Source organism: Peribacillus sp. NPDC056705, from assembly GCF_043656335.1.
The window spans coordinates 57,672-115,342 of the sequence record NZ_JBHTYI010000011.1 but is presented as its reverse complement, the minus strand read 5'-3'; the positions used below and the strand labels follow the sequence as shown (position 1 = coordinate 115,342).

At 44.0% G+C, this 57,671-nt stretch carries 49 protein-coding genes (1 of these 49 only partly in view); 16 read left to right on the top strand and 33 right to left on the bottom strand.

Features of this window, described 5'->3' with window-relative positions:
* Nucleotides 1–388: 388 nt before the first annotated feature.
* The 9 genes from ACFRAK_RS15710 to ACFRAK_RS15670 all read right to left on the bottom strand — a co-directional run bounded on the left by ACFRAK_RS15710 (nucleotide 389) and on the right by ACFRAK_RS15670 (nucleotide 10,234).
* Nucleotides 389–2,293: an endonuclease MutS2 gene (locus ACFRAK_RS15710; RefSeq protein WP_387705576.1), complete on the bottom strand. Its 1,905-nt coding sequence runs from the start codon at nucleotides 2,291–2,293 to the stop codon at nucleotides 389–391.
* Nucleotides 2,294–2,953: 660 nt separating this feature from the next.
* A complete protein-coding gene (locus ACFRAK_RS15705; protein ID WP_153246156.1) occupies nucleotides 2,954–3,106 on the bottom strand; it encodes a hypothetical protein in 153 nt (50 codons plus the stop codon).
* Between the two features lie 183 nt (nucleotides 3,107–3,289).
* Nucleotides 3,290–5,008 carry an adenine deaminase C-terminal domain-containing protein gene (locus ACFRAK_RS15700; protein WP_394572043.1) on the bottom strand — a complete coding sequence of 573 codons (1,719 nt, stop codon included), beginning with the start codon at nucleotides 5,006–5,008 and terminating at the stop codon, nucleotides 3,290–3,292.
* Between the two features lie 16 nt (nucleotides 5,009–5,024).
* Entirely contained in the window at nucleotides 5,025–6,089 is a 1,065-nt protein-coding gene (locus ACFRAK_RS15695) for an ABC transporter ATP-binding protein (protein ID WP_387705572.1), read from the bottom strand.
* Nucleotides 6,090–6,103: 14 nt separating this feature from the next.
* The gene (locus tag ACFRAK_RS15690) at nucleotides 6,104–6,892 is read right to left on the bottom strand and encodes an ABC transporter permease (protein WP_387603516.1); all 789 of its coding nucleotides are present in this window, start codon (nucleotides 6,890–6,892) and stop codon (nucleotides 6,104–6,106) included.
* A gap of 6 nt (nucleotides 6,893–6,898) precedes the next feature.
* Nucleotides 6,899–7,723 carry an ABC transporter permease gene (locus ACFRAK_RS15685; RefSeq protein WP_387603513.1) on the bottom strand — a complete coding sequence of 275 codons (825 nt, stop codon included), beginning with the start codon at nucleotides 7,721–7,723 and terminating at the stop codon, nucleotides 6,899–6,901.
* Between the two features lie 24 nt (nucleotides 7,724–7,747).
* Complete coding sequence (locus ACFRAK_RS15680; protein ID WP_387603510.1) at nucleotides 7,748–8,677, bottom strand: nucleoside hydrolase; 930 nt, start codon at nucleotides 8,675–8,677, stop codon at nucleotides 7,748–7,750.
* A 21-nt stretch (nucleotides 8,678–8,698) separates the two neighbouring features.
* Nucleotides 8,699–9,736, bottom strand: a complete 1,038-nt coding sequence (locus tag ACFRAK_RS15675; RefSeq protein WP_394572042.1) for an ABC transporter substrate-binding protein — start codon at nucleotides 9,734–9,736, stop codon at nucleotides 8,699–8,701.
* A 192-nt stretch (nucleotides 9,737–9,928) separates the two neighbouring features.
* A complete protein-coding gene (locus ACFRAK_RS15670; RefSeq protein ID WP_081113038.1) occupies nucleotides 9,929–10,234 on the bottom strand; it encodes a DUF2294 domain-containing protein in 306 nt (101 codons plus the stop codon).
* Between the two features lie 405 nt (nucleotides 10,235–10,639).
* On the opposite strand from ACFRAK_RS15670, the gene ACFRAK_RS15665 reads away from it, so the two are divergent.
* The 3 genes from ACFRAK_RS15665 (at nucleotide 10,640) to ACFRAK_RS15655 (ending at nucleotide 13,884) form a co-directional block, all read left to right on the top strand.
* On the top strand, nucleotides 10,640–12,175 hold the full coding sequence (locus ACFRAK_RS15665) for a maltose/glucose-specific PTS transporter subunit IIC (protein WP_387603504.1): 1,536 nt from the start codon (nucleotides 10,640–10,642) through the stop codon (nucleotides 12,173–12,175).
* Nucleotides 12,176–12,206: 31 nt separating this feature from the next.
* The gene (locus tag ACFRAK_RS15660; RefSeq protein WP_387603501.1) at nucleotides 12,207–12,899 is read left to right on the top strand and encodes an N-acetylmannosamine-6-phosphate 2-epimerase; all 693 of its coding nucleotides are present in this window, start codon (nucleotides 12,207–12,209) and stop codon (nucleotides 12,897–12,899) included.
* A gap of 106 nt (nucleotides 12,900–13,005) precedes the next feature.
* Nucleotides 13,006–13,884, top strand: a complete 879-nt coding sequence (locus ACFRAK_RS15655) for a MurR/RpiR family transcriptional regulator (protein ID WP_394572041.1) — start codon at nucleotides 13,006–13,008, stop codon at nucleotides 13,882–13,884.
* Nucleotides 13,885–13,974: 90 nt separating this feature from the next.
* On the opposite strand, the gene ACFRAK_RS15650 is transcribed toward ACFRAK_RS15655, so the two are convergent.
* The 16 genes from ACFRAK_RS15650 to ACFRAK_RS15575 form a co-directional block, all read right to left on the bottom strand.
* Nucleotides 13,975–14,424 (bottom strand): YfmQ family protein, encoded by a 450-nt coding sequence (locus ACFRAK_RS15650; protein ID WP_387705568.1) that lies wholly within the window; start codon nucleotides 14,422–14,424, stop codon nucleotides 13,975–13,977.
* A 517-nt stretch (nucleotides 14,425–14,941) separates the two neighbouring features.
* The gene (locus tag ACFRAK_RS15645) at nucleotides 14,942–15,136 is read right to left on the bottom strand and encodes a hypothetical protein (RefSeq protein WP_192206497.1); all 195 of its coding nucleotides are present in this window, start codon (nucleotides 15,134–15,136) and stop codon (nucleotides 14,942–14,944) included.
* 725 nt (nucleotides 15,137–15,861) lie between these two features.
* Nucleotides 15,862–17,292 (bottom strand): MocR-like pyridoxine biosynthesis transcription factor PdxR, encoded by a 1,431-nt coding sequence (pdxR, locus tag ACFRAK_RS15640; RefSeq protein WP_394572040.1) that lies wholly within the window; start codon nucleotides 17,290–17,292, stop codon nucleotides 15,862–15,864.
* Between the two features lie 74 nt (nucleotides 17,293–17,366).
* The gene (locus ACFRAK_RS15635; protein ID WP_387705148.1) at nucleotides 17,367–17,585 is read right to left on the bottom strand and encodes a hypothetical protein; all 219 of its coding nucleotides are present in this window, start codon (nucleotides 17,583–17,585) and stop codon (nucleotides 17,367–17,369) included.
* A 135-nt stretch (nucleotides 17,586–17,720) separates the two neighbouring features.
* Entirely contained in the window at nucleotides 17,721–19,292 is a 1,572-nt protein-coding gene (locus ACFRAK_RS15630; RefSeq protein ID WP_387705150.1) for a SagB family peptide dehydrogenase, read from the bottom strand.
* Between the two features lie 23 nt (nucleotides 19,293–19,315).
* Nucleotides 19,316–21,259, bottom strand: coding sequence for a TOMM precursor leader peptide-binding protein (locus ACFRAK_RS15625; RefSeq protein ID WP_387603483.1), 1,944 nt, complete (start codon nucleotides 21,257–21,259; stop codon nucleotides 19,316–19,318).
* Nucleotides 21,256–23,205 carry a putative thiazole-containing bacteriocin maturation protein gene (locus tag ACFRAK_RS15620; RefSeq protein ID WP_394572039.1) on the bottom strand — a complete coding sequence of 650 codons (1,950 nt, stop codon included), beginning with the start codon at nucleotides 23,203–23,205 and terminating at the stop codon, nucleotides 21,256–21,258. The genes ACFRAK_RS15625 and ACFRAK_RS15620 overlap by 4 nt, the downstream gene beginning before the upstream one ends.
* 149 nt (nucleotides 23,206–23,354) lie before the next feature.
* Nucleotides 23,355–23,630 (bottom strand): heterocycloanthracin/sonorensin family bacteriocin, encoded by a 276-nt coding sequence (locus tag ACFRAK_RS15615; protein WP_387603478.1) that lies wholly within the window; start codon nucleotides 23,628–23,630, stop codon nucleotides 23,355–23,357.
* A 291-nt stretch (nucleotides 23,631–23,921) separates the two neighbouring features.
* The gene (locus ACFRAK_RS15610) at nucleotides 23,922–25,217 is read right to left on the bottom strand and encodes a uracil/xanthine transporter (RefSeq protein ID WP_387705156.1); all 1,296 of its coding nucleotides are present in this window, start codon (nucleotides 25,215–25,217) and stop codon (nucleotides 23,922–23,924) included.
* 407 nt (nucleotides 25,218–25,624) lie between these two features.
* Complete coding sequence (locus tag ACFRAK_RS15605; protein WP_394572038.1) at nucleotides 25,625–26,872, bottom strand: amidohydrolase; 1,248 nt, start codon at nucleotides 26,870–26,872, stop codon at nucleotides 25,625–25,627.
* Nucleotides 26,873–26,900: 28 nt separating this feature from the next.
* On the bottom strand, nucleotides 26,901–28,151 hold the full coding sequence (locus ACFRAK_RS15600) for an amidohydrolase family protein (RefSeq protein ID WP_387705160.1): 1,251 nt from the start codon (nucleotides 28,149–28,151) through the stop codon (nucleotides 26,901–26,903).
* Between the two features lie 24 nt (nucleotides 28,152–28,175).
* Nucleotides 28,176–29,423 carry an amidohydrolase family protein gene (locus ACFRAK_RS15595; protein WP_394572037.1) on the bottom strand — a complete coding sequence of 416 codons (1,248 nt, stop codon included), beginning with the start codon at nucleotides 29,421–29,423 and terminating at the stop codon, nucleotides 28,176–28,178.
* A gap of 168 nt (nucleotides 29,424–29,591) precedes the next feature.
* Complete coding sequence (locus tag ACFRAK_RS15590) at nucleotides 29,592–31,157, bottom strand: glutathione ABC transporter substrate-binding protein (protein WP_387603463.1); 1,566 nt, start codon at nucleotides 31,155–31,157, stop codon at nucleotides 29,592–29,594.
* 99 nt (nucleotides 31,158–31,256) lie between these two features.
* The gene (locus ACFRAK_RS15585) at nucleotides 31,257–32,756 is read right to left on the bottom strand and encodes a chlorohydrolase family protein (RefSeq protein WP_394572036.1); all 1,500 of its coding nucleotides are present in this window, start codon (nucleotides 32,754–32,756) and stop codon (nucleotides 31,257–31,259) included.
* A gap of 1 nt (nucleotide 32,757) precedes the next feature.
* Entirely contained in the window at nucleotides 32,758–34,269 is a 1,512-nt protein-coding gene (locus tag ACFRAK_RS15580; RefSeq protein WP_394572035.1) for an amidohydrolase family protein, read from the bottom strand.
* A gap of 66 nt (nucleotides 34,270–34,335) precedes the next feature.
* Nucleotides 34,336–35,892 carry a glutathione ABC transporter substrate-binding protein gene (locus ACFRAK_RS15575; RefSeq protein WP_394572034.1) on the bottom strand — a complete coding sequence of 519 codons (1,557 nt, stop codon included), beginning with the start codon at nucleotides 35,890–35,892 and terminating at the stop codon, nucleotides 34,336–34,338.
* 209 nt (nucleotides 35,893–36,101) lie between these two features.
* On the opposite strand from ACFRAK_RS15575, the gene nikC reads away from it, so the two are divergent.
* From nikC to ACFRAK_RS15540, 7 genes are all read left to right on the top strand, one after another.
* A complete protein-coding gene (nikC, locus tag ACFRAK_RS15570) occupies nucleotides 36,102–37,004 on the top strand; it encodes a nickel transporter permease (protein ID WP_192206511.1) in 903 nt (300 codons plus the stop codon).
* A gap of 12 nt (nucleotides 37,005–37,016) precedes the next feature.
* A complete protein-coding gene (gene nikB, locus ACFRAK_RS15565; protein WP_387603448.1) occupies nucleotides 37,017–37,937 on the top strand; it encodes a nickel ABC transporter permease in 921 nt (306 codons plus the stop codon).
* Between the two features lie 12 nt (nucleotides 37,938–37,949).
* A complete protein-coding gene (locus tag ACFRAK_RS15560; RefSeq protein WP_394572033.1) occupies nucleotides 37,950–38,972 on the top strand; it encodes an ABC transporter ATP-binding protein in 1,023 nt (340 codons plus the stop codon).
* Nucleotides 38,972–39,961, top strand: a complete 990-nt coding sequence (locus ACFRAK_RS15555) for an ABC transporter ATP-binding protein (protein ID WP_394572032.1) — start codon at nucleotides 38,972–38,974, stop codon at nucleotides 39,959–39,961. Before ACFRAK_RS15560 ends, ACFRAK_RS15555 begins: the two co-directional genes overlap by 1 nt.
* 88 nt (nucleotides 39,962–40,049) lie before the next feature.
* Nucleotides 40,050–40,817, top strand: coding sequence for a sensor histidine kinase (locus tag ACFRAK_RS15550; RefSeq protein ID WP_192206514.1), 768 nt, complete (start codon nucleotides 40,050–40,052; stop codon nucleotides 40,815–40,817).
* On the top strand, nucleotides 40,814–41,512 hold the full coding sequence (locus tag ACFRAK_RS15545; protein WP_260286924.1) for a response regulator transcription factor: 699 nt from the start codon (nucleotides 40,814–40,816) through the stop codon (nucleotides 41,510–41,512). Before ACFRAK_RS15550 ends, ACFRAK_RS15545 begins: the two co-directional genes overlap by 4 nt.
* A 3-nt stretch (nucleotides 41,513–41,515) precedes the next feature.
* The gene (locus ACFRAK_RS15540; protein ID WP_394572031.1) at nucleotides 41,516–42,841 is read left to right on the top strand and encodes an SLC5/6 family protein; all 1,326 of its coding nucleotides are present in this window, start codon (nucleotides 41,516–41,518) and stop codon (nucleotides 42,839–42,841) included.
* A 69-nt stretch (nucleotides 42,842–42,910) separates the two neighbouring features.
* Here the strand turns inward: ACFRAK_RS15540 and ACFRAK_RS15535 are convergent, their stop codons facing one another.
* The gene (locus tag ACFRAK_RS15535) at nucleotides 42,911–43,498 is read right to left on the bottom strand and encodes an NAD(P)H-dependent oxidoreductase (protein WP_260286922.1); all 588 of its coding nucleotides are present in this window, start codon (nucleotides 43,496–43,498) and stop codon (nucleotides 42,911–42,913) included.
* Nucleotides 43,499–43,618: 120 nt separating this feature from the next.
* On the opposite strand from ACFRAK_RS15535, the gene ACFRAK_RS15530 reads away from it, so the two are divergent.
* Nucleotides 43,619–44,047: a MarR family winged helix-turn-helix transcriptional regulator gene (locus ACFRAK_RS15530; RefSeq protein WP_387705180.1), complete on the top strand. Its 429-nt coding sequence runs from the start codon at nucleotides 43,619–43,621 to the stop codon at nucleotides 44,045–44,047.
* A gap of 89 nt (nucleotides 44,048–44,136) precedes the next feature.
* Here the strand turns inward: ACFRAK_RS15530 and ACFRAK_RS15525 are convergent, their stop codons facing one another.
* Nucleotides 44,137–45,594: a protein adenylyltransferase SelO gene (locus ACFRAK_RS15525; protein ID WP_387603432.1), complete on the bottom strand. Its 1,458-nt coding sequence runs from the start codon at nucleotides 45,592–45,594 to the stop codon at nucleotides 44,137–44,139.
* Nucleotides 45,595–46,174: 580 nt separating this feature from the next.
* Between ACFRAK_RS15525 and ACFRAK_RS15520 the strand changes: the two genes are divergently transcribed.
* Both ACFRAK_RS15520 and ACFRAK_RS15515 read left to right on the top strand, forming a co-directional pair.
* Entirely contained in the window at nucleotides 46,175–46,615 is a 441-nt protein-coding gene (locus ACFRAK_RS15520) for an SRPBCC family protein (RefSeq protein WP_260286919.1), read from the top strand.
* Between the two features lie 998 nt (nucleotides 46,616–47,613).
* Nucleotides 47,614–48,306 (top strand): FHA domain-containing protein, encoded by a 693-nt coding sequence (locus tag ACFRAK_RS15515; protein ID WP_387603429.1) that lies wholly within the window; start codon nucleotides 47,614–47,616, stop codon nucleotides 48,304–48,306.
* Between the two features lie 75 nt (nucleotides 48,307–48,381).
* Here the strand turns inward: ACFRAK_RS15515 and ACFRAK_RS15510 are convergent, their stop codons facing one another.
* On the bottom strand, nucleotides 48,382–50,184 hold the full coding sequence (locus ACFRAK_RS15510) for a hypothetical protein (protein WP_387603426.1): 1,803 nt from the start codon (nucleotides 50,182–50,184) through the stop codon (nucleotides 48,382–48,384).
* Between the two features lie 201 nt (nucleotides 50,185–50,385).
* Here ACFRAK_RS15510 and ACFRAK_RS15505 point away from each other — a divergent pair, with 201 nt between their 5' ends.
* Nucleotides 50,386–51,777: a hypothetical protein gene (locus ACFRAK_RS15505; RefSeq protein ID WP_394572030.1), complete on the top strand. Its 1,392-nt coding sequence runs from the start codon at nucleotides 50,386–50,388 to the stop codon at nucleotides 51,775–51,777.
* A gap of 395 nt (nucleotides 51,778–52,172) precedes the next feature.
* Here the strand turns inward: ACFRAK_RS15505 and ACFRAK_RS15500 are convergent, their stop codons facing one another.
* Nucleotides 52,173–53,138, bottom strand: a complete 966-nt coding sequence (locus ACFRAK_RS15500; RefSeq protein ID WP_387603420.1) for a quinone oxidoreductase family protein — start codon at nucleotides 53,136–53,138, stop codon at nucleotides 52,173–52,175.
* Nucleotides 53,139–53,253: 115 nt separating this feature from the next.
* On the bottom strand, nucleotides 53,254–53,400 hold the full coding sequence (locus ACFRAK_RS15495) for a hypothetical protein (protein WP_141994063.1): 147 nt from the start codon (nucleotides 53,398–53,400) through the stop codon (nucleotides 53,254–53,256).
* Nucleotides 53,401–53,557: 157 nt separating this feature from the next.
* Here ACFRAK_RS15495 and ACFRAK_RS15490 point away from each other — a divergent pair, with 157 nt between their 5' ends.
* Nucleotides 53,558–54,082: a GNAT family N-acetyltransferase gene (locus tag ACFRAK_RS15490; RefSeq protein ID WP_387603417.1), complete on the top strand. Its 525-nt coding sequence runs from the start codon at nucleotides 53,558–53,560 to the stop codon at nucleotides 54,080–54,082.
* A gap of 245 nt (nucleotides 54,083–54,327) precedes the next feature.
* Here ACFRAK_RS15490 and ACFRAK_RS15485 read toward each other — a convergent pair whose 3' ends face one another.
* Both ACFRAK_RS15485 and ACFRAK_RS15480 read right to left on the bottom strand, forming a co-directional pair.
* Nucleotides 54,328–55,155 carry an STAS domain-containing protein gene (locus tag ACFRAK_RS15485; RefSeq protein WP_387603414.1) on the bottom strand — a complete coding sequence of 276 codons (828 nt, stop codon included), beginning with the start codon at nucleotides 55,153–55,155 and terminating at the stop codon, nucleotides 54,328–54,330.
* A gap of 129 nt (nucleotides 55,156–55,284) precedes the next feature.
* Entirely contained in the window at nucleotides 55,285–55,716 is a 432-nt protein-coding gene (locus tag ACFRAK_RS15480) for an Lrp/AsnC family transcriptional regulator (RefSeq protein ID WP_387603411.1), read from the bottom strand.
* A 149-nt stretch (nucleotides 55,717–55,865) separates the two neighbouring features.
* Here ACFRAK_RS15480 and ACFRAK_RS15475 point away from each other — a divergent pair, with 149 nt between their 5' ends.
* On the top strand, nucleotides 55,866–56,450 hold the full coding sequence (locus ACFRAK_RS15475; RefSeq protein ID WP_387603408.1) for a DJ-1/PfpI family protein: 585 nt from the start codon (nucleotides 55,866–55,868) through the stop codon (nucleotides 56,448–56,450).
* 110 nt (nucleotides 56,451–56,560) lie between these two features.
* Here ACFRAK_RS15475 and ACFRAK_RS15470 read toward each other — a convergent pair whose 3' ends face one another.
* Nucleotides 56,561–57,671, bottom strand: partial view of a hydantoinase B/oxoprolinase family protein gene (locus tag ACFRAK_RS15470; protein ID WP_387603735.1) — the 3' portion only. It continues 878 nt past the right edge of the window; only the last 1,111 of its 1,989 coding nucleotides appear in the window; its start codon lies off the right edge, out of view; the stop codon is at nucleotides 56,561–56,563.

The window sequence follows — 57,671 nt, the reverse complement described above, 5'->3', positions numbered from 1 at the left end:
TCTAATAATAAATACAGAAAAATAGGTAAATATGCTATGAAAATGGTACCCCTTAACGTTGTATATCCGCATTCTCCTGACGCCACCCCTATAGGAAGTTCGTTTAGGACGTTCGTAAAAGTCCACTGAAGTTCGGGGACTCTTTAACGAACATAACTGCCGGCTGTTTTGAGAAGAAACTCAACCGTTCGTACTTTTACGAACGTCTTCTTTTTTGTACACACTTTTACGAACGTTATTGATTGAAAAAGTGCAAAATAACGCTTAAAACAGGTGCAAAATAAATCCTAAAATTACAGGTAATTAAGGTGTTTTTTCAAGTCTTTCATTCATTTGGCTTTCCCTTAAAATCCATTCATACCCTGCCGATGTTGATTTTTACATCAGGTTATTCACCAAGCTTCTTCCGGATATCCGCTGCTACGTTCTTTAGCGCTTTCTTTGACCCCCGTTCAAGGTCGTGATTCAATTTCCTTTCTTTGTAGCTGACAAATAAAGTATTGAGATCATAGCCTTCAGGATATAAATCGGCGGCCTTTATTTCCAGCTCGAGCCTACTGGCATGAACTTCCTTGAAGATATCTTCGAAAAGAACGGTGACATTATTGTATGCATCCTTTTTCTTATAAACGATTGCATAGCCATTCAGTTCGCTTACCTTCACTTTGTCACCGACTTCATATTCATAAGTTGCTTCCTTATGAACGGCTGCTGGCTTCGCTTTTTTGATTTTCCCTTCCTGGACACGCTCCAAGTCGTAGTCTTTATTATCGATATAGAGCTTTGCCTTTTGCAGGACCTGTTCACGAACATTCATTTTTTTGGCTATCCAGAGGGCATTGCTTTCCCCGGATTGACCGATCAGCAGCTTGTATTTTGGTTCAAGTGTTTCACTGTTGAATTGCATGGCCGCATTCATGAAATCACTGTGTATTTCCGAATAGCGCTTGATTTCACCATAATGGGTGGTCGCAACGGTTATGCAGCCCCTCTGATAAAATTCCTCAAGGATGGCAATCGCCAATGCGGCTCCTTCATTCGGTTCCGTTCCGCTCCCGATTTCATCGAACAGCAGCAAGGAGTTATTGGTTAACGCCCCCATGATTTCCGAGATGTTTTTCATATGCGATGAAAACGTGCTCAGTGCATTTTCAATGCTTTGATTGTCACCGATATCGACGAATACCTGATCGAAGACGGCAAGTTCCGTCCCTTCTTTCCCTGCAACATGCAGCCCTGACATGACGGCCAATGTAAGGATGCCGATCGTTTTCAGGACGACTGTTTTACCCCCGGCATTAGGGCCTGTAATAATCAAGCTGCGATAGTCCTTCCCGATTTCAAAATCCAAAGGTACGCTGTCCTGCGGCAAAAGGGGATGTTTACAGCCCTTTAATTTAATATGACCATGATCATTGATTTTCGGTTCGATGGCATCCATGCTTTTACTGAACTTGGCTTTTGCGAAGATCATGTCATATTGACTGATTAACTCGATGTTTATCTTGATCGGTTTCAGCTGTTCGAAAACCGTTCCCGATAATGTGGCCAAAAGTTGATACTCTTCCATCGATTCCTCCGCTTTTAAACTGGCCAATTCAACATTCAATTTCGTCACCGAGGCAGGTTCGATGAACACGGTAGCCCCTTTTGCCGATACTTCCACGATCGTTCCGGCCACTTGATTTTTATAGGAGGCTTTGATCGGGATGGTGTAGCGATCATCCTTTTTACTGATGAAAAATTCCTGAATGAACTCTTTATTGGCTCCGCTCTTCAGGAACTTATTCAGCCGTTCCTCTATTTTGCTTTCTGTCTTGATGATTTGGTTCCTGATCCGTTTCAGGTCCTTGCTTGCTTCGGAAACAACAGCATTTCCTTTTATGGTGAATTGGATTTCTTCTTCAATGCTCCTGAATTCAGTCATGGAGCGGGCATAGGCATGCAGTGTTGGTGCAAAGAATTCTTTATCGGTCATGAATTTCTTGATATTCCTGCAGCCTCTTAAAAAGTCTGCTATCGCCACTAACTCTGACGGCTCCAAAATCATGCCTTTTTCCAGTTTGTCGATATGGAGTCCAATATGTGAAATGCCTTTCAAGGGAATATGGCTTTCCGCATTTAGTAAGTTCCTTGCCTCCGTTGTCTCGTTCAAACGATTTTTAACGACTTTCAAAATGCTGCTCGGCTTAAGCTGATCCAATAACGCTTTTCCTAAACCGCTTACGCAATGGTTTTTCACCATTTCCTTGAGTTGGATATATTGTAATTTTTCATAAGTCATTGTATTCATTTAATGATCCTCCTTGAATGAGTGAGTGATTAATTCCCGAATCCAAAAAATGCCCGCAATGGTCCCCCTACCTTTACAAATGAACAAGCCATTTGAGTAGAAAGCTCCTGCGGGCACGGCCTTATAAGGACCTAAAATCGATAACAAATTGGGCAGCTCGAATAGACCTGCGTACACAAAAAAGCATGATAGGACAAATCCCACCATGCTTTTCGCCGTAACACCTGCATGTTACACGATTTATGGAAAAGGAAGCAGTCTTAAGGTAGGTATTCACAATGCAGAATTGCACTGTGAAAAAAGGCATACTTAATCCACTGGCATATCAGTGATTAAATACCTTATTCAACTAAATTAGTTGATACCTACTCCCGACATAAAACACCACACCTTTTCTTAGATTGGAATTAACATACCATATCAGTAAGAAAGAGTCAATTCATTTTTTCATTTTTGGGCCATCCTCCGAATCTATTCATGTAAAACAAAGGGCCATTGGCTTTAACAGCCATGATGCTTCAGTAGCTCCCCTTTTCATTGTCTGAATATTTACTTTAAAATTGGGGTATGTTATCCTTATATTAACATAAACTGAAAACAGCCCCATGCGCTAACATGAGGCTGACAACTAGCAAGAGTGGTTGGTCACAACTAACTTAATTAATCGTCAGAAGAAGAACCATTGCCATCTTGGGAGGATGAGTGGTTCTTTTTCCGTTTCTTGGCGAACATAGACAGGATAAGACTGGTTGCTACAGCAACAAATATCTCTTTACCCATATCTGTAATTAAGTTCAATAAGAAATGAATCAAGCGGTCACCTCCTTTCCCATCTATCATTAGGTGGAAAAGAAAAACTGTGACCTACCACTCTATCCTCAGTTGCCCTTCTATTTTATCACATCTTTCCTCTAGTGGTAATTATATACAAATAAAAAAAGAAGACTTTTAGCCATAAAAAATAGGGATTATCCAGTGGATAATCCCCTTTGCGGTTTAAGCTTCATCACTCATTATGAGAGGGACTGTTTTCCCTTCATTCACGTTAATCAACCCATGGTCGGTTATTTTCAGGGCCGGGCTGACAGGAAGCGATAAGGTGCTTAATGACATGATGACATTATAGTGTTCGTAGCCTAACGATTTCAGTCCATCTGTCAGGTGCTGAACCTGCCTTGATACGATATCCATTGGCTCTTCGGAAAGGATCCCCCCTACCGGAAGAGGGATCATGGATAGGACCTTGCCGTCTTCAACGCAGCAGACTCCGCCTTGCTTCCTTATGACTTCGTTAGCGGCCATCATCATATCCTGCTTATTATGGCCAATCACCAAAAGATTATGGTTATCATGTGAATAGGTCGTGGCGACCGCTCCGCGCTTCAATACATCGCCGGTGATCAATCCGTGCGCCCGATTACCGTTTTTCCCATATCTTTCGAATGTGGCGATTAAACCATAAGGGCTTTCTTCCCAGCATAATTGACCATTCTTCCCATCTAAATGATCATGGGTTTCAGATGTGAAAGTAGAACCATTCTGCACGTTTATGATCCTGCACTTGCTGCGTTCAAGCTTATCCGGGATTGTGATGGTAAAATCGTTTTCCGTAAGTTCCGCAAGCTTCACACTTTGATAGAAATGCTCAGGAAATTGTCTTTCCTTCACTTCTTGTACATATGGCCGTGAAGATTCATAAACGAGCTCACCTGTTTTGTATACTTGTTCAATTTCAAATGTTTCCAAGTCCGATAGCAGCAGGAAGTCTGCCGTTTTTCCAGGTGCAATGGCACCCCGGTCATACATCCTCATCCGCTGTGCAGGTGTATAGGTGCATGCATATATCGCTTTTTCCGGTGCCATTCCCATTTGAATGGCTTTCTTTAAAAGGACATTCAGATGTCCCCTGTTTTGGAAAGAGTCGGTCATGACATCATCAGTGACAAAGCAAAAATGTTCATCCACTTGATTTTCCTTCAAGTAATCTATCACTTCTTCAGTCATTGATTTTTCTTGGATCTCAATGAACATCCCGGCAGCGATCCTCGCATCCATCCCTTCCACGGTCTGGTGCGTATGATCTGAATTCACTCCGGCATAAACAATCTTCTGCAAGTCCAGGTCGAGCAGCTTAGGAACGTGCCCTTCTATGATCAGATCTGGATAACGGGAACGGATATGGGACAAAATCTGATTCGTTTTGCAATCCGGATCGGTTATGACCTCATAGTAATTCATGATCTCGCCAAGACATTTAATGTTCTCGGTTTGCATCAATTCATCTATATCATCTATTTCGATAGAACCGCCTGTTGTTTCCATCGACGTGGCAGGAACGGAACTCGGGATGGCATAAAACATATCCGCTACGCAATCTTTACTTGCTTTGATCATTTCCTTCACACCGGAAATCCCGAAAACATTGGCCATTTCATGCGGTTCCGGCACGATCGTCGTCACGCCATTCTTGATTAGCCCGTAGGAAAAAGTCGCAGGCGTCACCATCGTACTTTCAATGTGGAGATGGATATCGATCAGGCCTGGAATCATATACTTCCCCTGCCCATCGACGATTCGATCCGACTCGAAGGCATCCAATTCCCGGTCTCCGATATAATAGAACTTTCCATCCTTGATGGCAGCATTCCCTTTAATAAATCTTTTAAAATAGCTGTTAAACACGTTGATATCTCTTACAAGCATATCCATTCGCATAACTTACCCTCCTAAGCTAGTCAACAAGCACCATCTGGTTTTTCGGAATTTCAAGGATGATTTCCTGACCCGTCCGATAGGAATCCGCCATTTCCTTGTTCACGGTGAAATCCCCTAATGGAGTTTCAACGACATATTGATAGCTTCTTCCCAGATAGGTACTTACCTTAACCCGGCCAGATAAACCATTTTCCTGAACAGCTCCCGTGTTATCTTTTTCCCTGATCAACAGATCGTCCGGCCTGATGGCGCCTGTTTTTCCCGTTGCATTGGTCATCTGGGCATCCTTGTTCAGCACAAATGAGTATCCGGATTTGTTCAGTTCAATTTTACCGTCATGATCTGTCCGCTTATCGAAGTCAATGAAGTTCTTGAAGCCGATGAAGTCTGCGACAAATCTAGTTTCAGGATATTTGTAAATGGTCGCAGGATCACTAAGCTGCTCGATGATCCCTTTATTCATGATCGCCACCTGGTCGGATATCGAGAAGCATTCTTCCTGGTCATGGGAGACATATACCGTTGTAATCCCCAGCTCTTGTTGGATACGGCGGATTTCGACCCTCATATTCACCCTTAAGTTGGCATCAAGATTACTCAATGGCTCGTCAAATAATAGGATGTCCGGTTCAATCACCAGCGCCCTGGCAATCGCAACCCGCTGCTTTTGGCCTCCGGAAAGCTCTTGGGGATATCTCTTTTCAAACCCTTTTAAATTAACGATCTCAAGCACATTCATTACCTTTTTTTCGATTTCACTTTTAGAAATCTTTCTGAGACGGAGACCGAATGCAATGTTATCGAATATCGACAAATGCGGAAATAATGCATAGTTTTGGAACACAAAGCCAAAATTCCGCTTGTTGACGGGCACTTTCGTATAGTCCTTTTCCTTGAATAAAAACTTCCCTTCGTTCGCCTGTAAAAACCCGGCAATTAACCTTAGAGTCGTCGTTTTCCCACAGCCGCTCGGGCCAAGAAGGGATACCAGTTTCCCTTTTTCAATCTCAAGATTGAAATCTTTTAATATATTCTGTTTGTTATATGCTACAGATATATCTTGTAAAGTGAATAAAGCCATCCATCATTACCTCCTTATCGTTTTGTGAAATAAGACAATCCCATGAGCCGTTCTACTATAAACATGAAGAAAGCCGTTATGAACATGAGTAATACGGAAATGGCCGAAATGGTAGGATCGAAGTAGTTCTCTACATACGTCAGCATTTGAATCGGAAACGTACTTACTCCAGGGCCTGTCATATAAACTGAAATGTCCACATTATTGAAGGATTCCAAGAAGGCGATCATGACTGCCGCAAGAATTCCTGATTTTATATTCGGAAGGACGACTGTAAAGAATGTGCCCAGTTTACTGGCGCCGAGACTCTCCGCCGCTTCTTCAATGGAAAAGTCAAAGTTTGATAAGCTTGAAGAAATCACGCGGATGATGAACGGCAGCATGATAACAGTATGTCCCACAAACAGTGCCGCATAAATCGGAAGCTGATAAGCCCCCACAATATAACGTAAAAACGCAAAGCCGAGCACAATTCCCGGTATTAATATGGGAGAAACGAAAAATGCATTAATCAAGCTTTTCCCTTTGAAATCAAACCGGCTTAATGCATAGGCAGCCGGCACTCCCAGTAACAGTGCCAGAAGATTGCCTGCCAGTGAAACAAGGATGGACGTTTTAAAAGCGACCAAAAACATTTCCACATTAAAAATATTTTCATACCACCTTAAAGAAAACTCTTCTGGCGGGAACTTCAAAATATTTCCGCCTTCGAATGACGTAACGGATATGATAAGCAAAGGCCCTAGTAAAAAAAGGAACACCAGGAGAGTAAACAGGGCCAATCCTCGATTTTTTTCCTGCATACACCTCTACCCCTTTGGATTTAATTTTTTTGCCAAACCATTCATGATCGATATGATAAGGACTGTCACCGCAATCATGATGGTAGCGACAATCGATGCCACTTGCCATTCGTTCAATGTAATCGCGTTTTGATAAAGAAATGTTGAAATGACCCGTTGTTTCCCGCCTAATAAAGCAGGCGTTGTATAGGCCGTGAAGCTCCCTACAAAAACAAGGATGCTGCCAATGACCAATCCTGGGACCGAAAGCGGGATGACCACTTTTGAGAATACGGCCAACCTTGATGCTCCAAGGCTCTCCGCCGCTTTTAATAAGTCCGTTTCGATGTTCTCCATCACACCCACCAGCGTCACGATGATCAATGGCAGGAATAAATGGACCAATCCGATGATGATGGCCGTAGGCGTGTACAATATATCAAGCGGCTTTTCAATCAAGCCCATGCCCATGAGCAATTTATTCACCACACCATTTTTACCGATGATCACCATCCAGCTGAATGAGCGGACCACAGGGCTTGTCAATAGCGGGAAGATCGTCAGCAAAAGCATGATGGCTTTTTTTCGTTGTTTCAGTTTTGAAATATAATAAGCTGCTGGAAATCCTAATAGAATGCAAATGATTGTCGTGAACAGACTCACCCTAAGTGTCGTCAGCAGAATTTCAATAAAGTATCGATCTTGGAAAAAATCGAGATACCCTTGTACGGAAAAGCCGCCGCTTTCATTAAAAAATGTCGTGCCAATCGTCATTAGGATCGGAATGATCATGAAAATCGTTAAAAATAGAACGCCTGGAAACAGCAACAGGTATAGATAGCGTTTTTTCACCTCGGAACCCCCTGTTCGTATGATTTATGAATTGATTATGCGAATGAACAGGTCGAAAAACGCTTCCGCATCGACATCCAGACAAACATGCGCATTTGGCGGCTTCATCAGCCTATTTTGAAAGTCGCAAACCATCTGTCCGTCACAAAGCTCACTCTTTGTTTCAACATCCACATAATATTCTTCTCTTTTGACAAGATCTTCTTGCAAAGCAATGGCAACAGCCAATGGATCATGCATCGCACATGCCCATATACCGTTACGTTCAAAATACCTTTTCCGATAATCTGATGTACTTTCCCTTATATAGTCGGCAAGTTCAAGGTTTTGAATCAATTGGATATGCTCTTCACCCAATAGAACCTTTCTCGTGACATCAAGACCAACTTGCGTGATGGATGTGAATCCCGCCTGTAAAACGATTTTGGCAGCTTCAGGATCGACATACGTGTTATATTCGGAGGTTGGCGTGACATTGCCAACCCCTTGAACGACTCCGCCCATGAAAATGACTTCTTTAACGAGCTTGGTGATTTGCGGACATTTTTTCACCGCTAATGCCAAATTCGTAAGAGGTCCCGTCATGACAAGCGTCACTTCACCTGGAAAATTCAAAATGGAATTGATGATGAAATCAGAAGCAAATCCATCATCCGGCCGCTTTTTGACTGGCACATCCTTCAAGGCTCCGCCAATCCCGTCTTCGCCATGGACCCGGTGTTCAAAAAACGGGCTCCTGATAATTGGGCTATCTGCCCCCTTTATGACTGAAATGTCCTGTTCACTCAATAAATCCAATATTTTGCATGTATTCAATGTAGCCGTATCAAGTGATACATTCCCGTTCACTGTCGTTACCGCCAATATGTCGAATTGACGGCTTTTCACAGCAAGGATGATTCCGATCGCATCATCTATTCCAGTATCCACATCAAGAATCATTTTTTTCTTCATCAAGCACACCTCGTTTCTTTCTTAGTGTGTAAGCTCACGATTCCAACGATCGATCCATTGTTTAGAGTCTTCATTTACAAACTTCATGTCCAATACATGCAGGCTGTTAATGACGTCATCTCCATAGGTTAAGCCTTTCGCTTCGGTTTCAGAGAGCTTGACTTCCGTATTGACGGGAGAATCCACTTTCGCTTTCGCTGATTTTTCCTGAACTTCCTTGCTTAAGATGTAATTCATGAATTCGCCGGCCAATTCTTTTTGATCGCTGGCTTTAACAATATTCACCGTATTCATCACTGCGTAGCCGCCTTCTTCAGGGGAAATGAACTTGGCATTGGGAACGGCTTCCTGTAAATCGCCAAAATACATTTCCATGATCGGGCCTGCAGCGATTTCCCCTTGTGAGAACATGTTGACGAACTCTGATGTTTGCCCATATTCCTTAACCGCATTCGGCATGATCTTTTTCATTTGATTGAAGGCTTTATCTTCATTGAACTTTTCACTTCCGCTAACTTTTGAAGCGGCATCCAAAAACATCGGTCCAGTTGTTGAAGTGATGGATGGGATCGTGATCTTCCCTGCCAAATCCTTGCTCCAAAGATCTTTCCAAGAGGCGATCGGTTTACTCACTTCATCGGGATTATAGGCAATGCCAAATTGTGCAATCGTATAGGCTGGTCCAAAGTCATCGCCATTCGGCGCTTTTGCTTTGTCGTATATCTTATCAATATTCGGAATTTTGCTATGGTCCACTTTCTCAAATAATCCTTCATCGATGCCCTGCTGTGCATAGTAGTCGGATAAATAGATAACATCCACATCGCTATTCGCTTGGCGTACTTTGTTCAATCGATCTGCGTTATTTCCTGAATCAACAACAATCTTTACATTATGCTTCTTTTCAAATGGCTCATAAACTTCCGGACGGAAGAAATCATCGGCGAATCCCCAAGTGGAAACGACTAATTTGGCTGGTTTTTCCTTACCATCCTCTTTTGAAGAGCATGCAGCTAAAACTAATGTGAAAAGCGATAACATCATAAATATTTTTTTCATCATTCAAACCTCCAAAATTATATTGTTTAAATTTTCCTTTTTACTGATATAAATGTAAAAAAAGACAATCTTAAATAGAATTGAAATTCTACCCAAGATTGTCTTTTCTTTGTAAACAAAGATAAAACTTATCCTTTGGTTCTCCAGTGGCGTTCCCTCCAGATAAATCCGAAGTGAAATCCATTTATATGATTAGATGATTTTTTCCTTCAATACAATATTGGTGAATGCCAGCTGCGTCGCTGAGTCATAATCCCTCAGGACAGCTTCAATATCCCAATTCGTTTGCGTTTCCAGCTTTTGTTTCAGTTTCTTCTTATAAAGCAGGGACATATGGAAGTCAACCTCCTGCTTCAGGCTGGGAACTTCCCCTTCCAAAGCTTCAGAGCGCGGGGCACGTCGATGTTTGGCCTGGAATGTAATCACATTCTGCTCAACAGTGACCTTCAGCAGCGTCGTACCAAAGCCGAACAATTCCTTCGATACCTCATTATACATATGAGAAAGCACTTTCTTCGTTTCGTTAGAGTTTATCGGTAAGATGACTATCACCTGCCAAACTATCGTTTGAAGTAATTATATATACTTTTTCTTTATTGCACAAGATAATATTCGGATTTCACACAAAAAAATGTTTTTTTTTAATTAAATAGCACATTTACTCACCAATACACGAATTATAAAAATAAGTATATGGGAATTTCAATATATTTATATAACTTAATATCCAATCCAGCACTTCTATTAATGAAAACTTTTTCAGAGAAATAAGCGCAAGATTGAAAACAATTGATATAACCTTGAACCGCATTGAAAACGCTATCATATGGATTTAATATAGCTAGTATAGAGCGATCAAAAATAGAGAGTATCAAAGGCTCGTTAAATAAGGGAGGAATTATTATGAAGAAAGCTTTTGAGAAAGCGCAGCAATTCGGGAAATCTTTTATGCTCCCGATTGCCGTTTTGCCAGCGGCCGGTTTATTGCTGGGAATTGGCGGCGCTCTTTCCAATCCAAATACAGTTGAGGCTTATCCGTTTTTAGACTTTGCTTGGCTGCAGGCCATTTTCACGATCATGAGTTCTGCAGGAAGCATCGTATTCGGCAACTTGCCGGTCATTTTTGCTGTAGGTGTTGCAGTAGGATTGGCACGTTCGGATAAAGGGACCGCAGCACTGGCAGCCATGATCGGCTACTTCGTCATGAACAGTTCAATAAATGCACTGCTTCAAATAAACGGGGAACTTGCCAAAGAGAATTTGGCAGGTGCCGGGCAGGGAATGGCGGTCGGGATCCAAACACTGGAGACCGGTGTGTTTGGCGGTATCATAGTAGGTATCGTTGCCGCACTTTTACACAATAAATATAATAAAATTCAGCTTCCGCAAGTTTTAGGGTTTTTCGGTGGTTCCCGTTTCATTCCGATCATCGTTTCCTTCGCGTCCATCTTGGTTGGAGCCGTGCTTTTTATCGTGTGGCCTTATTTCCAGCTTTTCATAAACCAATTAGGTGCGCTGGTAACGAGCACAGGTACGATCGGGACTTTCTTTTACGGATTCATATTAAGGATGCTTGGGCCTTTAGGGTTGCACCATATTTTCTACCTTCCCTTCTGGCAAACAGCTTTAGGCGGAACGATGGAGATAAAAGGGCAGATTGTAAGCGGGACCCAGAATATCTTCTTTGCGCAATTGGCCGATCCGACTACCGTCAAGTACTATGAGGGTGTTTCCCGGTTCATGTCCGGACGGTTCATCACGATGATGTTTGGTTTACCCGGCGCTGCACTTGCCATTTATCACTGCGCTAAACCTAAAAATAAGAAAGTCGTGGCCGGCCTGCTTCTTTCTGCTGCCTTGACCTCTTTCTTAACAGGCATCACCGAACCGCTTGAATTCAGTTTCTTGTTTGTCGCCCCGATCCTTTATGTTATTCATGCCTTGTTTGACGGACTTGCCTTCATGATGGCAGATATATTCAATATAACGATCGGTCAAACCTTTTCTGGAGGATTTATTGATTTTACTTTATTCGGGATACTCCAGGGTATCAGTAAAACAAACTGGATTTATGTACTGCTCGTCGGCATTCCATGGTTTTTCCTATACTACTTCACTTTTAAATTCTTGATCAGGAAGAAGAATTTGAAAGTGGTCGGCCGTGAAGATGATGAACAGGCCGCCGTTACACAAGTAACCGCATCAGAGAGAACCCAAACCATCGTCAATGGTTTAGGCGGACAGGAAAATATCGATATAGTCGATTGCTGTGCAACCCGTCTGCGTGTCACGGTAAAGGATGAATCGTTGGTGAAAGAAGACGTCATTAAACAAACCGGTTCAAAAGGCGTCGTAAAAAAAGGAAATGGCATTCAAATAGTATACGGTCCCCAAGTGACGATCATCAAAAATGAAGTGGAAGAATACTTGGGTCATTAAGAACATAGATAACGATAAGGACGTGTTAAACATGCAACAGGTGCTGGATAAAATTCACAAAAGCTTAATTGTATCATGTCAAGCATTGGAGAATGAGCCGCTGCACAGCTCGTTTATTATGGGGCGCATGGCCATTGCTGCCAAGGAAGGCGGTGCGAAGTGCATTCGCGCAAACTCTGTAGCTGACATAATGGAAATCAAGAAAAATGTGGACCTTCCAGTCATAGGGATCATTAAACAGGTGTATGGACAAAACGATGTCTACATCACTCCCACCATGGCCGAAATTGATGCATTGATGGAATCCAAAGCGGAAATCATTGCGACGGATGCTACATCCCGGGTAAGACCGGACGGTAAAACGTTAAAGCAGTTTTATGGTGAAATAAGAGCAAAATATCCAGATGTTTTACTAATGGCCGATGTATCCACCATTGAGGAAGCCATATTCGCTGACGATTTAGGATTCGATATCGTAGCGCCCACTTTATACGGCTATACGGACGAAACGTTCGGCCAGAAAATATATCAGGATGACTATGCTGTGCTTAAAGAGATCGTAAAAGCAGTGAAAAAAGCGAAAGTGATCGCGGAAGGAAATGTCATAACACCGGAAATCGCCCGCTCTGTATTGGATATGAATGTCCATGCAGTAGTAGTGGGCGGTGCCATTACCAGACCGCAGCAAATCACTAAAAGATTCGTGGATGCCATCCAAGAATAGAACGCTGCACATAGTAATGAAAAGACCCAGACTGGAAACAGTTTGGGTCTTTTTTACGATTCATGGATCATTCGGTTATTGACGTCCCTAATGGATACATTAAACTATGAATACATATAAGAAATTTGAAATGGGTGGTCAAATGGAATATCTCGCAGAAAACCTCATATATGGCATTGAGTGCAGCATGGACAAATTCACCAAAACAGAAGAAGAATTGGCCAATTACATTCTGCAGCGCCCTGAAGAAGTAAGTCAGTTAACCATTAGTCAAATAGCTAAAAAGCTTCATATTTCACCTGCAACCATTACACGTTTTTGCCAGAAATTAGCCTTTTCCGGGTTCAATGAGTTCAAGCATGAGTTAAAAAGGTTCGTGGATCTCCGCAATACACCGAAAAATATGAAGAACATCAAGCAGGTGGATTATTTCGCTAAACTGTATCAAGACCACTTAGGTATCATTGATAATACCTTTCATATAACCACATATGACGATATCCAAAAAGCTGTATCTTACCTTACACAGGCAAATAAGATTCATGTTTATGGAATTGGGAGTTCAGGTATAGCGGCCCAGGAGTTCAAGTCCAAGTTTTTCCGTATCGGCTTAGCTGTTGAAGCCATTACAGATCCCCATCAGTCAATGATGGATGCAGCTTTAAGTAACGAGAATAGCGTTGTCATCGGCATTTCCATTTCCGGAACAACGAAAGAAGTGATTTCTTCAGTTAAAATTGCAAAGAAGCAAGGCTCACGCATCTTGATCTTCACAGGAGATAAAAAGTCCGAGCTTTCACAGCTTGGCGATATATCGCTATCGGTCACGAGCAAGAACAGCATGCATATGGGGCAAAACATTTCACCATTGCTTCCGCTGCTATTACTTTTTGATTTAATATATACAGAGTTGGTCGCTAAAGATTATAAAAAAAGGATCAGCATCAGGGAAAAGACTTTAAAGGTATTGACCGAGAACGACTGACTTTTGGCCGATCCGTTAATATAAAAAACTGCATCGCCAATGCTTGGATGTTACTAACAATTGGGATGCAGTCCACTTTATATATTCCTTTTAAACTAAATTCCTTATGACTGGCATGGAACGTTCTTGGAGGCTCTCGGAAAGAAGACTATACGCAACTACTTTATTCTTGTACTGTTTGACTACATCCACATGGTCATTGTAAATGTACACAAATAATCGAACATCGCTTTTTCCTCTTTTAGTATCAATCATTATTGGAATCCCACTGTTCTCTGGATGTAAAAACAATTCCTCGTTCCCTGGGAATATATGATTCTTTTTCAAAAACTTAGCTTCGTTAAAATAATTAATGACTTGAACTTTGTCTTCACCTTCCAAACGATTTCCATCATAGGTTACGATTGCATCCTCGCCACTAATTTCCGAATGTATTTTAAATTTACCCAGAATCCAATTCACTGCATCGGTTGGTAGGCAGGTAACTAATAATTTAAGCAAACCTAAGATAATAGTCAAAATCAATACAGGCACTGTCATATTTCATCATCTCCGCAACGTTATAATTTAAGGCTGTTTTCGCATACTTTGTTGCTATTTACCAAGTAATGTGGTGTGGTTGATCTCCCCTCCAGATGCTCGCTTTCCGCGGGGCGGGCGGTGAGCCTCCTCGGTGTAAACGCCTGTGGGGTCTCACCTGTCCTGCTGCTCCCGCAGGAGTCTCGCACTTCCACTCCAATCAACCTTAAATAGTCTCGTTTTAAAAACAACAATCTTAACGAGAAAAGCCTAATTTAAAGTTTAATTGAAAGAGGCGGTCAGGTTTTCTTTGAAGTGACCGTTCTATTACCGTGTTTCTTGTTCACCCAGCTTGCAATGGTGATTTTTTCACGTATCAATCAGATTATTTCGTTCACATTTTCGCCACATATGTGAACAAATTCACAATTCCCTGCAAATAGAGTATGTCTTGTATATCACTTACAAAACATGAGCTTTATAAATTAAGCCTATATACATTTTGATATGCTATTATAGCAATCATTCACGTGATATCTTAGGCTAATTTTATTACGAAGTAGACGATGCCCACAGTTAATATTAGGGCAAGACCTATATAAATATAACTAAGGTTCAACAAATTCCCTCTCGTTGCCGCGGAATAATCACTATCACTCTTCCCCGCTAGCGAAAGGGTCCCAACCAAGGCAACTAAACTAATGGCAACTACTAATATTATACTTATCGTCATGATCAAATGCCTCCCCATATTATTATCCATTTCCTTGAGCCATTTCAAATTATTCTGATTCTCATCGAATATCGTAGTGAAACTACACAAAAAATCGTTCCTGATTGGCAGGTCGATCGCTCATCGTAAATATATTAGAAAACCCTACTTCTCTATAATAAAAGAACAACCAATTTTAGGACCATCCAATTAAGTGAAATTTCCACCATCCACTTGCTGAATTTCCGCTAATATACACAGAAAAATGCAAAGACTATTGTTTTAGAGATGAGAATGCTTTCTAAACATGATTCTATTCAAAGACTCTAGGCAAATGGGTTCGATCTAAAAGGTAAAACAAAGTGGATTGGAGAGAAAGGCGCGAGACTCCTGGGGGAAAAGCGCGTCTAAGGAAGACCCCGCAGGCATAAGCCGAGGAGGCTCCCGGACCGTCCGCGAAAAGCGGGTGCCTGGAGCGGAAATCAAATTGCACAAACCCCTACAAAATGTAGACAAAAGAAGCTCTTTCTTACTGATAAAACAAAGTGGATTGGAACGGAAGGCACGAGACTCCTGCGGGAAAGCGTGGCCACGGGAGACCCCGCAGGCGTTAACCGAGGAGGCTCCCGGACCGCCCGCGGAAAGCGGGTGCCTGGAGCGGAAATCAACATCTAAGTTGTACAAGCCATAAAAAGACTGCAGACAACTCAATGAAAATCGAGTTTGTCTACAGTCTGAGAATATCCTTATAAACTTTTTACAGCCTCTGCAAACCTTTTGATGCCTTCGTGAATTGAAGCCTCATTTTCCCTTGCAAAAGTAAAGCGTACATATTCCTTATTTGTACCTAATGTTGAACCAGGAACGTATATAACTCCTCTTTTGATAGATTCCTCCAGTAACTTTATTTCGTTCAAAGGCACCTTCAGCTTACACCACAAATGAATTCCACCATTTGGCGAAAAATACTCAACTTCTTTATGCAGGAATTCGTTAAGACTTGAAACTATTGCATTCCTTCTTTTTTCTAGCTGCTCTCTTAAATAAGTAATATGGGCAGGAAAATACTCTGACTCCAAAAAATCATTTGCTATCCATTGAGTGAAGGAGCCATGGCCGAAGTCAACCTGCTGCTTAGCATCAGACAGTCTCTCTATAACTGGTTTCGGTCCTATTATCCAGCCAATTCTTAAGCCAGAAGCAACAATTTTTGACAAAGAGCTTATATATAAAACATTTCCGTTGTTGTCCATCGATTTAAGAGTAGAGATTTTTTCCCCAGAAAAGGAAGTTAAACTATAAGGATCGTCTTCTACAACCGGTATTCCATATTCGGATGAAATCTCTAGAATCCTTTTACGTCGGTTGATATGAAGTACAGTTCCTGTTGGGTTTTGAAAAACAGGGTTCATAAATATCATCCTGATTCGATGTTTTTTATGTAGTGCTAGTAAATCTTCTGGGTTGATGCCATCCTTATCAACTGGTAAAAGAAAAGTTCTTAGTCCTGCGGATTGAAAAATGGGAAGGTTGTAGCCGTATGATGGATCTTCCAATGCAACGGCATCGCCTGGCTTTAGCAAGCATTGGACAACGAGATGTATGGCTTGCTGTGCACCAGAGGTAATGAGTATGGAAGATGGATGAGTATCAATTTTTCTATACTGTTTTACATGATTAGTAATTGTGCCCCTTAAAACTGCATTGCCCTGGGGGTGATCATAACCTAAACTTCCAATAAAGGACCTACTCGAAATGATTTCACGTAAGGATTGGACCGGAAATAAGTCTTCTGATACCTCCCCACTAGCTAAGTTTATTAGATTATTTCCTTCCGTTTCTTTACGTATTCTTTGGGTTACCGGCAAATTGGGTAAAAATGAACCAGCTTCGATATATCTATTCCAACTAGGCATACGTTTTCTGTTGATTCCCCATATATCCTTGCTGATCATCGTTCCGCTTCCTTTTTTTCGTTCAACTAACCCATTTGCTTCCAATTCATCATAAGCTGCTACAACTGTACTTCTGTTAACCCCCAGTTCATGTGCCAAGTAGCGCTCAGAAGGTAACGGCTTATCTAGTAAAAATGTTCCATCAGCAATACCACTCTCAATATAACCAGCTATTTGTTTATATAAAGGCTCCTTGGATTTTCTATCCGTTCTCCATTCCATAAGCTACATCCTTTAAATTGGTTTTGTTAAAAGCGTTCCAAATTATTGGCTTTTTTATCTACTTATTCATTCCCTTAAATGATAAAACCTTTTATATCAGTATAATCCTCGGCCGGGATTATTGCACTCTTAGGTTGGAAGCTATACCGTTTTTCAAGTTCCAGTTTTTTATTAAGGCTGTTTTCGCATACTTTGTTGCCATTTGCCAAGTAATGTGGTGTGGTTGATTTCCCTTCCAGATGCTCGCTTTCCGCGGGGCGGGCGGTGCTCCCGCAGGAGTCTTGCACTTCCAATCCAATCAACCTTAAATCGTTTCGTTTTAAAAACAACAATCTTAACGAAAAGTGCCTTTATTAATAATCGGATTTTCCTCATTGAATAGAAACGGCCTTCATTCTTTAAAAGGAATGAAGGCTATCGTTACATTTTTAACTATGCAAACTTCCCTTCAGCCAGGGACGATTCCGATGATGGCCGATCGGGATTTGGATCAGGCTCGTTTTTCCTTGAGGACCACCACCGATCTTGTAAAGTTCATCACACATTTCCACATCAAAGCCGAGCAGCGGGTGCCCGTTCATTCCGAGCGCTGACGAAGCTAGCAGTAATTTCTGAACGAGCATCCCCGCCTCCATTTGCTGGATGCGGTATCCTCTATATCCAAGTTGCGTTTTGGAATGGTCCCGATCGCCAACTACATGTATGCAGATTGGCACTTGCTGAAAATTCATGATATCGAGGGACATTCCGTATTGCAATCGGACCCGCTGATCTCCCGATTGTATCTGTTGCAATGTATGTGTCGTGCTGTCGTATTGGTATGCACCATCTTGTATGTCTTCCACATTATACAAACAAGCATATAATGAAACGCGATGTTCATCGTTCACGTTTTTTCCATCCAAGTCATTTCGATAGGAGAACGAAGCGGTTGCCTCCTGCAGTAGAGAAGCCAGCTGCCATTGACTGACTTTCCCGAGTGCGAAGTCCATTTCAGGTGAAAACCGCTTCCGGCAAACTGATGCCAAGTCATAGGACAGCCGCTTCACGATAGGAAGGGCTACAATATGTCCTTCGGATTTCGTCCCATTCTTCGGACTGATCCGCCGGAATGATTGGGTGGTTTCGATCATGGATGCTGCATTCAGTTTAGTCAGCATCGGAAATTCCCTGATTCTTTGCGACCGAACATAGTGTTCAGGCTGAATGCCCGGCAATTCCGGCAATAATTCTGTCGAAGTGACAGGTCCGTTACTATTACTTTCAACAGTACACCAAAATGCGGGGTCTGCCGATAAGGGGACCACCGCATATGTGCTCTCTTCCTCATCGGAAAGCCCGAGAAGGTGATTGATGGCCCGATCAAGGAACTGAAAGCACACCCCAGCGGCGATTCCAAACCGTTTCGCCACTTCGAGCAACTGTCCAAGAAGCACGCCTGCATCCAGGCCTTGCAGACGATATGAAAAGTTATTATATTTGTAGAAGTTTTTCCAAAACATCGTCGATACAAAAACCGTGCCAAAGCATGCGGACATATCAAAGTTTTCTCCAAGAGCTTTTGTTATATATGAATCAAAATTCCCTTCCCGCAGCAATACCAGCCGGTGGTGTGCCGCATCATAATGGTATACACCAGCAGGTAATCCCTCCATCTTCAAGTACACGTACAATTCGCTTGGATACAAAGCTCCCCCTGATGGCGGAAAACGCCGGAATGACTGCATGAGGTCCTCAGATTCCGAGGAGCTCGATACCTGACTGACTTGGGTCAGGCCATATGCATACCAGAGGAAATGACCGATTCCTTTAAGGTCCTGTTTTGAAGGCCCGCTGCAGCCCTCCAGCGTCAGCGGCACCTCCAGTGATAGCGGAAAAACAGGCAAGTCACGGTAAAGCTTATACGTCAGCGGTGCATCATCCCAATCCACTTCCCAATCCGGCGGACTTGCCTTTTCGATATCAAAATGCAAATTGTGCAAAAATGCTTCTAGACTCATCCTCCAACCTCCTAAATCACCGCTTATGGAAAAGGATGCGGATGCGGATTGAGCTGTTCGAATTCAAGCCGCCGTTCAGCATATCCAAGTTCCATCGGAACCCTCAGTATTCTCTCAAGCCCCGTTATGCGGGTAAGATGATGGCCGAATGTCATCGGCAGCATCCCCGGTATCAGCACTTTCACGCAATGTAATCCATTTCGTGCAATTTCCGGTGTCGTCTGATCCACCACAATCACCTCGAGTTGCAATCGGCGAAACTCCTGAAGGATTTCCTGCAAGTCTTCCGTCAAGTCCGAATGGTTCACCTTTTCCCCGAATTCTTCAGCGAATGTTCGCATTGGGCGGTCATCATCCAGCAGAAACTGCAGTCGCTCTTCGGCTTGCGGTAAACCGTACAGCATGCCATGATCATCCATTTTCCGTACCAGTGAAGAATCATGCAGCATTTTCTCAACCTCATCCAGATTCTCTTCCAAATTATCGTCAAGTGTCAGCATCATGCCAGCCAACTCGAAGACCGCGCTTTTCACGGCCCGGATCGGGTCCAGATGGGCCCCTGCCGCACATATGATATTCAATCCTTTTTGTTTCCTGTTTTTAGCCAACGCCCATACGCTCGGGATACCATGTTCCATGGTCGAATTAAACAGATGGATATCATACCCAGCTGCCGCCCTCGCCCTGTCAATCATCAGCTCAAGTTCTTTATCATTTGCAGAATAAGGGTCAAGACGTGTGAGCGGCAGCTGCGCATACCAGGTCAGAAGAAACGAATCACGTTCGACCACTTCCATGATGCCGTAGAAAATGGACTCCTCCAAGCTTCCCCCTAAAGCACAGCCATTGGAAGTTTCATAGACAAACCCATGACCGCAGCCCAAGCTGTAATAGGAAAGCAATTCCGGGACCAAGATCGGCCGCTCTTGCAAAAATGAGTGGCCCCATACCCAATCTATCGAGCGGTCAGGATTAAACGGTTGAAACGGGAAATCCCGCTGTGCGTAATTTTCCTTCGAGTGTACCCCTATCCTGATCGGATCGAGCGCAAAATCCTTAAGGTTGTTGTAACTGTCATGTATGACTGTCCGTTTACCGCGGGGCTCCATACCGCAATATCTTTCCAATCCCTCCAATATGGCCGTCATCTCACTGGCCGCATATGAGAGAGTACGGCCTGCCGCCCCCTCATCTCCTATGAATAAAGGCAAATTAACACTTACATCGGCAAATGGCGGCACAAGGTCAATCATTTTATTATTCAAGAAACCTGTGCGATGGTCCAAGTAATCCTTGGCCAGAACTTCATTCAGGTCTTCCATTGAACGGGTACGGTAACTGTCGGGACTGATTTTCGGGCTTGGCTGTAACGTAATTCTGGCCCGTTCCTTCGAGTCATCAGGTAATGTTGAGCAAACCAGACACAATGGATCTGGTAAAAATGAGTGCCACGAGCCATTCAGCGTTTTCAAGTTGATGATTGATACTCGCCCTTCCGAACAGGCGCGTTCTCCTTTCATCGCCTTCCTTACCTCTGCACAAATCAAGTGGGCCATCTGTAAAAGGCCTGTGCGTGATGCAGCCGCATCACGATCCATCCCCCCATTTTCCTCCAGCTGTTTGCGGATTTCCCACATTTCTTTTCGATCACGCCCGGCCATGAGATGCCTTTGGTCCGCACATTGTGAGCAGCCAGGAACATCCGGGCGCACCAACGGACCTATCACTCCCTCTCCAAATGAAACGAACCCCCGCAGCCATGGAATGCCCGCTTGCCTTATCACCTCTTCCGCCTTTAAATGGACAGCTGGATTCCAGGCATCTTGCAGCAGAAGGACCATAGCCGTCGTTTGCGGTATTCCTGCCTCGAAATCGGTTTGGCGATTCACCTGATATTGGCCGGACAGGTCCCCATGAACATGGTCGGCCAGCACTCCTTCCCCGACAACCAATACGTCAGTTTTCACCCTGATTCCTCCTCTCGCAAAAGCACCCCAAACACTCCTGCCATTTCTTCCTTCAAGAAAGTTTCCAGTTCTAATTCGAAAACGAAGATTCGCTTCTTATTCTTCTTCAAGACTTGAATGGCGGACTTTAATATCTCGGAATCCCCCGTCACCCCGCATGAAGGAATCACAAGATTCAAGGGCTTTTCTTCCTTAAGCACAGGCGATGCCACTAAATCTGGAGCTGTGAGGCAAACGGTCTGGTTTTGGACTTTCATGACGGCCTTTTGCAACGCGTTCCGTAATGCGACCGTTACATTCAAACCGACAGCTCCGGACCAGCCGTCGCTCGTTCCTGCCCAAACTACCGGGAAACCGGACACTTCCTCACCCAATGCGATGATCGGTTCTCCTTGCAGACGGGTCAGCGCTTGGAGATAATACCTGCAGCGTTCATCCTCCACTTGAGCCAACTGCACCGACATGAGTTTCTCCTGGTTGAACCGCTTATTGTCAAGCTCTTTATCCAAATAGCTTTGCAGTCCACGGCAGACACATTCAGCAAATGTTTCCCCTGCTCCGATACCGACGGCCGACTCCTTTATATCTTCTGCCCCCTGAAGCGGTGTAAGAGTCGGAATGAGCTGGCTGAGTGTTCGGGATACATATGCTTCAACTCCTGAAAGACCGGATTCCCTTCTCGCTTCCTCATGCGTCAGATCTGAACGGATGATTTCGGGCAGCAGTTCGGCCGGACCGGACGACAGCGGATCAACAACCTGAACTCGGCATTGGGCCAACGGCAGCTGTTTTAAATCTCCCTCATCCCAACGATGGAAGATCCCGGCTTCCGAGGATGTCAATCGGCTGAAATACATAAACACCTTACCCGGCTTACTCGGTTCCGATTTCTGTTCGAGCCGCTGATCAAAATCTTCAATCCATGCAGCAGTCCCCTTTCCCGTCACTCCCGGGTGGGGAATGAATGGATGCCATTTTCCCTCCATTGTATCCATATCCAACAGATAAAATTGATTGGCTTGTTCTGCTGCCGTAACGCCTGTAGCCTCTTTAAACCATTCGAATACCATTATATTGGCCAACATCGCTCCGGCTGTCGCGGAAAAGGAAGATGGTGCCTGAATCTTTTCCAGCTCAGCTTGATGTAAGCGACGCCAAGCAGACTCCCAACACCCCTTGGAATCCGGATGGACAAGCGGACCAGCCATGCCTACTTGATTGATGATCAATGCAGGAAACAGGATCTTTTTCCCTTGCCTGCAAACCGAATGAAGTTCTCTTAACTCCTCTATATCACCCTCTTGTGACACATATAAAATCGTGTCAAAAGGCTGCACGATTTCCTGCCATTCAATCTCTTCTCCCTTTTCAAGCACGACCTCCCCTATGGAAACCTCGTCGTCCGTCTTACGCGCATGCGCCACGATTTCATTCAATCTTTTTCTATTGGTCGGTACCGTGTCCGTAATGAAGATTTGGAATGCGGGCAATCCGGATTCCAACAGCGAGGACACCAATGAAAGGAACAATGGGCCAGAGCCTATGGCCAACGCCTTCTTCTTTCGATAAGTTTCAAAACGGTAAGCCCCGGAATCGCCGCAGCTTTCCAGGAACTCGATTTGTGAAGCATACCTTTCAAGTACTTGATTCCTCAATTGATGGGGACTTTCCTGACTTACATCCCGTACAAACCCATTGCCGTACAAAACCTCGGCAATTTCCATCACCCTGTTCCGGTATGGGCCCGGCAATCCATCCGTCAACTCTCCCAATGTATGGTTTCCGTTGAACATCGGTAATAGCTTTTCAATCCACTGGACGATCGAGCCGCCCTCCATACGGAACGAACTTATGTTATTCCTGAAATACACACCTCTATTCGGTTCCGGAAGAAAAAACGTATCTCTCTTCACCTTCAAACGCATAGAAGGGGTCAAATTCACCATTCCGCTCCTCCTAACCCGATGCATTTTAAGTACTGCTATTAGCACAGCACTTCACTTTAATCCTATGTACAACAATTTGTCCCTTATGTCTAATGCAATAAAGAAAAGTCCCTGTACATGCAGGGACTTCCTTTAGTAAATCTGGATACTTAACCGCCGCAACGTCCGCAACGACCGCCGCAACCTCCGCAGCGTCCGCAACCCCCGCAACGGAACCCACAACCTCCGCAACCTCCGCAACGACCGAACCCACAGCCCCCAATAAAGCAACCAACGCAACCAAAACAACCAAAACCGAAACCAATGAGTCGGGAATCGTCAGCAGCATATCCTGGCTGGAACTGGCTTTGATCCCAAGGAACTGGCTGAGTCACCTGGAAATCATCGACATACAGGTTTTGCAATTGATTTTGAAATTCATACATATTATATAACCTCCGTTTATTATTTATAAGGTAGTGCTTAGAACAGGAAATCTGAACGAAATGGTCAGGGAATTGATACCACGTCAAATACTTCCTTCAACAAAATATGTCAGGGGAGTGGGTATTGCCACTGATTATAGCGCCTAATTTCTGCAAAAGCCGTTTACGATGAATACCTGGACGATCATTGAAAAAAAAGAAAACCAGAAGGTTAACACCCTTCCGGTTTTCTTTTTTTCCTTATTTCAATAGGACGATCCTTTATGTATAGCCATTACTTTCGAAGTCGTCTTAGTTCTGCAGCTGTTCATAACGATTCCAGTTCACCGATTTTTCCAGCACGATTGATATCAATACGCCCATTATGAGCCCATTCGTCAAAAATGGCTGTAAAAGCGTGGGAACGTTCGAAAATGCATTAGGCAGGATGTTCATCAAGCTCACTCCAATCAATACTGGTACGGCAAGCCTGAATATCGTGTCTGAAGTGAAATGCTGGCCCTTGACGCTATTGAAAGCCGTACCGAACAGCTGAAGGTAAGCAACGAACAATACTGCATTCCCGACTGTTATCGGCATGGTGGCCAGGAAAGCGATGAAAGGAGGAATGAGCCCAATTATGGTCAATAGCATGCCTCCAAGCAAGAAGGGCCTCCGCTCATAGATTTGAGTGCTCTGCAAAAATCCGATGGACGAAGTAAAAGGTGTATACGGAACAAGTCCAAGCAACGGAGCGAAAATGGTAAAACCGCCAGTCATGAATAAAGAATTCCGATACTGCTTGTGTTCAGCTTCATCACCGATTAATTCCGATGCGGCTTGAATGGAAGCGAACGTGTTACACAAATTCAGTAATCCTGCAAAAAAGGAAATCGCTATGATCCCGAATTCCAGATTTGGAGCACCTAATGGGAAAAGTGAAAAAGCGGCACCCGTCGATCCCATTTCTCCCCCGGCCTCCGGAAATAGCAGCTCGTAAAAAATCCATCCCACCATAATCCCGATCAATATAGAGAAATTGCTTAAGGTCCTTGGTCCTTTTATCTTTAATATACTTACTAGAAGTACAATCCCCACTGATAGGAAACTGACCGGGATGTTAATTTCCCCATTCTCCGTAATCCCAAGCATCCCCTTGAAAAAGACAAAGATGAGCTGGAACGTCAGAAGGAATAAATAAACCGTCATGACCATGGGGGTGAAAATCTTCTGGACAAAAGAAATCAGGTTGAAGGCAGCAATAATGAGGGTCACGACACCAGCTGCAATGAGGCCAGTAGCAATTCCCCCTCCTATTTCGGCATAACCGAGCCCTAAGGATGGTGCTGATAACCCTAGATTCAGCATCACTCCCCACAATAGACCGGAGTGACCTTCCATGAGTGGATACTTATGCCCCTTCCACCCCTGAAACACGCAAGCGATCCCGGTGAAAATGAGCGAGCTTCTCATGGTCATTTCCGTAACATCGGGAGGCAGATCAAAAGCTGCGCCAATCGATATGGGCACTACTACCGTATTTGCAAAAATAAAAAACAACCATTGAAAAGAAGAAAATAGAGTCACAGAAGAACTCCAACTTTTCATAGATTCCATCTCCTTTGAACATGATACTTTTCAAGCTCATGGTGAATTTCAATTGCCCTTCCATTGAAAAAGGCGATAAGACAGCACCATGCTAATAAACGCGGTCCCCGGATGGGGCATGCGATATGATAACGTTACCATTAATAGTAACAAAGACTGCGGCTCCCTGCTAATTTGTTGGCTTGACTAAGGCTGCAAGGCAAATGGACAGGGATAAGCGAGACTGTTTAAAATATATTTGTGTAATAACGACAATGACACGGAAGGGATTCCTTAACCAATATAGAAAAAATCACTTCCACAGCATATAACATAAGTAAGTAAAAGTACATGGAAGCGGAAGCCGTTCCATAACCAAAACGAAAAAGGAAATCCGGAAGTATCCGGAAATCCTTTTTCGATTAGTCTTACCTTTCAATTGACTGCTTTTGTTTATACAGTGAACCGGAAACTACGTTTCCTTTATAAATGACTGCTTTACGTTCAGAACGCCTGGCAATTGCCTCTGCAGAACAGCTTGCGTCAATTAACACCAGACTTGCGGCATCTCCCGCTTTCGGCCATACCTGGTTACCCTTTTCGTCCAACGGGGTTTTTCCGCCGGTTATATACCCGAGTGTCCGGGAAAGTGAAACTTCATCGATCCATTTGAAACGTTCTGCGAGCCTTCCTGCTCTCTCCAAGATGTCACCATTCCCAAGAGGGGACCATACATCAAAGATATTATCATTTCCTACTGATACTTCAACCCCTCTTTCATGTAATAAATCAACAGGGGGCATCTGCCTGTTAATAGGGACACTAGTGACGATGGAAATCCCCGCATCCCTAAGAATGTCAGCCAAATCATAGGCTTCTTCCTTGGATACGTCCCCGATACCGAAAGCATGGCTTAATGCTACCCTGCCTTCCCAGCCGGCCTGCTTGGTAAGAGCTGCCAAGCGTTTCATGGTGAACGTGCCCAGATGGCCTGGATCATGCAAATGCAAGTCCACATCAGCGTTCGCTTCCACTGCCAAATCCATCAATTGAACCAGCGATGCTTCAATATTGTTATCGACTGTTGCTGGATCGACCGCCCCGACGATTCCTGCCCCGTTTCGCAATGCCTCCCTGACAAGTTTGACTGAACCGGACCGCAACAATCCGTGCTGCGCAAATGCGACTATTTCTGAACTGAGTCTATGAGAATAGCCAGCAAGCGCCTGCTGCACTTGCTCTAAGTTTTGCAATCCCACTTCAGGATAAATATCAACATGGGTCCGTATATGTGCAGAGCCGGAAGCTAAAAGGATTTCCAGTAAAGATTCTGCACGTTTACATGTGCTTGTTGCTATGGAAGGCAGAACCCGCTTCTCATTTTCAAAGCGTTCAATGACACTTGAAGAAGGAGTGCACGCTCTCCAAACATCCCCCATCAGTGTCTTATCAAGATGAACATGCTTTTCGATGAAGGATGGTAACGCCAGCAACCCTTTTGCATCCTCCACCGGTAAATCATCATGTATGGCTTCCCCATCTTTGACAACCTTCGCAATCCTTCCATCCTCCATCAACAGATGAAATAGCCCGGTCATCGTTCCTGTAACTCTTTCATTCTCTATCTTGTAACCACATTCCAAACGAACATTCTTTAACCAATAGATTGTATTCATGATCTTCATCCCTTCTTGAAATAGACCTTCAATTCGACTTCAAGGCAGATTCGCGATCGAGTCCGCCGTAAACCAGATTTCCATTGACCATAACCGCAGCACGCTTCGATCTCCTGGCAACTGCCTCGGCAGCACAAGATGCTTCGACAAAAACCATACTAGCGTCATTTCCCACATTCGGCCATAAACGATTTCCTTCAGGGTCCAGTGTCTTGATCCCTCCCGTAATGAATTGGAGCGATTGGGACAATGCATACTCGTCCTTCCAGTTGTACCTCTCGGCCAATCGGCCTGCCTTTTCCAGCATATCCCCTGTACCAAACGGAGACCAGGAGTCATAAAAGCCATCGCATCCAAGGGCAACATGGACACCTTTTTCATGCAGTGAATCAATCGGGGGAATGACCCTGTTGATCGGAACTGTAGACATGATGGCTACCCCCAGTTTTGATAGTTCACTGGCCAGTTCATTTGATTCTCCTATTGAAACATCACCAAGTGCAAAAGCATGACTGATGGCCGCTCTGTTTTTCCACCCTGCTTCATCGATCAAAGAAGCGAGTTTCTTGATCGTATATAAACCTAGATGACCGGGATCATGTATATGAATATCAATATCCGCATCAAATTCAACTGCCAAATCGACCATTTCATATAGGGAAGCTTCTATATTATTATCCACGCCGCCAGGATCCAGGCCGCCCACCAAAGACGCCCCTTCTTTCATCGCTTGTCTCATCAACCCTTTTGAATTCGTTCTTAGCAGTCCATGCTGAGGGAAAGCCACGATCTCGTATGACATTTTCCCTTTGAAACGATATAATGCACTTTGAATCTCTTCCAAGTTCTTCATACCGATGTATGGATCGATGTTAACATGCGTCCTTACATGCGTCGCCCCGCCGCTTAACAATAGTTGAAGCATCCGTTCAGCCCGGAGCCGACCGGTTTCAGCCAGTTCAGCAAGCTCTTTTGCTTCTAACTTTAAGCGTTCGATTAAATTCGGAACCGGAATGCATGATTTCCATGGCAGTCCTAAATAAGTCTTGTCAAGATGATTATGCATCTCCTTGAAAGGAGGAAGTGCAAGCAGCTTTCCCGCGTCGTGAACAGGATCAGCCGTTTTCAAAGGCATACTTGAAGCTAATTGCAATTCCTTTATGACCCCATTTTTTATATACATGTTGTATGAAGCTGTCTTCGTCCGGTCAATCCGTCCATTCTCAAAAACAAATCCACTATCAAGTGTAACGTTTGTAAGCCAGTATGCTTCATTCATCAAATCACTCTCTTTAATAGAAGATTAAACACCTGTCGTTTCAAAAGATGAAATAGATCCGCTAACAACCTTGCCTCTGAAGATGACAGCGGCACGCTTTGCCCTTCTAGCCACCGCTTCCGCAGAACAGCTGGCTTCAAGCAACACGATATTCGCCTCATCCCCGACATTAGGCCACGCCTTGATCCCGTCCTTGTTTAATGGGGTCTTCCCTCCTGTTATGAATTGCAGGCTTTGCGCTAAGGAACGTTCTTCAATCATGCGAAATCTCTCGGCAAGGCGACCGGCCTTTTCCAGATTGTCCCCGATGCCAAAGGGTGTCCAGTGATCAGTGAGGCTGTCATTACCCAATTCCACCTTCACCCCTTTTTCATGAAGAAGGGGAATCGGGATCGTTCTGAAGATCGGCACTGTGGATGTAATCGATATTCCTGTTTCCGAAAACCTTTCGGCTATGCCCGCTGCCTCCGGGACTGAAAGATCTGCCAAACCGCTTGCGTGGCTGACCGTGACCCTTCCTTGCCAGCCTGCGTCTTCCGTCAGTGAAGCGAGGCGCTGCATGGTGAAGAGTCCAAGGTGATCCGGATCATGTAAATGGACATCGATATCGGAATTGTGTTCGACCGCGATATCCATGATCGTTTCAAGTGATCGCTCTATGTTTTCATCAATGGTGGCGGGATCGACGCCGCCTACCAGATTCGCGCCATTCTTCATGGCCTCCCTTATCAAACCGACGGAATTGCTGCGTAATAGTCCATGCTGTGGGAATGCGACGATTTCATACGTCAATTTATCCTTATATCCTTCCAGTGCCTGAATGGTGGCCTCCAAGTTTTTCAGACCGATGACGGGGTCAATGTTGCAATGTGTGCGTATATGGGTAGAGCCGAAGTCCAATAATAAATCCAGCATTTTTTCCGCTCTTACTTTAGCGGTAGGCAATAATTCCGGCAGTAGGACCTGCTCTTCTTCTATCCGGGTTTTCACGCCATTAATGGCAGGCATGCAAGCCTTCCACGGACCGCCATAGTAGGTTTTATCAATGTGGATATGCATTTCCTTAAACGAGGGGACCATCAGGAGACCGTGAACATCATGCTGTGGGTCCTGATCCGTTATCGATTCCTTTGCCAATATAATCGAGGATATTTTTCCATTTTCAATCTTGATGTGGTAATTTCCGGTTTCAGTGCCGGTGATCGTTTCGTTTTCATTATAAGTAAACCCATTTTCCAAGCATACATTCGTCAGCCAATACGATTGAGACATTAAACTCACCCTTCCACTCCAGATTGAATATGCATCACTTTCATTATAGTTCTAAAAATCAACAAATCATTTCAGAATTTTTACTCGTTTTTATGTTATTTTTACTTATTGCGCCAAAGAAAGAGATTCACCCTAAAATGGATGAACCCCTTTCATCTTATCTTCCCATCACTTTATCGTTACGTCATTTATCTCCAGATAGCCTGAAGGACTGATTGAAAATCCTTTTACTTCTTTAGCGACTGCAGCAACATTTTCTATGACCCTTACAGGAATATACGGGGTGTCACCCATCTCGATTTCCTGTGCCTCTGCGTATAGTTCTTTGCGTTTCCCCTCTTCTTTTTCCTTCCTGGCGGCATCTATTAAACGATCAACCTTTTGATTGCTGTAAAAGAATGTATTTCCTGCCGCTCCCTGTGATTCCGTATGAAATAGGTTATATTGATTATAATCGGCATCCCCGGTCGCGTTTCTCCAACTGATGATGAACATTTCCGATTGCCCTTTATTCACTTGCTCCACGAACGAACCGTACTCCATCACCTGTACCTTCAAATTAATCCCTATACCTTTTAGTTGGGATTGCAGGACCTCGGCCAAGTTAACTCTTTCTTTGCTGTCCATTGTCAGGATGGCTGCATCCAGGCCGTCTGAATATCCGGCTTCGGCCATCAGTTTCTTCGCTTCCTTCAGGTTGTAATCATAGGCTTCGAGGTCTTCGTTGTAACCGAAAACTTTAGATCCCATCAAGGAGTTCGCCTTCACCCCCACATTATTAAAGACGCCCTTGATGATCGAGTCCATTTCAATGGCATGGGCGATGGCTTTACGGACCCTTACATCATTGAACGGTTCTTTATTGACATTGAACCCTAAATATTCGGTACCATACCCTTCACTGCGGTAAACATCCATTGCCGGGGAAGATTCAACCTGGTCCATGACGGCTACAGGAAGAGGCTCTGCGATTTGCGCTTCACCGGTTTCAATCATCGATATCCTCGTGGAGTCTTCAGGGACGACCTTGAAGATGACCTTGTCCACTTTTGGCTCGTCTCCCCAATAGCTGTCGTTTTTCGTCAATGTGATTTCCTGTCCTGGGGACCATGAATCAAAAACGAAAGGACCGGTTCCATTCGGTTCCTGGATGATCTTTTTGCCATACTTTTCAATCGTTTTCGGACTGATGATTCCGCCTTCGTGATTCGCCAATATGGAAAGGAGAGGGGAAAATGGTTCCTTTAAAATGAATTGCACGGTAAATTCATCAACCGGTTTCACCTCTTTTACCATTTCGAACACGACTGCCCTCGGAGATGCAACCAACGGATCTAATAGTCGATCAAACGTCTTTTTTACTGCGTCTGCATTAAATGGCGTGCCATCATGAAACTTTACATCTTCCCTAAGCTTGAATTCCCAGGTCGTGTCATCAATTTGCTTCCATTTTTCTGCTAGCATTGGCTGTATCTCACTATTCTCATCCCGTTGTACAAGACCTTCATAGACTTTATGGTGAGTGACGCTAGCGGCGTTAATCGTGGACATGAACTGCTGATCCAAATTCTCAGCGTCGGATAAGCGGGCAATGACCAATGTACCCCCTTCTTTTGATGCCCGGTTCGGATCACTTGCCGTTGTGTTTACGTCATTGTTAGAAGAACAGCCCGTAATGATGATAGCCATGATCATGACTAGAAAAAGCTTACCTGTCCCACGTTTTAACCCCATGGTCTCTGCCTCCCAATTTCATTTTTTGAATATTTATCTAATTATAGGAAATATTCTGACTATTTTTTTCGAATATCTTTACTATGTTTTTCATTTTCTTTACTTGTTATCAAGAATTGCTTCCGTCTCGCTTATCGATTCCACGACCTTGAATGATGGCTTAAACATTTCTTTCTCCGCAAGCTCCTGATAATCCCTTTCCATATATCCTCTTCTCATCTTCTTAAAATATTGTTGTCCCTTATATCTGATTTCCGTTAAATCCAGATTGGGGATCATTTGATCCTTCATGACTACTTTTCCATTTATGATCGATAATTTAACGTCCCTCCCAGACCCGCTTACGAACATGGTTCGAATGGGATCATCGATCACACCCATATGAAAACCGCCCAAGTCAATCGCGATGATATCCGCCTTGGCCCCCGCAGCGATGCGTCCTAAATCGTTCCTGCCAAGAAAAGCGGCCGCATCAAGTGTGGCTGACCGAAAGAAATCGGCATAGACAGAGCCTTCCGTTTCTCCTTCCACCATCCGTGAGAGCATGCTGCCTGTCCTGACGTTCTGGAACATATCAGGAGGGAATGTGTCCGTTCCAAGGGCGATATTGATCCCAGCACGTTTATATTCAGCGAAAGATTCCAGTGCCTCCCCATGCCTCCCGATGATCAGGGGGCAATGAATCACCGTTGTATTCGTTTCAGCAAGCAAAGCCAAGTCATCACCCTGTCCATATTTCGCTTTACTATATCCTGAAACAAAGTGGGCATGCGGGATCCCTGTTCTTGGACCGAGAAAGCCAAGATCGTACAAATATCTGATCGGTGTAACTTGATGGGCATTCCAGATGGTGTTGAATTCAAAACTTCCTTGTGCAGCATGCAGCTTTATGGGTATGTCCAATTTTTCGCTGTAATATTTAATCTGTTTTAATTGATCTGCCGTTTGGGACTCTATACGTTCTGGGGCAAGCATCCCTCTGACCATGCCTTCATACGCTCCATCGAATTTTTCCACAAACTCGACCGCTTTCCGTAATCCCGCTTCCCCGGCTTTTTCATCCCAATGCAGTTTAATATTCCCGTCAGGCTGGACGACCCTCATTCCTGATTGGAAACTCGGACCAAGGTAAATCCTTAACCCCAATCCAGCTGCATGTTCTGCCGCAGCTGCCAATTCATCATAGGTTTCAGCCCAGTTTTTATAAAAAACGGAAGTAATGGGCATCGCTGTCGTCACGCCATGAAGGATGAGTTGTGAATAAGCATAGAGTGATTTAAAAGCTTCTTCTTCCCCGGTCATTAATTCAGGATGTCCTCTTTTTATATGATTCTCTGACCATAGAAGGTTTTTCTGTCTGTCGGCATCAGCTTCAAAATGTAAAATATCATGGTCAATGTCCCCTAATGCATTTAAATCTATGAACCCGGGACTGATAATGGCGTTTCCGGCATCCATTACTTCGTCCACTTCTCCTGGATAATTTTTTCCGACATACAGAATCGTGTCTTTTTCATAAACGATTTCGGCGTTTTCCAAAATGACATGATCGCGTCCATCATACCCAATTACATATCTTCCTTTAAGCTTGGTTTTCATCTTATTCCCCTTTCACCATCGCGGCAGTGTCTTCTTCTCGTTCGTCATATCGCTTTTCATCTACATATGCCCTGGCATGGCCCCAGAAATATTTCGTCGGTTGCATATACTTTTCGAGCCCCGCACGCTTTATCGTTGAATATGCCTCCTCATTCGCTTCATCAAGCACTGTACTTTCATGGACCGTCCGTACATTCCTCCCTTCCATGATCAATTTCCCATCCACGATGACATGCTCCACATCATTCGCCACTGCTTGAAATACAAGCCGGTGAACATGCATGAATTCAGGGGTCAGGTGAGGCTGATGCAGATTGACCGTAATGACATCCGCTTTTTTCCCGATCTCAAGGGAGCCTATTTCATCATCCCAGCCAATGCATTTCGCAGCATCTATCGTGATCATTTCCAACAGCTTGCCTGGCGGTAAATAATAGTAGTCCCTAAGTGCTGCCTGGTGAACGAACTGTGTTTTCCTCATTGCCTGAAACATATCGAAACTTGTGGAAGGGGAAGTCCCATCCGTGGAGATTGCCACAGTTGCACCCATCTCCAATAATTCAGTTATCGGGGTACGGGCATGAACCTGGCCAAATCCAGGTGATGCACTGACGTTGGTACCTGTTTCTGCCAGTATTCTTGCCTCATCGAAGGAAATGCCCCGACAGTGCTGCAAATGGACATCCGGACCCAATAGGGCATTTTCCTTATCCTGTATCGCTAAATGAATCATCCCGCCAAAGGCATCAGAGTGAATGCGTGTATTATATTTCCTGGCAATCTCCCTAATTTTCTTCGCTTGATAAAGGTCATGATCATTCAGCCCATAAAGTCTGTCAGGAGATGTGGGATTGGAGGGATCCACGGATGTCACGATGACAAATGGTGTTATGAAGGCTCTGGTGCGGTCTTCATTCGCATGGTTCAGCGCCTCGATGACAGCTTCCGCCCCCTGTAGCACCTCTTCATAGGTAACTTCCTTCACCACCCTCTTTCCGTCAATCCACCGGCTGAATGAATGGGGCCATGGGGGGTTGCATGGCCCTGTGCATACCACTTCCCTGATCCCCACTTCGGCGTATGCTTTTGCATGATTGATGGCAAAAATCGGTTCATCGGACCGCGGCATGGATCCTAACACGCTCACCCCGGTTGTCACTCCCGCCTTTAATCTCTCAAGTGAGGATAGCTTTCCTTCGTAATACCAAAAGTCATCTGTAACAAAATGCTTGTACGCATTCGTCATGATGGGCATCCAAAAATCAATATTTTCCATTGCGATCGTTTTGAACATGGAATGTCCCCCATGCCCATGAACATCTATCAATCCCGGCAATATGCATTGATGGCTGCAATCGATGACTTTTACAGCCTCATACTGCAATTTCAGTTTTTCGCTGGAATCAACGGCTAAAATCCTTCCTTGATGTATGGCGACGGCGCCATCCGGCAGAATTCTCCTGTTTTGATCCATGGTTATCACGGTCCCATGGATTAGCAATATATCGATCATATTTTCCCCTCCTAATTGAGAAGACAGCATAACATCCTTATGCTGCCTTCTTTTTGTGTTGAATGCCTACTTCACGGTTACGTCATCAAGCATTAAATAATTTGCCGGATTCAGCCAAAGCCCTTGAACCGTTTCGCCATATACGGCCAAGTGTTCATAATTACGGATCGGAACATATGGAACTTCCTCCCTTTCAATTGCTTGTGCCTTGGAATATAGTTCCTTACGTTTATCGCTATCCGATTCTTTACGTGCATTTTCAATCAATTTATCCACTTCCGGGTTGCTGTAGAATGCACTATTTCCCGCTGCACCTTGGGATTTGCTATTGAAAAGATTGAATTGATTATAATCTCCATCGCCGGTGGCATTGCCCCAGCCGCCTATCGCTACCTGGTGCTCGCCCTTGGCTGTCGCGTCAATGTAAGCCCCATACTCAAGGACTTGAATCTTGACCTTGATTCCGATTCCTTTTAACTGGGATTGAATCACCTCGGCCATATTGATCCTTTCCTTACGATCGCTCGTCGTCAGTGTAAACTCCAAACCATCCTTGACACCCGCTTCAGTCAAGAGCTTCTTCGATTCATTAATATCATAGTCGTAGCCTTTTATATCCGGATCATATCCAAACACCTTTGGGCTCATTGTCGAATTTGCCCTCGTACCGATGTCGTTATAAACCCCTTTGATGATGGAATCCACCTCGATGGCATGAGCGACCGCCTTGCGGACCCGCACATCATCAAAAGGTTTTTTCTTAACATTGAAGCTTAAGTATTCAACGGCAAGTCCCTCCGTGCGATATAAATCCATCGTGCCCGAAGCTTCGATCCTATCAATCTCCGTCACCGGCACTTGATCTGTCACATGTGCTTCACCCGTTTCAATCATCGCAATCCTCGTGGCATCTTCAGGGACGACCTTGAATACCACTCCATCGATCTTAGGCTTATCCCCCCAGTAATCCTTGTTTTTCGAAAGTGTGATTTCTTCACCAGGCTTCCACGATTTAAACACGAATGGCCCTGTCCCAACAGGGTTTTGAGCCAATTTGTCACTATTTTCCTTAATCGCTTTAGGGCTGATGATGCTTCCTTCATTACTCACTAAAATCGATAACAGCGGAGCATAAGGATATTTCAGCCTGAATTGTACAGTCGTTTCGTCAACGACTTTGATTTCTTTGATCATTTCCAATTTACCAGCCTGCGGCGATGCTGTTGCCGGGTCCAGTATCCTGTCGAAATTGGTTTTCACCGCTTCGGCATTGAATGGAGCCCCATCATGGAATTTCACTCCCTCCTGCAATTTGAACTCCCACGTGACATCATTCAGCTGTTTCCACTCTTTTGCGAGCAGCGGTTTAGGATCCATATTTTTGTCAGGAACGACCAATGTTTGATAAACCTTTTCATAAATGACGTTTGCCGATGGAATGTCTGTTATGAAATGAGGGTCCAAGGTGGTCGCATCAGATAGTCGCACGACGATCAGCGTTCCTCCTTCTTTCGCTTTTTCCTCTGTTTCCTTGCTGCCGGTTTGTTCTGCTGCACACCCTGATAAAACGGATGAGATGCCTATTAAAGAGGCAAAAAGCAACCCAATCATACCTTTTCTCATTCTATTTCCTCCCTTTTCATCCTCCCTTTGTTTCTCCAAGTAACGTTCAGCTATGGGTACATCGGGCTTATGTAAATTATAAAAAAAAATGAAATAGTATATTTTCAGAATCTTTACTCATTTTTTAATTATCTTTACTGCTTTTCCGCATCATATTTACTTCAATTCCTTTTTTGAATAAATTGAATGAAAGAAAAGGAGGAAGTCCAATGAAGCCAGAGGTCGTAATCAATCATAACGAATTGAATGTAAACGAAAGAAAATCTCCGAAACTAAGACACTGGAAAGCCTTTTATAAAAAATTCAAACGAAATAAATTGGCGTTGGTAGGCGGGTACATCGTACTTTTTTATATTTTATTGGCTATCTTTGCACCTTTGATCTCACCGCAGGATCCGTATGAAATTGATTTGGTCAACAAACTCCAGCCTCCGTCAGCCGAACATTTGATGGGTACGGATGATAAGGGAAGGGATATTTTAAGCAGATTATTATATGGGACAAGGCTTTCATTAACTGTCGGGTTTGTCTCTGTATTCTTCGGGGCGTTCATTGGGATACTTCTCGGGTTAACAGCCGGGTATTACGGAAAATGGATCGATACCGTCATCATGAGGATTGTCGATGTTCTGCTGGCTTTCCCGGGAATTTTGCTTGCCCTAGCCATCATCAGTGCCCTTGGTCCAAGTTTAATCAATGTAATGGTAGCGGTCGGCGTCTTTTCCATACCGATGTTCGCCCGGATTGTACGCGGTTCCACATTGTCAGTCAGGAAGCTGGAATATATCGATGCCATTCGTGCATTGGGAGCCACTGATATCACGATCATATGCAAGCATATTTTTCCGAATATTCTATCACCCGTCATCGTTCAAGCCACATTACGTCTGGCAACGGCCATTCTGTCGGCAGCCGGATTATCATTTCTGGGACTGGGAGCCCAGCCGCCCTCTCCAGAATGGGGAGCGATGCTGAGCAGCGGTCGGGATTACTTGTTCAGCGCCCCCCACATCGCTTTGTTTCCGGGGATAGCGATATCAACACTGGTACTTGGTTTCAACATCTTCGGGGATGGACTTAGAGATGCCCTGGATCCAAGAATGAAAAAATAAGGAGGAGAGAAAATGTTCGTATTTATTATCCGACGGGTGCTCCAAACCATACCTGTATTACTGGGAGTGAGTCTTGTTGTGTTCCTCATCATGCAAATGGTCCCTGGAGATCCGGCAACACTGCTTGCAGGTGAAGGAGCGACTAAAGAAACGATTGAATCGCTGCGGCATGAGCTTGGCCTGGATCGTCCAATCCTCTATCAGTACGTCGACTATATCTTTCATGCGGTTCAAGGTGACTTCGGGGAATCTCTCCGCAGCAGCCGCCCTGTTTTGGACGAAATCATGGTCCGTTTGCCCATCACCCTTGAACTGGCACTTGCCAGCATTTTCATAACCGTCGTCCTTGGAATGATCGCAGGAATCATCTCGGCCACCAAGCAATACTCGGCAGCTGACATTTCCATCATGATCGTTGCTTTACTGGGAATCTCGTTACCTAGTTTTTGGCTGGGCCTCATGCTTATCTACTTCTTTTCCGTGAACCTTCATTTGTTTCCGGTTTCAGGTTGGGGAACTTTCAGCCACATGATACTCCCAGCCATAACCCTTGGGGCCGGCGGAGCGGCCATTGTCGCCAGGATGACCAGGTCGAGCATGCTTGAAGTCGTTCGCCAGGACTACATCCGGACCGCAAGAGCCAAGGGATTGAAAGAATATATCATCATTTATAAACATGGCCTGAAAAATGCGCTTATCCCCGTCATTACAGTCGTTGGCCTCCAGTTCGGTGCACTCCTTGGCGGCACGGTATTGACAGAGTCCGTTTTTGCCATCAATGGACTTGGGAGATTGATAGTCGATGCAATCAGAACGAGGGATTTGCCGATGGTCCAAGGCGGGGTCCTCATCGCTTCCGTTATCTTCGTATTCATGAATTTAGCAGTGGATGTCCTCTATCGATACTTTAACAAAAGAATAGACTTGAACTAAGGAGGTATGATGATGAAACAGGTTGATGATAAAATACTGGAGGTAAAAAATCTGCAAACCCACTTTTTCACTGACGAAGGAACGAGTAAAGCAGTCAACGGAATCAGTTTCTCCCTTAATAAAGGGGAAACGCTTGGAATCGTCGGGGAGTCGGGAAGCGGGAAAAGCATAACATCGCTATCATTATTAAGGCTCATTCCATCTCCGCCCGGCAAGATTGCCGGTGGCAGCATCCTTTTTAAAGGGGAGGATTTGCTTACGAAGTCTGAAAAACAGATGCGGTCCATACGCGGCAATGAAATTTCGATGATATTTCAGGAGCCGATGACATCATTGAATCCCGTATATCCAGCGGGCGAGCAAATTGCGGAAGCGATCCGGCTCCATCAAAAGCTGGGAAAAAAGGAAGCATGGAATAAAGCGGTCGACATGCTTCGGCTCGTCGGCATCCCCTCACCTGAAAAAAGGGCAAAACAGGAGCCGCATGAGCTAAGCGGCGGAATGAGGCAAAGGGTCATGATTGCCATGGCACTTGCCTGCCACCCTGAGGTTCTGATAGCGGATGAACCTACAACAGCACTGGATGTGACGATCCAAGCCCAAATCCTTGAACTGATCAAGACGCTGCAAAAGGATTTCGGGACGGCTGTCATTTTGATCACCCATGATTTGGGTGTCGTATACGAAACCTGTGACCGGGTTGCCGTCATGTATGCAGGAAAAATCGTCGAATACACTTTGGCCAAGGAAATATTCACAAACCCAAAACATCCATACACCATTGGCTTATTGAACTCCCTTCCGCGTCTGGACATGGACCAGGAAGAACTGGCTACAATCCCCGGGACCGTTCCAAGTCCTTACAACATGCCCAAGGGCTGCAGCTTCGCTCCCCGCTGTGCACATGCGAGGGACATTTGTAAACAAGCCGTTCCGGATCTCCAGGCTATCGGTCCCAGCACCGAGGTCAGCTGCTGGATGTTCACCTCCCAATGGGAGAAGGAATATGACGCTCAAGAGAAGGTGGGAATGTAATGATGGGTGTACCAGCTGCAGAGAAAAAGGTTCTGCTTAAAGTGGATCAATTGAAACAATACTTTCCGATCAAGGGCGGGTTTTTCGGAAGGACCATCAATCATGTAAAAGCCGTTGATGACATTACCTTCGATATCCATCAGGGCGAGACCTTAAGCATAGTCGGCGAATCCGGCTGCGGAAAATCGACTACCGGAAGGGCCATCCTTCGATTGGATGAACCAACAAGCGGGAGCATTCACTTTCAGGATAAGGATTTACTGAGTTTAGGAAAAAAAGAAATGAGGCGTACCAGGAAGGATCTGCAAGTCATTTTTCAAGATCCATTCGCCTCCCTTAATCCGAGACAGACGATCGGCCAAATTCTCAGAGAAGCTTTGGCCATCCAAAATGTAGTACCTAAAGAAAACCGAAAAAGCCGGATTGAAGAATTATTGGGACATGTCGGGCTGAGACCGGAATCCATGGAAAGATACCCGCATGAATTCAGCGGCGGCCAGAGACAGCGGGTCGGCATTGCACGGGCTCTTGCAGTGGACCCAAAATTGATCATATGTGACGAAGCTGTATCTGCTCTGGATGTCTCCATTCAAGCACAAGTGCTGAATTTATTGAAATCCTTACAGCGCCAGTTCGACCTTACCTTCCTTTTCATCTCACATGATTTAGGCGTGGTCAGGCATATCTCGGATCGGGTGATGGTCATGTATCTCGGAAAGATAGTCGAAATAGCCGATAAAAAGTCCATTTTCGAACAGCCGCAGCATCCATATACAAGGGCATTGCTATCGGCCATCCCAGTACCGAATCCTGTGCATGAAAGAGAACGGATCCTCTTGACGGGTGATGTCCCCTCGCCCATCGACCCTCCAAGCGGCTGCCGCTTCCATACACGGTGCCCTTTTGTACAGGATATCTGCAAAACACATCTGCCTGAACTAAAAAGAACGGCACAAAATCATCAAGTCGCTTGTCACATTGTGTCATAAGCTGTAGATTTCCGGAGGGGTCTTTAGTATGATACTAATAAACAGAATCATTCAAGTTATTTAAAAATATAACCAGCAGAGGTTCACCATGCTAAGTTACGAAGGATTCACATTAATTATCATGCTCTTCATTTTAGCTCCCATCATGGGGGCTATCGCTCTTTTATTTCTATTCATATTCGAGAAAAGGATCGACCTTCTTGAAAATAAAAACAAAGAGATCCGCCTGGAGCAAGCACTGCAAGAAGCACAGTATAATAAATTGAACCAGCAAATCCAGCCACACTTTTTGTTCAATACACTGAATGTCATACTGGGCTTGGCCCGCCTGAACAGGACGGCTGAATTGATACGGGCCTTAGAGGCATTTTCGCAATTCCTGAAATTCAAATATAAAGCATCAGAACCATTGATCCCCCTTTCCCAGGAAATCCAGTATACCCAGCATTATCTCGACATCCAGACCCTTCGCTTCGGTGATCGGCTCAAGATTGACATGGAGTGCCCAGAACCATTATCAATCGCACTGGTCCCGCCCTTCATCCTCCAGACATTGGTGGAGAATTCGTTTAAACACGGTTTGGAAAAAAAAGTGGGGGAAGCCCTGCTGCATATCCGGTTCCATCTGGATTCGCAGATGGTATATCTGGAAGTGGCGGATAATGGATTAATGGGAAATGAATCTTCCGTTACGGACGAGGGCGGCCATGGCCTGGATAATATCCAAAAACGTCTATATTTGTATTTTAATGACCGTGCACAATTGAATATCGCTTCTAATGAATCGGGAACTAAAGTAGAGGTATCATGGCCACTTGTTTTTGAAAAGAAATTGGAGGAGGCGGAGCCGGAATGAATGTATTATTAGTTGATGACGAACCATTGGTCCTTGAACAAATGGAATATATGATTCAGTCCATATACCCTTTTTGGACGTTTCACAAAGCTGCTGATGCCTGTCAGGCACTGACCCTCAACCAAAATCATAAAATCAACCTCGCTTTCCTGGATATTAATCTACCGGGGCGATCGGGTCTTGAATTTGGTGAAGACCTAAGGGCACTTAACAAAGAAGTCGAAATCATAATGGTGACCGCGCATCAAAGTTTCGATTATGCCCAGCAATCCATCAGGATAGGCGTGGTTGATTATTTAACGAAACCCGTCATAGAAAGTGATTTGCATAAAGTCCTGGCCAAGTATGACAAAAGGGAATCTTCTCAAAACTATTCAACCCTTATTCACCATTCACTTTCATTCATTCACGAAAATTATGCCGAAAAACTTTCCCTTTCGGACATCGCTCGTGAAGTGCATACCAACCCGACTTATTTAAGCAGGAAATTCCATGAAGAAGTCGGCACTTCCTTTTCGGAATATTTAATGCACTATAGAATAAAGGCCGCTAAAAGGGCCTTAACCAATAACACCAGCTGGAGCATATCCGACGTCGCTGAAAACTCAGGCTTCAATAGCCAGCATTACTTCAGCACTTTATTCCGGAAGATAGAGGGAATCACGCCCAAGGAGTTCCGCGAGAAAGGAAAATGAACATTGCGATCACGTACATTTCAAGAATACGTACAAGGCCCCATCCAAATCGGGATGGGTTTAGGGATCATCTCCCTCCTCGCACGCTGGGTGACAGGAACCACGATCCTATCCTCCCCCGAATCGATGGTGAAGTATGGAGTCTTCGGAGGGATTGGATACGCACTGATGGGAGCGATCGCCCTGTCCATGTTCAGCTTCATCGGGAAGAGGGTTCGGCAGGATTTCCCCGTGGGGCTGACAATCGGGGACTATTTAAAAGCCCGGCTTCACCCCCTCGGATATTGGATATTGATCGTGATTCTGGTCATAACCAGTTTACACATCTTATTCATTCAGGGAATGGCCGCGTCCACCCTATGTCAGTTTCTTTTCGACACCCCGCTCTATGTCGGATTGTTCTTTTTTTTCGGTTTTTGTGTCCTTTATGCTGGATTCGGCGGGCTAAAGCTCATTCATGGATTCGCCGCTTTTCAAGTCATCTTCATGTTTGCCGCGGTAATCTTGATTCCTTTATACTTTTTCGTCAAGGAAGGGATTCAGCCTGTTTATGATGGGATTCGCTTATACCATCCATACATGCTCGTAATCAATAAGTATGATCTATGGAGTTTTCTTTTAGCAGGACTTCTTGTCGGGTTCGGCCAGTTTTTCTTTGACCTGACATCATGGCAGCGATTATTCATGATGGAAATGAAAAAGGTTCCCTTAACATTCTCTTTATCCGGCCTAATCTGGATCATATTCCCGCTCTCCTTTTCATCCCTGTTCATCATGGTCATCTTTACGGGCGGCTTCACTGACATACACTCGATCCTGGCTGGATTGGCAAACAAAATCACGACACCATTCTTTTTCATCCTTTTTGTGCTCTGCGCTTTCAGTGCAATCACCTCAACATTCGGTGCCTGCCTGCATTCATTGGTAAGCCTGATCGTAGCCAATATTCTTGAACCATTACAACCCAAAAAAAGCGACCAGCAAAAAATAAGGATGGCCTGCCTGCTTTCAATCTGTATTGGAGGATTGGTTTTCATCGCTACACTCTTCTACTCACCCAACCTGTTGGAGCTCTTATTTTACTCAGGCAATATATACTCGGCATTACTTGCACCAATCCTGGTCATCGTATTCAGCAAAGGGAAAGTCGCTGATTACATACCGATAAGCGCGGTCCTGGCCATTTTGGCTTCATACATCATCCAGCCTTATGTAAGTGAATTCCAAAGCATATGGTTCAGCGGATTGGCTTCATTGACGATCATGGTGATTTGTATGATCCTTACCCTTATCAAGAACAATTGGAGGTTTGTGAAAACAAAACAATAAATACTGTAAACCCCAATCATCATGATGTTCCATACATGAATGGGGTTCTTCTTTTTATCTCGTAATAACTTAGCTTGCCACCTTTCTGAAATACCGATAAACCTTTTCTAGCTTTTGAGTCTGTTTCCCCTTTGGGCTTTCCATATTGCCGAATTCGAAAAACTTCACTTTTTTGATTCCGACAAAATTGAATAACGCTCTTTTCATCAAGATTTTATGCGCATCATTCAACCAGAGAAGCGGATACTTTGCAGGTCCCTTCATCGTGGACACACATACGACCGACTTTCCCTTTAGGAGACCCTCCGGGAACAATCCCTTTTTATCCCTGTAAGCAAAATTCGCAGAAAATAATTGATCAATGTATCCCATCAGCATTGCCGGAGGCCTCCCCCACCAGATAGGATAGACAAAGACAATCTTGTCGGCCCAGGTAATTTGATTTCTATATTTTTCAAGCTGAGGATCACGATGCATATCACGCCTTCGTTTATGCTCATTGAACTCCAAGAGCGGATTGAAGCCCTCTTCATATAAATCCAATACCTGCAGCCCCTTTATGTTCGGGTTCTCCTTACTTCCTTTTATGACTTTTTCTAAAAAAGCATGGCTTAAGCTTTTTTGATTTGGATATGTGTAGATGACCAGCACGTTCATGACGTCCCCCCTATTACTTATCATTTGATAACTATAATATAACACCGCTATTTTTTTATTGTCAAATGATAATTGTATTTTGATAATATCTTTGATATCTTCACAAGAGAGGTGAAAGCTATGGACAAAAAAGCCCTTTTTGAAAAAATGGTCACATTTACAACTTCCGTACATCAAGTGACACACGAATTGACCCAAAACGCAAAATCCGATTCCATCACGCCGGTACAATATAAAATTCTTGAATATATAACAGTCAGTCAGCCTGTCACACCAAGTGAAATCAGTGACTGTCAGCATATTTCCATGCCTAACACGAGCCGTGAACTAAAAAAATTAAGCGAAAAGAATTTAATTGAAAAAATAAGTGATTCGGAAGATAGACGGAAACAATACATCCGCCTCTCCAAAGACGGGGAAAGGATAATGAACGAGGCTTTTGCAATCGTGGAATCCCGTTTCCAAAGCCGGCTGCAATATGCATCAAAGGAAGATTTAGCGGATATTGACCGTGCCCTGGACATTCTTCAAACAAAACTTTTTTACTAAATAAACAAAAATGGCTCCCGGGATGAAGTTGACAAAGAATCAACTTCCATCCCGGGAGCTCCTTCATAATCCCCATGCATGTTTTATCATCAGGTACCGCAAAAAGTCCGGTATGGTTTTGTTGACTCAGGCAGTGCGGCGTATTCAGCTTGTTCCTCGCAATGTCCATAAGGGTTTGCAAGAACAGCCAAAAGCCGTTCCATCACGCTGTAGTCCCCTTGTTCCACTGCCGCTTCCAACGCCTCTTCCACTCGGTGATTCCGTGGGATCACTGCAGGATTGCTGTTCTGCATCAACTGATTCGAAGCTTCTTTCGATTCCTTCTGCCTGCCCAGTCTCGCCTGCCAAAGCTCTTGCCACTGAGCGAATTCCGGTGCCCCGAAAAGGACCGTATCCTCCACTTTATCAAAGGTCAAAGCACGGAACGTATTGGTATAGTCGGCACCATGCTTCTTCATCATACTGAGGATGCCATTAATAAGGGCTTCATCCTGAGTCTCTTCGTTGAATATCCCCAACTTCGCCCTCATTCCCGCTATCCAATTAGCGTGATACAGATCATTAAAAACAGAAATCCTATCTTGGGCCAGTGTAACGGCCTGATCTTGGTCATCATGCAACAGTTGCAATAGGGACTCAGCGAATCGCGCAAGATTCCATCCCCCAATAACCGGCTGGTTGCCATAGGCATAGCGGCCTTGTCTATCAATTGAACTGAATACCGTTGCAGGGTCATAGACATCCATGAAGGCGCAAGGGCCATAATCTATGGTTTCCCCGCTGATCGTCATGTTGTCGGTGTTCATCACCCCATGAATGAAGCCAACCAGCTGCCATTGGGCGATGAGCTCAGCCTGACGCTTGACCACTTCCTGCAGCAGCGAGAGATAACGGCTTTCATCGGCTTCGATGTCTGGAAAATGACGCTTAATGGCATAGTCGGCAAGTGTCCGGAGTTCCTCAAGCGTGCCCCATTTTGCAGCGAATTGAAAGGTTCCGACACGAAGATGACTCGAAGCCACTCGGGTCATGATGGCACCAGGCAGCCCGGTTTCACGGATGACCGTTTCACCTGTCGTCACAACTGCCAGACTTCTGGTGGTAGGAATGCCAAGCCCATGCATCGCCTCGCTGATAATGTATTCGCGGAGCATCGGTCCAAGTGCAGCCCGGCCATCGCCCCCGCGGGAGTATGGCGTTCTTCCTGGACCCTTCAGCTGGATATCGACCCTCTCTCCTTCTGGCAACACCTGCTCACCAAGCAATATCGCCCGGCCGTCCCCCAACATGTTAAAATGGCCGAATTGATGCCCAGCATATGCTTGTGCAAGAGGCGAAGCACCTTCAGGTACCTCGTTTCCGGCAAACACCGCCACTCCATCTTCGCCTTGTAGCTTTTTCACGTCCAAACCAAGAGTTCCAGCCAAACTCTCATTGAGAATGACCAACTCCGGTGAACGTACAGGAGTCGGGTTGGTGCTCGTGAAAAACTTTTCCGGAAGAAGCGCATAGCTATTGTCTAAATTCCATCCTGTTTCATTAGTCATGGTTTCTCCTTTTCTAATTTTGACTTTTGTATAAAGGTTCGTTCTCTCAAGATTCAGTTAAAACACGGTATAAAACTCGGTTGCAGTCCATTTTTTAATGTCTACTTCTAACAATTAATTATACCGTTTCTTCCTAAAAATGGCTCTCTTAAAGTTATGTTAAATCCGTGACGCCCCGGGATTTTATAAAACGATTGGTAAAATGCCACCCCTCATCGGTTCCTTAGACCCCGTACTCTTCAAACATTTAACGAAACGAAGATCATTTCTTTACTTCTAGGTTTAATAGGTCAACGAAAAGTGAAAAAACCTTTCGTTTCATAATTGGCAACTAAGCTATTAAGTGTAGATTTGAAATAAAGTCACGATGTTTTCAAAAAAGTTACGGCGTTTCACCCCTTTGGATGTTTATCTAAAGGGGTGTTTTTAGGATTGGAAAATTTTGATTCCACAAAAAATTGGGGGATTGGAAGAAGGAAAGCTATGTATGATTAGGGATGTAAGTTTATGCTTTTTATGTAATAATTATTTTGTAGAAGTGTAAAGTTACAATTCATACATAGTGAAGGTGGGGATCATAATGGCAACGGGAACACATGCTGTAGTAGTTCCAGTAGATGTACAAGCAGTTTGGGATTATGTCAGTGATCTCGAAAAATGGGCAACGGCAGTACCAGCCTATAAAGAACATGAAATCATAAATGACAAGCAATCTATCTGGACATTTGAAGGTAGTGTGAAAGGTATTAAAAAAACAATACAAGCGCAGGTAGATATTACCGAATGGAATGAACCTTCAAATATTAAGTTTGAACTGAAAGGTTTATCAGATAATTTTACAGGAAGCGGTCACTTTACTGCAGAAGATGTTAATGGTAAAACACTAATGACTTGTACGGTGGAAGTCCATGCAGGCGGATTATCTGGTGCGGTGTTAACACCAATTATTAAATGGGCTGTTCCAAAAGTAGCATCTCGTTTAACAGAATCCATCGCACGTAAAATTGCAGTATTCTCATAGTTTTCAAAGATTGAAAGCCAATTCATTTTGGAGATGCCTTCTCTGAAGTATAGAGGGTAACATTCTGAAGTGACCAATGTAATGCTATGGAGCTCTATTAGAAATTTTATAATTAGCGGAAGGGGCTGTCCAAAAATGGATGGCCTCTTTTTTCAATATTCGAGAGTCGGGAGCCTTAATGGCATAAGAATCACAAAACTCCTCAAACTTTTTTATGAAAATCTCATACTTATCTAATAAGAGTACCTCCCATCCCGAACCATGATTTTAAAGAAGACTTGATTACCCTTCATATTTTTTACTTTTTTATATAGTACAATTTCATCATTAAGCCACATAAAGGGATATAATCATTTTGCATCAAAAAAGCCTGCCATCGATTCGGCAGGCTTTTTTATATCATCTATGATTTTCTCAAACAGGTGAACAGAAACTTGCTAATCGTGTGGAGGATTCATGTTTTCTGAATGCCCCCCACCTTTTTCTGTCCGCTTCGTCTCTTATATCCCTCTTCCAATCCAATATATGCTTAATTCAGTAAAGTCAGGCTAATAAAGGCAATGCCAAATATACAGTACAGAATGAGGGTAAAGGGCTGGGGAAAAATAATATATACTATCATACTAATGATCATCAACAGGATGCTGAAGGCATTTATCCTATCTCTCCACATACTCACCTTTGGTCAACTCCTTTTCCACAAGCGTAAGGTACATTTTCATCGCAAACTTCTTCCGGTGCTGCCTGGCCGGCTTTGAGGAAGCACTTCTCCCACAGTCAAAGCGAGCATCAGCAAAAATAGAGTTTCTTCTTCATCCTTCATTCCACTTTGTTATAATGGCTTTGTGCCTAATTTGCATTTTTTCATTTTTCGTTAGTAAGTAAGCGACTGATAATTTATAATTATAAAATTGAACCCGCTAAACAGCCATGTAGCCAAAATGATAAATCTATAAAAATAATTTAAATATTCAGACTTTTTAAGGGGTATGAAGTGAATGATCTATAAAACTTTCAAGGTTGTATTAAGAGCCTTGCACAAAGGCCAAACAGAGGAATTCGCTTATGTTTTTGAAGGGAAAAGCTTGCTGATCGGCCGTGCAAGCCAGCACTCCAAAGCTGATTTCAAGCTTTACAATGACTTCGTTTCCAGGGAACATTGCCGGATTTATATGGAGGAGGGACAGCTCTTCATTGAGGATTTGGCAAGCAAACACGGTACCTCGGTGAACCAGATGCCGCTCGTACCGGGCAATCCCTGTCGCATTGAACCGGGAGATTCAATTACTTTGATCAATGGACTGATTGAATTCATGATTTCCATCGACAACGATTTAACAAGGGATTTCACCCCGGTGAACCCCGAGTTCCAGCAAACCGTCACTATCAATGAGCACCTTCAGACCGTGATCATCAATGAAGAAGCACCCATTAAAATGCCGACAAAGGAATTCAATTGCTTTAAGCTGCTTTATGAAAATTTGGACAACCTAATTTCAAAGGAAGAGATTGTCCAGCAAGTATGGCCAGAGAGAGTCGGTGATCCCGAGCAAATTGTGACGGCAGAAGAAATCGCTTCACTGCTGTACCGGGTGCGGAAACGGATAAATGGGCACTTCGCAATAAAAGCCGTCATTCAAAAAGGATATTATATGGAATCCATCCATTCATTCAACCTATCGGACTTATAATGACAATCATTCGAAAAACATGAAAAAAAAGCATTGCTGATAACAATGCTTTTTTTTCATGATTCAATCATGCTTTTATTTCTTCGGTAAGTCCAGATTCGTGAATTGATCGACTGGAACGATGTCTTCTTCCATATCCATCACCTTCAGCACAACCCGGTCCCCTACATTCGTCAACACAACATCGGATAGCTCATTGACTCCAGGGTCCACCGAGAATCTCTTGGCATTGCCTTCTACAATTAAATAGAATACGTATCCATTTGAAAGATTGGCATCGTTGATCCTTGTAACTTTCCCCTGTATTTTTTTCATCTCAAATCCTTTTTGAGGTGTCACACCGCTGACTTTCCCTAAAGAGGCAATCAGCTTTTTATAATTGCGGAAAGCTTCGTCTTTCGTTTTCCCATAGACCACTTGGGGGTTATCACTATTGGCATACACGATCGCCACACCTTGGAACTTGCTGCCCTTTGTAACCGGAATCACATAAGTGGGAGCACCGTAAATCGTATAGAAAATTCCATTAGTGGCTTTCCACCCTGGATATTTAGACAAAAACTCACTCGCATTTGCGTTGGATTTTGCCTCCTTACCAGTCAGAACGGACGTGACGCCTTTATAGTACGTCATTTCACCGGTTTTGGCATTGAAAACACCATAACCTACAAGGGTTTTGGAGTTGCCTTTTGATTTAGCCCTGGTGAAGTCCACTACATAAATCAATTCGCCTTTTTCGTTAAACGTAACCTGCATATTATCCTCATTAGGAATCAGGACATCTTTCTTCGGCCCAATCAAGGACTGGTTCTTCCACCCGTGAACATATTTTCCCCAGTAGGTCCAATATTCCAGGGCTGTTTCCAATGTGTATGTCCGATCTACCCATTTAGGTTCTTTTCCTTTAGGATAGTATTTCGTGTCCCCCGTTTCCGGATTCACCAATACCACCCCGTCCACTACGGGACCGCTGCGATATTTCAAATAATGTCCGACTGAAACTACGAAGAAAGGCTTTCCATCTTCGTTCGGTTCCAAATATGAATCATGGATGATTTTATTCGGATAGGCCTTGCGAATCGTTCTTTCCAAATCATGATCGAGGTACTGTGAGGGAGCATACAGCATCTTCCCTTTGACAGTACTTGCCCCTTTATCCGTCGATACGGCGGAAATCAGATTATAACCTGGTGTGTATTCCGCTTTCCCTGCTTTCAAAAACCCGTCCATTTCAATGGGCGATGTATAAGCCAATTCACCATTGATATTGGTTAGACGGTATTCGCCTTCAGTGAAATATGATGCATTTTCTATTTTATTAATCGCTGCATCGCCTTTTGCGTCAGCCATTTTCACTGTAACAAGCGGCATGGTTTTTATATCTTGAACTTCTTCCAGCTCTTTTTTCTTATCGACTTTCGCCAATCCATGCAGATCAGCGGCAAAAGTGATGGGGTAGAACAGCATGATGACCCATGCTGCTATCAAAACGGCACCTAGCAAACTGTTGAAGTGTACGTTCCAAGGTATTTTTGGTTGCTTTGCTGCTTCATTTCCCCTCCGATTCCGTCGGGTGCTTGAAGTTTCACTGGCACTGTACACATAAATTCTTGAATCGATGATGAGAATGAGCCCAAGTATAATGGCAAAACTCGAAAAGAATGCAGCGGCAGTGAGATCCAGCAGCAAGATATCGATAACGAAAAAAAGTATGGCAGCAGAAACTAAAAGTCTCAGCACCTGTTCAATGAAAAAAGGTATCTCCTTTTTGGCGATTGCGTTTGTCCATCTCTGCGGAATCAAGGAAAGCCCCAATATGGCAATTGGCACTTTCAATAAAATTCCTTTTAAGATGAAAACGAGTAGTGAAATTATCATGGTTTTAAAAATCTCTCCTTGTCATGTGCGTTTCCATATACCCATTTTATCACTTTTGTACAACTATTTTACTATTTTTTAATATATCGAAATAACGTAAAAAAAACTACCAATATTATTTGCTCCAACGATGCTACTTTTATCGATTTAATGTTTATATAGACTCTAGAATAGGATCGATGCCAAAGGGGGCGAAGCCTTATGATTTATGAAGAAACTTACCAATACCTATTAAGGAATGTATCTTCCACTGAATTCGATACGTGTTTGTACGCCTTGCTCCACAGTGATTGGGACGGGGTCATCCAGAGCCCGCTTCATATGATGGCCCGAGGAGTCGGAACGACAGAAAAGTACTTAAGGCAGATCATCACTAAATTCACCTCACCACAAGGATCACTAAAAAAAGTGTTTGTGCCTGTTCATCAAGGTGAAGATATTTTATATAAGTTTAACCTTGGTCCTGCAAGTAATCTTGGCTATAACAGGAAGACGGACCGTTATTGCAAGAAATACCGTTTCTTTTATTGCGATGCTTTCAAAACCTTAACGATTCATGGAAAACGGCTGCTGCTGATGGGCGCTTTCCGAATGTCCGTTTTGAAGTCTGAAGAAGTCCTATTCGATTATAATGAAATCGTTCCTGATTCCAATTCGCCATTCACGAGGAAGCGCTTGTTGGATGCAGTCGATGCCATCCATGAAGCTTTAGGCCATTTAGTGACGATTTCTTTTGCGAGCAGGGCTTTTTCAAAGAAAGAAGTTCTGGTATTCACCTTTACCGAAGGCGTGTTGGAGCAGTATAAGGAAAATAGGGCGGAAAGGACATGGTTGCGTAGAACGATTTTTGACTCTGGCTACCTTGGGCATATCAATGATTCTGTATGCAGGGAATTGGAACGGGTAGGCAAATATATTTTCCGTTCATTTCTGCAGGAAACGACAAACATCTCCAATGATATCCAAAAGGAACTGCAGAAGTTAGCCCGTTTCGTCTATTCTCATTCTCTTAAGAAATTTGGCCAGGCGATTCCTGCCAATGAGCAGTTACTTCTTGCCCCAAAACAAGCCTCTGCTTATTTAAGCAAGATCATGTACAATGAAACATTGGAACAGATGGTCAAGTATGCCCACCAGGCGGAATCCATCAAAAGCCTGCTTGAACGCGATCATTTTCATAGAAACATCTCCGAGAAAGCTCTCTGCCGGGAAGTGAATGATTTGGAAATGGCTGAACATATCAAACCCATTCTCCAAAAGTACCAACAAGCAGACTTCATCCGCCATGTGCTGAACGACTGGTGCGAAACATGGCTCATTTCCCGTGTAAAGACAGTGACAGAAGAATTCCGGGCAGAAGGAAAAAGGAAAAGTACAGATGCTGATAAGCAGGACGCGTTCGAATATATGACGCGCATTAGGAACGATACATATGACCAGTTGGACAGGCTGTTGACCTTGCTTCTTAAGTTCGGCAATCATGCAGTGGCCCCGGCTGTCCGGAACTTCCCTCTCACTAAGAAAAAGGAAACCCTCCAATCCTATTTCGCGATCCAAAAGGAGCGTCTCGGCGTTCTCCCCTTTTCCTTTTAAAAAATCACCCGGTTTAAGCCTTTTAATAGGTCATTTGTTTTCCAAGAGAACGGATCCGTTCTCTTTTTTTTTGCTTGTAACGAAGGCCGACTGTTAATTGCAGAATGACGATTGTGGTTTGGTGATTGGCACATTGTGGATTTCTCCCCTGAATTCGTGTATTGCCTATGGACCTTGTGGATAAGGGAACTTGCGCAGCAGTTTTTTTTGAAGGCAGGACATGACCCCTGCATGGGCAAGGGCATTTATCCAGAGTTATTCTAAGGGTCTAAGAATGGGTCTATATAAAGGAACTGAAAAAGGTTTTGAACATCAGTATGAATAAGGTGTTGAATCTAGGAGGCCGCTATACGGGTAAAAGAGCCCCATTTAGAATGGAAGGCCCTTATGACTTGTTATGGCATTAATAATATTTTCCCCGAACTTTTCCGGCTTTCAAGAAGTCTATGTGCATCCGCCCCATTTTCCAAAGAGAAAAGAGTCGGTTCCTTGATGAGGATTTCCCCGGACAGAATCCATTGGAACAGCTCTGCTGTTCTTCTTGTCCGTTCTTCATGGGTAGTCAGGACGTTCCAAAGGTCTCCGCCTATTAATGCTTTCGATGTATCCATTAACATTCTTGGATCGATTTTCTCTGGATCACCGCCTGCCATTCCAAAAAATACAACCGTTCCTCCAGTCTTGGTCGCCTCGAAACTATCCATCAAGGTTTGGCCCACTGATTCATAAACGACATCAACGCCTTTCCCCCCTGTTACAGCCTTGATGGAATCCACCCAGTCCGAACCGTAAAGGAAAACATGAGCCGCCCCCATTTGTTTGGCAACCGCCGCTTTATCATTTGTTGAGGTCAAGCCAATGACCTGACCGCCCTTCATCTTGATCATCTGTGTCAGTAATTGACCGACTCCACCAGCAGCGGCATGGACCAGAATGGTTTCACCTGCTTTAACTTGATGACTGTCATGGGTTAAATATTGGGCAGTCAATCCTTGAAGTAAAACGGATGCGGCCGTTTCAAAGGAAATGTACTCAGGCAGAGGTAACAGTTTATCAGCTGGAACTGAAACCAGCTCCGCATTGGCATGGGGAACATCAGCGAACCCCACACGATCACCGGCTTTCAGATGATGGACATCTTCCCCGACATGTTCGATGACCCCTGCCCCCTCATACCCTAGAATGAATGGGGGATCACCCACCAAATGATAATTCCCTTTCCTTCTATATACATCGGCAAAATTCAATCCGATTGCTTTCATTCGTACGATCACGGCTGATCTTGAATGTTCAGGTTCTGCAATTTCCCTTACAGACAGAACTTCGGGCCCGCCGAAATCATCAAAGACAAGTGCTTTCATTATCCTGACTCCCTTCAATGTTTCTTCATTCTTTAAGATATAGGATGGATCCTTCGGTGGCAAGAAACACAAATAACCGCTCTCCCTTAAAGGCAAGAGCGGTCACTAAGTTTACTCAATCTGTATTGGAACCAGGGCCGTTCTTTCGTTTATTCGCAGAGTATTCTTTACCATGCGCTTCATGTTCTGCAATGATGTCCGCTTTCGGAATATGGTTATTTTTTTTCGGTGAACCAGTACGGTTACGATGTTTTTTTCCCATGATCTATCTCCCCTTCATTCAAAGCTATTTATGTTGAACTAATGTTAGCTTGTCCGATTACCACTGAAAATACCGGCAAAATAGGCGCTTCATAATAAAGGAAAAAACATCGCGGGAGCCGAATAGATGTAAAACGGATATATGAGGAGGGATAAACATGTTTCCTGAATTGAACACGGAAAGGTTACGCTTTCGGGAAATTCGTGAAAGTGATGCGGAAGCGGTTTTCCAATGCTTATCAAAAGATGAAGTCACCCGCTTTTATGGCCAGGATTCATTGGAAAATGTCGAACAGGCGAAGGATATCATAGCGTCTTTTGCAAAAAACTATCTTGAAAAAAGAGCTATCCGATGGGGAATTGAAAGAAAGGACACACAGGAATTGATTGGTACCATCGGTTTTCATGCCCACAGTCCCAAATACAGACGGGCGGAAATCGGTTATGAACTCCATCCAGCACATTGGCGGAAAGGATTTGCGTCAGAAGCACTTAAGGAAATTATCGCTTACGGTTTCAATGACCTTGATTTAACCCGCATCGGCGCGGTCGTTTTCCTGGAAAACCAGCCATCAAGTGAGCTCTTGCTTAAGCTGGGCTTCATCCAGGAAGGGATATTAAGGAGTTATATTTACCAAAACGGTATCCCTCATGATACATATGTGTATTCCTTGCTGAAGTGAAGAAATTTGTGGCACTCCTGCCGAATGACTGGTTAGCCAAGACCCGCTAGATGCTTGCTTTGATGAGGGCTTGGCAGTCAGTCGGCGTAAAGGGGGTGGCTTTCCGGAACCAAGTTTCAGTTCTGTTCGGAGCATCCTTTCCCCATTCCATTTACTCATATGAATAAGATAAAACCGAAAATAAATTTCCTTTATATTCCAAATTACCTGCAAAAGAAAGTCACCAAAACATGGCGGCTCCCACTTCACGTGACTACAAGATAGTCCTTCAAGGCCTGCTGCAGCGTCCCCTTTGTTTCAGCTCTATTCTCGATTTGGACCCCTGAACGGATCATTTTCGTTACCACTTCAGGGCGTAATCCAGTCACTACAGCTTTACACCCCATCATTGCCGTTCCATCGAGGATTTTCAATAAATCATTAATGATTTCAACTTCCATTTCGATGATACCGGATAAATCCAAAATCAAGGTCTGTATCCGCCGTTCACCTATCTCCTGCAATACTTTTTCCTCGATTATCTGTATACGTGTATTATCGATTGTCCCAATTAACGGAAGGACGCAGGTAGTGGGGGTGACTGGAATGATTGGGACGGATAGATTTTCCACCAAGTTTTGCTGAGCAAGAATTAATTTGTCTTTGTAATCGGAGTAGCTGACGAAAAAGGATTTAAGAAATACATCAACCTTTTCATTCACTTTTTTCTCTAATTCAAAAAAGGTTTTGGATTCACTGAAGACTACTTTTGCACTTTCGAATTTATAAAGAAATGTCCAAAGCGTTCTGCGGATGGCCTGAATCCATTCCAGCTTGAACGAAAGCGTCAAAGAGTGGGTTGCCCACGTAACTCCCTCTTGTTCGGCAAATGCAATCATATCCGTTTCATTCTGTTCCACTATATAACGGATGAGCTTATGGGCATTATTCAAAAGGTCGACATTTCCAATCAGCAGAATTTCTTCAATTTTATCCCTGACATTGACAGCTTCTGATAAAAGATATTCTTCAAATTCACTTTTATTCTGCAAAAGGAATTCCATTATCTTTTCTTCCTCATAAACAAAACTCACTCTTCCCCACTCCCTTTTTGAACTCCAACTGTGATTTTTGTTACTATTTACTTTCTAGATGGGTGGAGTTTTTTCCTGCTAATTGCTCCTATATTAAAAAAATATGGTTAGTACATTGCTTAAAACCGATTATACCTCATCTCCGGAAAAAATATTTTTCGATGCGGAAGAAAATATTAAATGGGTGGACGACTTCCCGTATTTAATGGCTTCATCGACGAAGTCTTCCAGCGTTTCCATCGAAAATGTACTTATTTTAATCAAATAACTGTATTGACCGGCTAACCGGTGGCATTCCAGCACTTCCGGATGGTTCAAGCTAAATTGATAAAAGTCTTTGCATCTATCCGTTTCGAATAAGATGAATGCCGTTATGCGCCTATCAAGTTTTTCAAGTGATATTTCCGTTTTATATCCTTTTATCACTCCGCTTTCCTCTAATTTATTCACCCGTTCCTTCGTTGCTGGAGCCGTTAAAGAAACTTCATGTGCCAGTTCTTTCATGGACATGCGCCCATTATTCTCCAGCAAGGAAAGTATCTTTTTATCCGTTCGATCCAATTCAATCACACCCACTTTTTATTGTTAATAGAATTTACCTAAATACATTATAAAATAAACAGAAATGAAATGATTACATAATTTATCGTATGTATTAGGGAATTCGCTTTTTATATAATAAACACAAATATAAATAAGGGGGATTCACGATGAAAAAAGTATTGATGCTGCTATCCAATGGATTCGAAGCGGTAGAAGCAAGTGTGTTTACAGATGTATTGGGCTGGAATAAATTAGAGGGTGATGGTACGACTGACCTGGTAACGGTGGGACTTCATGAACAATTGAAATGCACATGGAATTTCATTGTGCAGCCCGAATTGACCCTCGATCAAGTGAACCTTGATGACTACGATGCTTTGGCCATTCCAGGAGGATTTGAAGAAGCCGGTTTCTATGAGGATGCCTATGATCAAAGGTTTCTTGATGTGATCAAGTATTTTCATGATAAGAACAAAATCATAGCAACCATTTGTGTAGGTTCTCTCCCACTAGGAAAAAGCGGGATATTGAATGGAAGAAAAGCCACTACATACAACCATCCAACCAGTATGAGACAAGGGCAGCTAAAAGATTTTGGGGCGATTGTCGTTAATGAACCGATTGTCGTCACGGACAATATCATTACATCCTACAATCCTTCCACTGCATTCGATGTTGCCTTTACGCTCTTGGAAATGCTCACTTCCAAAGATAATTGTAAACATGTGAAGGAATTGATGGGCTTCCATTAAGGTTTTCTTCCGCTTCAGGCACTCGCTTTCCGCGGGCGGCCGGGGAGCCTCCTCGGCTGGGCTCCATCTATAATCAAGGGTCCCGAATGAATTCGGAACCCTTTTTCACGTTACTTCCAATAAGTCAATGAACGGGTTTTCATGGATTCACGGAACTGTTTTGTTGATTCTGGCAGGACTTTATTCGTTGCATAATCGATGATGACACCATACTGGCGAATGACATCCAGACTATCCAGCTCGCCATTGGCGAATTTGTCTTCGACTCTTTGTACGCTTTCCTCAAGCCATTGTTTACGGTTGTTCCTGATATACGACCTAGCTTGTTCCGTTGCTTCAACATCTATTTCGAATAAATCGAGATCTTTATCGATTTCTTTGATCACGACTCCATAATCTTTTTTGGCTCGCTCAATTGAAACATATTCATCGATCACATCTTCCAAGACATCTTCGGGATTTCTTTCAAGCGGATCTCCCAGTCCCCCGCCCCCAGCGGATGGGCGTACAAAGGAATCTCCTTGCTGCACCTTCACATTTGAAAAAATCGCACCTAAATAACGTTCGTCCTCTTTGCCCGGATTCAGCCATGCTCCATGCGGGGAAGAAGGAAGCCCTCCAAAAATCCCCCATGTTATTGAACGGGAACGGTCACAGCAATAGGACATGACGGTGTTTTTGACATTCGTGAGTGTACCGCCCTTTTCTACACCGCACCCGCCGCGGTATTTCCCCGGCCCGGCAGAGTCGGTGATGATTTCATGCTTCATCGTCACGACGGGTGACAATCTTTCTTGCCCTTCGCAAGGCTGCACACTTAGGCCCAAACCGAATGTCGGCGAAGTGGCGTTCACACCGTCCCGGTCATAGCGTCCTCCATGACCGCCGGCCATCCAGTCATACCACATGAAGTATTTATCTTGCTCCTGGCGTTGATCCCAACCGCCGATAAGTAAATACTCCAGGTTAAATGAGCATGCAATCGCTCTTTCCGGCATGATATTGGACCAGAGTTCGAAGCAAGCACTCATGATTTTTTCATAGGCCCCTGAACAAAAACCGGTTACGGCAATCGGTGCCGGGGCATTGACGACGGAATTTTCCGGAAGTTCAATCTTCACCACTCTGTAAAAGCCGGAGTTCAAAGGGATTTCAGGAAAAAATGTCTTGGTTCCCGAGTATGCTGCTGATAAAGATGCCCCGAAACCGGCATTCAAAAAG

Bases quoted from the DNA above. Each gene is read 5' to 3' on its own strand.
- ACFRAK_RS15495 (WP_141994063.1), bottom strand. From the start codon at position 53,400: ATGGGAAAAAAACATCGTAACCGTACTGGTTCACCGAAAAAAAATAAC.
- ACFRAK_RS15580 (WP_394572035.1), bottom strand. From the start codon at position 34,269: ATGATCGATATATTGCTAATCCATGGGACCGTGATAACCATGGATCAA.
- ACFRAK_RS15660 (WP_387603501.1), top strand. From the start codon at position 12,207: ATGCAACAGGTGCTGGATAAAATTCACAAAAGCTTAATTGTATCATGT.
- ACFRAK_RS15510 (WP_387603426.1), bottom strand. From the start codon at position 50,184: ATGATAATTTCACTACTCGTTTTCATCTTAAAAGGAATTTTATTGAAA.
- ACFRAK_RS15505 (WP_394572030.1), top strand. From the start codon at position 50,386: ATGATTTATGAAGAAACTTACCAATACCTATTAAGGAATGTATCTTCC.
- ACFRAK_RS15530 (WP_387705180.1), top strand. From the start codon at position 43,619: ATGGACAAAAAAGCCCTTTTTGAAAAAATGGTCACATTTACAACTTCC.
- ACFRAK_RS15585 (WP_394572036.1), bottom strand. From the start codon at position 32,756: ATGAAAACCAAGCTTAAAGGAAGATATGTAATTGGGTATGATGGACGC.
- ACFRAK_RS15595 (WP_394572037.1), bottom strand. From the start codon at position 29,423: ATGTCTCAATCGTATTGGCTGACGAATGTATGCTTGGAAAATGGGTTT.
- ACFRAK_RS15680 (WP_387603510.1), bottom strand. From the start codon at position 8,677: ATGAAGAAAAAAATGATTCTTGATGTGGATACTGGAATAGATGATGCG.
- ACFRAK_RS15525 (WP_387603432.1), bottom strand. From the start codon at position 45,594: ATGACTAATGAAACAGGATGGAATTTAGACAATAGCTATGCGCTTCTT.
- ACFRAK_RS15700 (WP_394572043.1), bottom strand. From the start codon at position 5,008: ATGCGAATGGATATGCTTGTAAGAGATATCAACGTGTTTAACAGCTAT.
- ACFRAK_RS15665 (WP_387603504.1), top strand. From the start codon at position 10,640: ATGAAGAAAGCTTTTGAGAAAGCGCAGCAATTCGGGAAATCTTTTATG.
- ACFRAK_RS15555 (WP_394572032.1), top strand. From the start codon at position 38,972: ATGATGGGTGTACCAGCTGCAGAGAAAAAGGTTCTGCTTAAAGTGGAT.
- ACFRAK_RS15515 (WP_387603429.1), top strand. From the start codon at position 47,614: ATGATCTATAAAACTTTCAAGGTTGTATTAAGAGCCTTGCACAAAGGC.
- ACFRAK_RS15490 (WP_387603417.1), top strand. From the start codon at position 53,558: ATGTTTCCTGAATTGAACACGGAAAGGTTACGCTTTCGGGAAATTCGT.
- ACFRAK_RS15535 (WP_260286922.1), bottom strand. From the start codon at position 43,498: ATGAACGTGCTGGTCATCTACACATATCCAAATCAAAAAAGCTTAAGC.
- ACFRAK_RS15575 (WP_394572034.1), bottom strand. From the start codon at position 35,892: ATGAGAAAAGGTATGATTGGGTTGCTTTTTGCCTCTTTAATAGGCATC.
- ACFRAK_RS15615 (WP_387603478.1), bottom strand. From the start codon at position 23,630: ATGTATGAATTTCAAAATCAATTGCAAAACCTGTATGTCGATGATTTC.
- pdxR (WP_394572040.1), bottom strand. From the start codon at position 17,292: ATGGAATGGAGAACGGATAGAAAATCCAAGGAGCCTTTATATAAACAA.
- ACFRAK_RS15620 (WP_394572039.1), bottom strand. From the start codon at position 23,205: ATGGTGAATTTGACCCCTTCTATGCGTTTGAAGGTGAAGAGAGATACG.
- nikC (WP_192206511.1), top strand. From the start codon at position 36,102: ATGAAGCCAGAGGTCGTAATCAATCATAACGAATTGAATGTAAACGAA.
- ACFRAK_RS15630 (WP_387705150.1), bottom strand. From the start codon at position 19,292: ATGAGTCTAGAAGCATTTTTGCACAATTTGCATTTTGATATCGAAAAG.
- ACFRAK_RS15605 (WP_394572038.1), bottom strand. From the start codon at position 26,872: ATGAATACAATCTATTGGTTAAAGAATGTTCGTTTGGAATGTGGTTAC.
- ACFRAK_RS15475 (WP_387603408.1), top strand. From the start codon at position 55,866: ATGAAAAAAGTATTGATGCTGCTATCCAATGGATTCGAAGCGGTAGAA.
- ACFRAK_RS15560 (WP_394572033.1), top strand. From the start codon at position 37,950: ATGAAACAGGTTGATGATAAAATACTGGAGGTAAAAAATCTGCAAACC.
- ACFRAK_RS15670 (WP_081113038.1), bottom strand. From the start codon at position 10,234: ATGTATAATGAGGTATCGAAGGAATTGTTCGGCTTTGGTACGACGCTG.
- ACFRAK_RS15675 (WP_394572042.1), bottom strand. From the start codon at position 9,736: ATGAAAAAAATATTTATGATGTTATCGCTTTTCACATTAGTTTTAGCT.
- ACFRAK_RS15520 (WP_260286919.1), top strand. From the start codon at position 46,175: ATGGCAACGGGAACACATGCTGTAGTAGTTCCAGTAGATGTACAAGCA.
- ACFRAK_RS15600 (WP_387705160.1), bottom strand. From the start codon at position 28,151: ATGAATGAAGCATACTGGCTTACAAACGTTACACTTGATAGTGGATTT.
- ACFRAK_RS15655 (WP_394572041.1), top strand. From the start codon at position 13,006: ATGAATACATATAAGAAATTTGAAATGGGTGGTCAAATGGAATATCTC.
- ACFRAK_RS15500 (WP_387603420.1), bottom strand. From the start codon at position 53,138: ATGAAAGCACTTGTCTTTGATGATTTCGGCGGGCCCGAAGTTCTGTCT.
- ACFRAK_RS15550 (WP_192206514.1), top strand. From the start codon at position 40,050: ATGCTAAGTTACGAAGGATTCACATTAATTATCATGCTCTTCATTTTA.
- ACFRAK_RS15610 (WP_387705156.1), bottom strand. From the start codon at position 25,217: ATGAAAAGTTGGAGTTCTTCTGTGACTCTATTTTCTTCTTTTCAATGG.
- nikB (WP_387603448.1), top strand. From the start codon at position 37,017: ATGTTCGTATTTATTATCCGACGGGTGCTCCAAACCATACCTGTATTA.
- ACFRAK_RS15650 (WP_387705568.1), bottom strand. From the start codon at position 14,424: ATGACAGTGCCTGTATTGATTTTGACTATTATCTTAGGTTTGCTTAAA.
- ACFRAK_RS15590 (WP_387603463.1), bottom strand. From the start codon at position 31,157: ATGGGGTTAAAACGTGGGACAGGTAAGCTTTTTCTAGTCATGATCATG.
- ACFRAK_RS15695 (WP_387705572.1), bottom strand. From the start codon at position 6,089: ATGGCTTTATTCACTTTACAAGATATATCTGTAGCATATAACAAACAG.
- ACFRAK_RS15645 (WP_192206497.1), bottom strand. From the start codon at position 15,136: ATGACGATAAGTATAATATTAGTAGTTGCCATTAGTTTAGTTGCCTTG.
- ACFRAK_RS15545 (WP_260286924.1), top strand. From the start codon at position 40,814: ATGAATGTATTATTAGTTGATGACGAACCATTGGTCCTTGAACAAATG.
- ACFRAK_RS15690 (WP_387603516.1), bottom strand. From the start codon at position 6,892: ATGCAGGAAAAAAATCGAGGATTGGCCCTGTTTACTCTCCTGGTGTTC.
- ACFRAK_RS15710 (WP_387705576.1), bottom strand. From the start codon at position 2,293: ATGAATACAATGACTTATGAAAAATTACAATATATCCAACTCAAGGAA.